This window comes from Brevundimonas sp. Bb-A, assembly GCF_009394735.1.
GTDB lineage: Bacteria > Pseudomonadota > Alphaproteobacteria > Caulobacterales > Caulobacteraceae > Brevundimonas > Brevundimonas aurantiaca.
The window spans coordinates 275338-331724 of sequence record NZ_CP045456.1 but is presented as its reverse complement, the minus strand read 5'-3'; the positions used below and the strand labels follow the sequence as shown (position 1 = coordinate 331724).

The window sequence follows — 56387 nt, the reverse complement described above, 5'->3', positions numbered from 1 at the left end:
GGGCCGCGGCCCGTTTCGGCGCCGGTGAGGGCGTAGGGGTCGGGCGCAGCCCCGGCCTCGGCGCGGTCGATATAGTCCAGCAGATCGGCGCGTTTGGCCTCGATCATCGACAGCAGAGCCTGGAACCTCTGCCAGTCCAGTTCGACGGCGAAATGGCTGTAGGCTTGGCCGATAGGGCCGTCCGGGTCGCCGACGGCGGCGCGGGCCAGGTCCTCGCGCGCGGCATGGCTGAGGGCGGTGGCGGCCTGGTCTTCCAGAACGGTGAAACGGGGCGAGACACCGGCCTCCAGCGGGAAACGACGCAGCAGCTTCTCGCAGAAGGCGTGAAGGGTCTGGATCTTAAGCCCGCCGGGCGTCTCCAGCGCCCGGGCGAACAGTTTGCGGGCGCGGGACAGGGCGGCGTGATCGAGGGTCTGCGGATCGCCGTCGTCCAGCCGGGCCAGTTCACGCGACAGGGCGGCGTCGTCCAGCACGGCCCAGCCGCCCAGCTGGTCGAACAGCCGGGCCTGCATCTCGGCGGCGGCGGCCTTGGTGTAGGTGACGCACAGGATGGCGCCGGGATCGACCTGATCCAGCAACAGCCGCGCCACCCGGTTGACCAGGGTGGTGGTCTTGCCCGAGCCGGCGTTGGCGGTGACGAAGACGGTCAGGCGCGGGTCGGCCGCAACGATCTGAGGGGAGAGGCTCATTCGCCGTCCTCGCCGTCGCCGATCACCGACCATTCCCAGACGCGGGCCAGATGGTCGTAGTTGCCGCCCTGATTGCCCATGAACTGGGGCGCGGCCCAGGAGACGTAGGGGGTGTTCGGGTCGTCGAAGCGGGCGACGCGGCGTTTCAGCCCCTCCAGCGCCGCCTGGGCCAAGTCGGCGGCCTCGGCGCCCGAGGCGCGGGTGATGACCTCGCCCGCCGTCTTGCGCCCGACCACGCGGACATAGGTCAGTTCGTCGGGCGTGACCGGGCCCTTGGCGCCCGCGAACCCGCCGTCGGCCAGGATGGCGGCGGTCAGGGTCAGCTGGGGGGCGAAGCCGGACTTGACCTGTTTGGCGGACGGCGCCGCCCCGGTCTTGAAGTCCATCACCGCCGCCCCGTCGGACGACAGTTCGATCCGGTCCGCGAAGGCCTTGACGGTGAAGGGGCCGGCGGGGGCGTCGAAGGTCATGGCGCCCTGTTGCTCGACCAGGATTTCGATCCCGCGTGCACGGCGGCGGCGCTCGAAATCGGTCAGCCAGCGGGCGCAGTTGCGGGCGAGCGGCGCCTCGCGCGCCATGGCCGCATCCTCGAAACCGCGCGCGCCCAGTTCACGCAGCAGATGGTCGTGCAGGATGGTTTCGCAGTCGTCGGGCAGGTCATGGGGCCAGTCCAGCGTCAGCCGTTCGACAGCGGCGTGGACGGCGTCGCCGCGGGCGAGCGCTTCGGCGGACGCGCCGGGACGCTCCATCGCCTCCAGCCCCAGCACCCACAGGGCGTAGATGGCGTAGGGGTCGCGCACCCAGCGTTCGATGCGGGTGACATAGAGGCTGCGCGGGCGGCGATGCACCGGCGGGCGCGGCTCGGGCCGTTTGGCGAAGCGCGGCGGTCCGGGCGGAGGGGCGTCGAGCGCGCGGGTCCAGTCCAGGACGGTGCTGGGGCGGGGCAGGTCGACTCCCGCCCCCCGCGTCAGCATCTCCAGCCGCCACAGCCAGCGGGAGCGGACGGCAGGCTGGCCGCCGCGTCGTTCACTGTGGACCAGAATCACCTCCTCGGCGCAGGCGGCCTGGACGAAGTCCTGTGCCGTCTGGCCCAGGCGGCGTTCGGGCGGGGGCAGGCTCAGGGCCTTGCGCATCGGGCGCGACAGGAAGGGGTCGGTGGGCGCGGCCTGGGGCCAGACGCCTTCCTCCAAGCCCGCCAGGATCATCCGGTCGGCGCGCACAAGCCGCGCCTCTATGGCCCCCAGGATCCGCAGAGACGGATGGGTGGCGCCCCCGGTGCGGACCACGGTCTCGCGCACCAGGGAGGAGGTCAGCTCGGCCAGGTCGGCCCGGTCGATACGGCCCAGGGCGGCGCCCCCCTCGATCAGGCCGGACAGAAGGGCGGCGGCGGCCTCGCCGTCGGGACCGGCCCAGGCGTCCTGGCCGGCCAGGGTCTCGATCAGGCGCGTCAGGGCGGAGGCGGCGACGTTCAGGTCTGCGTCGGGGGTGAAGACGGCGGTAGCGGTCTCGACGGCGGTTTGCAGACGCTCGACCAGGCGGGTGGCGGCCGACAGGCGTTCCCGTTTCCACTCGGGCGGAGCCTTGCCGCGCCGGTCGGGCTGAACGGCTTCCAGCAGACGGCGGCGCACGGCGGCGAAGTCGCGGGGGCGCGGGCCGCGCAGGGCGTGCTCTTCCAGCGCCGCGACGGCGGCGGCCTGAGGAGCGTCGCCCAGGTCGAACCGGACCAGCGGGTGTTTGATGATCGCCAGCAGCAGATGGGGCTGGACGGGATCGGCGATCCAGCGGGCGCACAGATCGACCAGGGCGCCGGCGGGCAGGCGCGACAGGGGGCTGCCTGCCGAGGAATCCGGGACCACGCCCCAGCGTTCCAGTCTTGCGGCGACGCGGCGGCCCAGGGCCTGGTCCGGGGTGACCAGGGCGCAGGTCTTGCCGGGGGTTTCCAGCGTCTCGCGCATCATCAGGGCGATGGCCGCGGCGGCCTCCTCCTCGGCGCGGACGGTCAGCAGGGACAGGCCTTGCAGCCCTTCGGCTATGGGGTCGCGGGCCTCGCCGCGCGCGGCGGCGGTCGAGCGGAGGTCGCGGATGGCGCGGCGCCAGTCGTCGGTGGCCTCGGCGGGCCGCAGGGCCTCGTTGACCAGGCGCTGGCGGGCCTGGCCGCGGGCGAGAGCGGCGGGCGGCCGGGTCGGGGCGAACCAGGGGCGGACGTCGGAGCGGGCGACCTCGACCCGGTCCAGCAGGCGTTTCATCGCGCTCTGCGGATGCTGTTCGTCCAGCCGGTCCCAGACCGCCGCATCCAGATCGAGATCGAGGCCGGGCAGGACGACGCAGCCCAGGGGCGCTCTGGCCACGGCGCCCAGGACGTCGGCGGCGGCGGGGACGGTGCCGGTCGAGCCGGCGGCGATGACGGCCTGGGTCGGGGGCGTGCGGTCCCACAGTTCGGCCAGGCGTCTCAGCAGGGTGGCGCGGCGCCAGGAGGGATCGACCAGACCCAGTTCGGCCAGACGCTTGGGCCAGGCCTCGACCGCCAGGCCCAGGAACTCGGCCGAGCGTTCCCAGTGTTCGGCCATTTCGCCGTCGACCAGGGTCGCGATCCGTTCGGGGTTCGGAACCTCTTCCAACTGGCAGGAATCGAGGAAGCCGCCGAGCGCATCCGCCAGATCCAGGGCGCGCATCGGCGTCAGGCTGTCGTCGAACTGTTCGACGATCATCCGCGCCATCTCGAACCGGCGGGTCAGGGCGGGGATGGCGGGCGGCAGGTCGAGGCCGAGGGCGCCGGGGGTGAAGGGGGGCTCGTCCTCCTCCAGATCGCCCAGAGGACGGACCTGGGGCAGCAGGATGGGACGGCCCTGGGAGAGTTTCGACAGGGCGCCGGTGAAGGCGCGGGCGGCGCGCCGGTTGGGCAGAAGGAGGGTGGCGTCGGACAGGGTCTCGGGCGGCAGATCGCCCAGCCAGGCTAGGACGCCGGCGGCCAGGTCTTCGAGGAAGGGCCGGTGGGCGGGGACGGCGTACCAGCGGGGGCAGGACGCCGTGAAGGGATCGAACGCGCTCACTCCAATCCCGCCAGTTTCACCTCGGCCTCATCCCGGGCCTGGGGATCGCCGACGTGCATCCAGTCGCCGTCCAGGACGCAGCCGTAGAGACGGCCTGCGGCGGCGGACTTGCGCCACAGGGGGCTTAAGGAAAAGGGGCCGTCGGGCCCGTGGTCAGCATAGCCGGGGCGGGTGATGTGGACGCCCATATAGGCGAAGGGGGCGGAGGGGGCGTCGCCGCGGAAGGTCAGTCTCCCGTCGTCGGCCAGGAAGAAATCGCCGTCGCCCTCGAAGCCGATGGAGCCTTCGCGGCGGGCCAACAGCAGGGCGGCGTCCATCGTTTCCGGGTTCCAAAGGTGCACGAGGTCCGCCAAGGCGTCGCCCCGGTCGATCCAGACGCTGTCGATATTGGCGACGAAGATCGGATCGTCGCCCAGCAGGGGGCGGGCCTTCTTCAGCCCGCCGCCGGTCTCCAGCAGTTCGGCCCGTTCGTCGGAGAGGAGGATGCGGGGGCCGCGTCCGCGCGCGGCCAGATGGGCTTCCAGCCGGTCAGCGAACCAGTGGACATTGACGACCACCGTCTCCACCCCGGCGTCGGCCAGCCGGTCCAGCACATGGTCGATCAGGGCGCGGCCCGCCACTTCGACCAGGGCCTTGGGCCGGTCGTCGGTCAGGGGGCGCATCCGGGTGCCCAGGCCGGCGGCGAGCACCATCGCGGTTTTCGGCGGGGTCATGCGCGCACCTCGACAGGGACGTGGCGATCAAACCAGCGGGCGACGGGCGCCAGGGCCGGCTGGTCCAGATTGGCGTTCAGATGCCGCCACATGCGCGGCAGGAACTGGCGGTAGCGGGGCTTGCCGTCCCGCGCGATCAGTCGGGCGAAGATGCCGATGATCCGCGCCTCGTTCAGCGCGGCTAGCCCGGCATAGTCGGCCATGAAGGCGGCGCGGTCCACCTGGGGGCGAAGGGCGAAATAGCGGTCCAGGGCCTCGGCCTCCAGCGCCGGCGACACGTCGCGGCGGGCGTCCTGAAGCAGGGAGTGCAGATCCCAGGACGGGTGGGCGCGCACCGCGTCCTGGAAGTCGATCATGCCGACGCGGGCGGCGCCTTCACGCTCGGGCAGCCAGATCAGGTTCTCGGCGTGATAGTCGCGGTGGGCCATGACCGAGGCCCCGGCGGCGCCCGAGGCGACGATCGGCGCCCAGGCCTCTCGCCATTCCGCCACCGCGGCGGCGTCGAAGGCGACGCGCGCGTCCAGACGGGGCAACCAGTCGACGAACAGGTCGGCCCCGCCCTGGAGCGCCGTCTCGTCATAGGTCAGGAGCGGCCAGTCGCCGCCGGGACCGGTCAGCACCTCAGGCGGGGTCCCGGCCTCGTGCAGGGCGGCCAGGGCCTCGATGGCGGTCAGATAGAGGGGCGTCTCCTCGGCGCCGTCCTCGATGACGCGGGCGAACAGGGCGTCGCCGAAATCCTCCAGCACCGCCAGGCCGTTGGGCGCGTCCAAGGCCGGGATTTCAGGCGCGGACAGACCCAGCGACTTCAGATGGGCGGCGACGGCGGCGAAGGCCTCGATCCGACCGGCCGACAGGCGGGCGACGGCGTTCCAGCCTGCGGCGTGACGCTGCTCGGGCGTCCAGGCCGGATCGGCGGGCGGGCTCTCGGCGGCGGGCGCCTGGTCCATCAGCATCAGGGTGGGGCCGCCCGGCGGGGTCAGCCGTTCGTAGCGCCGCGTCGAGGCGTCGCCCGGCAGAGGCGCGCGCGCAGCCTCGGCCAGGCCGGCGGCGGCCAGGAAGTCGAGGCGAAGCTGTTCGCGATCAGAGACGGACATGGTCGATCAGGTCTTCCCACCGGCCTACGCCGGAAACGGTCGCAACACGGCCGTCGCCGTGTTCGGAAATCTCAATGACAAGGCGGTCGGGCCCCAAGAACCGGCCCGGATCCTCGCCCAGCCGCTCGGGCCATTCGATGAGGGCGCAGCCCTCGTCCAGGGCCTCGTCCAGGCCGATCTCGAACGCCTCCTCCGGCCGGGTCAGGCGATAGAGGTCGAAATGGGCGATTGGGGGATTGCACTCGTAGAACTGGACCAGGGTGAAGGTGGGACTGGGCACCTCCTCGTCCGGCGTGGTCAGGGTCCGGATCAGGCCGCGCGCCAGGGTGGACTTGCCCATGCCCAGCGGCCCGTACAGCAGCAGGCTGTCGCCCGGCGCCAAAAGGGGGGCGATGACTTGGCCCAGACGGGTGGTGGCCTCGGCGTCAGGGAGTTCGACCTTCATGGGAAGACCGCGTCTGGATCGACGGCCAGGGTGCGTTCGGTGAAATGTTTCAGCGCTACGGTGGCCTTTACGGCGTCCACGTCCAGCCGTTCGGGCGGGATGGGGCGGCCGACCAGGATATCGAAAGGCTTGCCCGCCTTGTTCAGCAGTTCGTGGAACAGGGTCACGTCGCGCAGCTCCTGCGAAACCTTGTCGAACAGGTGGAACAGCCGGCTGTAGGGGCCGGCGACGTGCATGGGCACGACCGGGGCGCCGTATTTCCGCGCCAGGGAGGCGGCGGTCGGCGCCCATTCGGGGTCGGTCAGCAGGCCGTCGGCGCCGACGCGGGCCAGACGGCCGGCGGGGAACATGACCACGCAGCGTTCGGCCTCGAAGGCCGCCTTGGCGGCGTTCAGGGTGGCGCGGGTCTTCTCGCGGGTGCGTTTGTCGTGAACCCATTCGACCGGGATCACCGTCTCGGCCAGTCGCGGCGAGACGCGCAGGGCGTCGGCGTTGGCGAAGAAGACCGCGTCGGGACGGCGCCGTTTGACGGCGTCATAGACCGCGACCCCGTCGGCTATGCCGGTCGGATGGTTGGCGACGACGACGCACCGGCCCGTCGCGGGCAGGTGGTCCAGAGGGGACGCCGTCACCTTCAGCCGAAGCAGGTCCGACACATAGTCCAGGCTCTCGGAGCCCGAGCGGTCACGCACCGCGTCGGCCATCTGCACGGCCGCCTTGTAGTTCAAGATCGAATAGAGCAGCGGGCGCACCGCCGGCCACAGCGGCGAGGCGGTCAGACGGGGCGCACGCTCGGCGATCAGCACATCGACGATGTGGGGCGAGCGGCGGACGGGAAGGGCGGCGGAATTCATGGACGACCGCTTGTCGCCGGTTCGGCGAAAGGGAGCAAGCCTACCAGAGCCGGGCCACGCCGAAGCCGTCGAACAGGGTTTCGTTCGAGACCAGGGTCAGGTCGTTGAGCAGGCCCTGGGCGATCAGCAGCCGGTCGAATGGGTCGCGGTGCTCGCCCGCCATCCGACCGGCCAGGCTGGCTTCGCGCCAGCTCACGGGGAGTTCGGCGAACCCCTCTCGACGCATGACGTCCGCAAACTGCTCGGCCAGGGCGTGGGCGTTCGGCAGCTTGCCGATGCGAAACTTGATCGCGATCTCGATGGCCGACACGCTGCTGACAAAGACGGCGTCAGCGTTCCGGATGGCGTCGTCGGCTGCGCCCGACAGCCGTTCGTCGTCCCAAACCCACCACATCAGGGCGTGGGTATCGAGCAGGAGGTTCAATCTCCCCGGCCCTCCCAGAGGCGGAGTTCCTCTTCGGGCAGCGGATCAAAAAAGCTCTCGTCGAAACGCCCCATGCCCTTCAGCCGACCTCGCCTGCGTTCAGGTTTCGCCGCCTCGAACGGCACGATCCGCACCGCCGGCTTGTCGCCGCGGGCGATCACCACCTCTTCGCCGCGTTCGGCGGCGGCGATCAGTTTGGAGAGATGGGTCTTGGCGTGGTGGACGGTGACGGTGGTCATGTCGCGCTCCTTGGTCCAAGCAGCTTAGCTAACTTCTGAGCTGTCAGCAACTTCCGCCCGGCGAACGAGGGTGCTACGCCTCGCCGCTGCAAGCTTTGCGAGGACTGCTTCATGCGCCACCGTTCCCTCCTGTTCGCCGCCTGCGCGGCCGTCGCCTTCTCGGGCGCCCTGATGAGCGCCGCTCCGGCCCTGGCCCAGGTTCCGCCCGCCCCGGTTCCGGCGCCGGCCGCGACGCCTGACGCCTTCACCTATCAGGACATGATCTCGGCCAACCGGCTGGGCGATCCGCAGGTGTCGCCGGACGGCCGTTACGTCGTCTATTCGGTGACGACGACGGATGTGGAGGCGAACCGCCGCAGCGGCAGCCTGTGGATATTGGACCTGGAAACGCCGGACGCCGCGCCGCGCCGGCTGGCCATTTCGGACCAGGGCGCCAACACCGCCCGCTGGGGCGCCGACGGCAATCTGTATTTCCTGTCGGGCAAGTCGGGGACCAGCCAGGTGTGGCGCATCGCCTCGCCGACGGCCGCGCCGGTGCAGGTGACCAATCTGCCGCTGGACGTGAACGCCTATCGGATCAGTCCCTCGGGCGACAAGGTGGCGGTGTCTCTGGCCGTCTATCCGGACGCGGCCGACCTGAACGCCTCGGTCGAGATGGGCAAGGCCGTGGCAGAGCGGAAGTCGACCGGCCAGGTCTATGACCGGATGTTCGTGCGCCATTGGGACACGTGGAATGACCACACCCAGAACCACCTGTTCGTCCAGTCGATCGGCCGCAACGGCCAGGCGACCGGCAATCCGGTCTGGGTCACCAAGGGCTTCGACGGCGACACCCCGTCCAAGCCGTTCGGCGACGAAAGCGACTTCGTCTTCACCCCGGCCGGCGACTCCATCGTCTTTTCGGCGCGTCTGGCCGGCAAGAGCGAGCCGTGGAGCACCAATTTCGACCTGTGGAAGACCAACGGCCTGAGCGGGGACGGGACCTTCACCAATCTGACCCAGGACAATCCGGCCTGGGACGCGGGCCCGGTGTTTTCGCCGGACGGCCGCACCCTGGCCTATCGCGCCATGGCGCGTCCGGGTTTTGAGGCCGATCGTTATCAGATCGTGCTGATGGACGTTCAGTCGGGCCAGAAGCGCGAGATCGCCTCGAACTGGGATCGTTCGGCGGACACCTTGCAATGGTCGCGCGACGGCCAGACCCTTTATACGACCGCCGGCGACGTCGGCTCGACCAAGCTGTTCGCGGTGGATACGCGCAACGGGGTGGTGACGCCGGTCACCGGACCCGGCCATGTCTCGGCCTTCCAGCAGACGCCGTCGGGCTTCGTCTTCGCCCAGGACAGTCTGAAGTCGCCCAGCGATCTGTATTTCAAGACCTATCTGGGTCGTGAAACGCCGCGTCGCCTGACCCAGGCCAATCCGGCCCTGGACGCCAAGGCCTTCGGGGAATACGAGCAGTTCAGCTTCCCCGGCTGGAACAATGAGACGGTCCACGGCTATGTCATCAAGCCGGTCGGCTATGTCGAGGGTCGCAAATATCCGGTCGCCTTCCTGATCCATGGCGGCCCCCAGGGCTCGTTCGGCGACAGCTGGTCCTATCGCTGGAATCCCGAAACCTACGCCGGCGCCGGCTATGCGGTGGTGATGATCGATTTCCACGGCTCGACCGGCTACGGCCAGGCCTTCACCGACGCCATCAGCCAGCACTGGGGCGACCGGCCGCTGGAGGACCTTCAGAAGGGCTGGGCGGCGGCTCAAGCGAAGTACGCCTTCCTGGACGGCGCCAACGCCTGCGCCCTGGGGGCCTCCTACGGCGGCTATATGATCAACTGGATCGCCGGCAACTGGTCGGACGCCTTCAAGTGCCTGGTCAATCACGACGGGGTCTTCGACACCTTCGGCATGGGCTATTCGACCGAGGAGCTGTGGTTCACCGAGTGGGAATATGGCGGCACGCCGTGGGACAGGCCGGAGGGCTATCAGAAGTTCAACCCGGCCAACCATGTCGAGAACTGGAAGACGCCGATGCTGGTGGTCCAGGGCGACCTGGACTTCCGCATTCCGACGGCTCAGGGCCTGTCCACCTTCACCGCCCTGCAACGCCGCGGAATCGACAGCCGCCTGATCGTCTTCCCGAACGAGAACCACTGGGTGCTGAAGCCGGCCAACAGCCTGCAATGGCACAATGAGGTGTTCGGCTGGCTGAACAAACACCTGGCCCCCGCCCAATAGGGGCGGTGCGCCGGAACGACGCAGGAACGACGAAGGGGCGCAGCCGCAAAGGCCGCGCCCCTTTTTTAAGGCGCGGCGGGGTTAGAGGCCGGCGCGGTCCTGGGTCGAGGAGACCAGCCGCTCATACTGCCGTTCGGTCATGCAACGGGGCGCGGCCCAATGTTCGCCCGCCCGGCGCGCGGCCATGGCGTCCTCCGCCGTGACGAAGACGGGGGCGGCGCCGAACTCGCGCTGATAGGCGCGCCGGGTGGCGGCGTCGGTTTCACAGATCATCACCGGCTGGACGGCAGAGCTGCGCGTCTGAGCGCGGTCGAGCTCGGCGCGAACGGCCTGAAGACGGGGCTTATCCTGCGTTTCGGGCTGGGTTTGGGCGTGCGCCAGACCGGGCGCGATCAAGGCGGCGGCGATCAGGGCGGGGGTGATCAAACGGGTCATCGGGCATCCTCCTACGGCCTGAATTAAAGTCAGGACTCGGACCAAATATGCGCGCATTTTCTACAATGTAAAGCTATTGCGAAAAATATGCGGTAAACGGACCAATATCGAGGCGTATGAGGCGGGCCCGAAAGGGGCGGCGGCGCCAAAACCGCCTTGGGGCGTTGTCTCTGCTTCTGGAGCCCCGGCCCTTGCCCAAGATGTTGAACTGGAACGCCTTAAGGACGCGGATCGGCGCGGGCGCCGCCTCGGCCAAGGCGCGCGCCGTCCAGGGGCGCGACTGGATCAGGCGCAATGATCCCGTCTACGCCGCCGTGCGCCGCCCGGGACCTGCCGAATGGTGGGCCGGCGGCCTGACACTGTTTCTGATCGCCGTCGTCCTGATCTTTCTGGCCTGGTTCGACTGGAACCGGCTGAGGGGACCGATCGGCCGTTGGGCCTCGGCGGAATATCACCGCGACATCGCCATCGACGGCGATCTGAATGTTCATCTCTTCAGCTGGACCCCCTCGGTCAGGGTCCAGGGACTGAAGATCGGCGGCCCGGACTGGGCGCGCGATCGCGATACGGCCCGGATCGACACGATCGAGGCCTCGGTGCGGTTACGGCGCCTGCTGGCGGGCCAGGTCGAAATGCCCCTGCTGCGCTTCACCCGGCCCCAGGTGGTCCTGATCGCCGCCGAAGACGGCCGCAAGAGCTGGGCTTTGAACGCCGACCACGCCGACGACGGCCAAGGCATGAAACTGCCGGTGATTCAGAAGCTGGTCATCACCGACGGGCGTCTGGTGTTCGAAGAGCGGCGGCGCAAGATGACCCTGGATGCGGCCGTCGATGCGCACGAAGGCGCAGACGGCGACGCGGGCTTCCTCCTGCAAGGCGAAGGGACGGTCAACCGGTCGCCTCTGACGCTGCGGATCGAGGGCGGGCCCTTCGTCAATATTCGCCGCGACCGGCCCTATCGCTTCAAGGCCCGGATGGCGGGAGCGGGCTCCAGCCTGACCGCTACGGGCGCCGTCACCCGGCCCTTCGACCTGGGTCGGTTCGACGCGACCCTGACGTTGGAGGGGCGCGATCTGGCGGACCTCTACCTGCTGACGGGCCTGACTCTGCCCAATACGCCCCCCTATCGGCTGAGCGGCGCCCTGAAGCGGAACGAGGCCGTCTGGACCTTCAACGACTTCGACGGCCGGGTGGGGGCGTCGGACCTGTCCGGCGATCTGCGGGTCCAGGGCGGCGGCCGGCTGCGGGTCGAGGCCGAACTGGCGTCGCGTCGACTGGACATCGACGACCTGGCGGCCGTCCTGGGGGCGCGGACCGTCACCAATGCCCGCGGAACCGAGACGGAGGCGCCCGTGGCGAAGGGCGGAAAACTGCTGCCGGACGCGCCCCTCCAGACCGAACGGCTGCGCCAGATGGACGGACATCTGACCTATCGCGCCGCTGCGGTTAAGGCCAATGAGCTGGACGTGCGGGCGGTGAACCTGGGCGCCGAGCTGAAGGACGGGATCTTGAACCTCGATCCGATCAGCTTCGACTTCAATCGCGGGGCGCTGAACGGGACGGCGCGGATCGACGCCACCCAGGCGCGGCCCTACAGCCGCGTCGACCTGCGGCTGAGCGGCTATCCTCTGGAGTCCATCGTCCCCGCCCGGAACGGCGCGCCGCCGCTGACGGGTCGTGCCCTGGGCCGCGCCCGACTGGAGGGACCGGGCGCCTCGGTCCACCAGTTCGCCGCCTCGTCCAAGGGCACGATCAGCCTGGTCGTGCCGGACGGGCGGATGCGGGCCGCCTTCGCCGAACTGTTGGGCATCAACGCCAGCGCGGGTCTGTTGAAGCTGCTGAGCGGAGATCAGTCGACCGCCCAGATTCGCTGCGCCGTCGCCGATTTCAACGTCAGCGGCGGGACGGCCGCCGCCAAGACCCTGGTCATCGACACCGATGTGGTGCTGGCGCAGGGCGAGGGGACGATCGACCTGGGGCAGGAGACGCTGAATCTGCGGATCGACGGCGAGTCCAAGAAGCCGCGCCTGCTGCGGGTCTGGGCGCCCATCACCGTACAGGGGCCGCTGACGGCGCCCCGCGTCGGGGTGGACGTCGGCGCTGTGGCGAGCCAGGGCGGCCTGGCCGGCCTTCTGGCGACGGTGGCGGCGCCGGTGACGGCCCTGTTCGCCTTCGTCGATCCCGGTCTGGCGGAGGACGCCAACTGCGGCCAGCTGATCGCCGGCGCGCGCTAGGGCCTTCCGGAAAAGAGTCTCGACGATATTGAGCCGATTCGCCTCGTCGGGCGTATTGAGGTCCATGGATCGGATCAGATGACGCGCCGGGGCCTTTTCGCGCCCGCCCTGGGACTGGTGGCGGCGGCCTGTTCGCCCCTGAGCTCCCCGGCGCTTTCGCCGCTCGGCCTGTTGAACAGCCTGGGGCCGCGGGATGCCGGCGCGCGTCGCGTGGCGCGCGACCTGCCTTACGGCGACGACCCGCGCCAGCGCATGGACCTCTATGCGCCCAAGGCGCCGGGTCCCCATCCGGTCCTGGTCTTCTTCTATGGCGGGGGCTGGGATTCAGGGTCGCGCGACCTGTATGGCTGGGCGGCGCAGGCCCTGGCGGCCCAGGGGTTCGTCGTCGCCCTGCCGGACTATCGGCTGGTTCCGCAGGTGGTCTTTCCCGCCTTCGTTCAGGACGCCGCCGCCGCGACGGCTGCAGCGGCCGAGGCGGCGGCGGACCACGGCGGCGACCCCCGCCGCCTGGGCGTGCTGGGCCATTCGGCCGGCGCCTATCTGGCGATGATGATCACCCTGGATCGGCGCTATATGGCGGCGGTCGAACGGCCGGACCTGATCCGGGCCGCGGCCGGTCTGGCGGGGCCTTACGACTTTCTGCCCTTGGATGTGGCGGCGTCCCGCAACGCCTTCGGCCGGGCGCCCGATCCGACCCTGACCCAGCCGATCACCTTCGTCCGCCCCGACGCTCCGCCGATCTGGCTGGGCCACGGCACGGCGGACGTCGTGGTCCATGACGAGGACACCCGCCTGCTGCACGCGCGCCAGCGCGCCGTCGGCGGCCGGTCTGAGGCCAAGCTCTATCCCGGCCTGGATCACGCCGATCTGGTGGCGAGCTTCTCGCCCCTGTTTCGCGCCAAGGCGCCGGTTTTGAAGGATGTGACCGGATTCCTGCGACGCGCCCTGGAGCGGGACGACGAAACACTTGCTTAAGCACAAAAGCATCTTTTCAACACTGCGACTTAGTGGCAAAAGCCTTCGCAGGTCGAACCTGTATCGTACCTCGATCTTCCACGGCCTGTTCCGAACCTGACTGGCTCCGACGCGGCGACGCGCCGAACCTGACTGGCTCCGGTACAGGCCGTGCAGTGTCGGCCCGGCGTAATCGCCGCCCCGATCGCGCCGCAGAGGCGACCCTTCCACATCACAGGTCCGGCCGTCCGGCACGCGCATTACGGCGGCGATCGTTCCGGCGCGTCCGCTATTCGACACCCGGAAACATCGGCCGGCAGGTCCGGTTACCTCCGCATCCCAATCAAGGAGCGGATGTATGGCTGTGATGACAGACGACGTCTGGCGCGAGGTGTTCGTGACCGGACTGAAGAACGCCCATGGGGTCGAACATCAGGCCCTGGCCCTGATGGACCGTCAGATCGAACGCGCCAAGAACTTCACCGAGGTCTCCGATCAGCTGACGGCGCACCGGGTCGAGACCGAACAGCAGATCACCCGGCTGGAACAGCTGCTGGGACAGTTTGACGAGACGCCTTCCGGCCTGAAGGACGCCGCCCTTTCGCTGGGCGGATCAATGGCGGCCATGGGCCATGTCTTCGCCGAGGACGAGATCCTGAAGAACGCCTTCGCCAACTTCGCCTTCGAGAACTATGAGGCGGCCGTCTACAAGGGGCTGATCCTCCTGGCCCGGCACGGCGACTATACCTCAGCGCTCGATCCGCTCGCTGCGACCCTGGAGGAGGAGCAGCGGATGGCCCGCTGGGTCGACGAGAGCCTGCCGACCCTGACCGAGAAATATCTGCGTCTGAAACGCGACGGCGAAAACCCCAGCCGTTGATCGGCTACGCAATCAAGGATTGACCCATGTTCATGCACAACAAGAAGCTGATGTATACGGTGCGGGTGGCGGAGCCGAACCCCGGCCTGGCCACCCTGATGCTGGAGCAGTTCGGCGGGCCGCAGGGCGAGCTGGCGGCGGCCATGCGCTACTTCACCCAGGGCCTGGCCGACGAGGACGTCAATCGGCGCGACATGCTGATGGACATCGCGACCGAGGAACTGAGCCATCTGGAAGTCATCGGCTCCATCGTCGCCATGCTGAACCGCGGCGCCAAGGGCAAGCTGGCTGAGGCGGCCGAGGAAGAGGCGGATCTCTACGCCAGCATGACCTCCGGCGGAGACAGCCACACCATGTCGATCCTCTATGGCGGCGGCACGGCCCTGGTGAACTCGTCCGGCGTGCCGTGGACGGCCGCCTATATCGACTCCATCGGCGATCCGGCCTGCGACCTGCGCTCCAACATCGCCGCCGAGGCTCGCGCCAAGATCGTCTATGAACGACTGATCAATGTCACCGACGATCCGGGGATCAAGGACGCCCTGTCCTTCCTGATGACGCGCGAAGTGGCGCACCAGAAGTCGTTCGAAAAGGCGCTCTACGCCATCCCCGCCAACTTCCCTCCCGGCAAGATCCCCGGCCGGCCGGAGTTCGCCGACAAATATTACAACATGTCCCAAGGCGAGGGCGACGCCTCCGGTCCCTGGAACGAGGGCGAGCAGTGGGAGGTGGTGTCCGATCGCGAGATGCAGATGGCGGTGGACGGCGGCGACGGCCACGCCACGGTCGAGATGGACGCCAAGGCGGGCAAGGCGGTGGAAGCCTTCATGAGCCGGACCATGTCGGACCCCGAGTCGGACCCCGTGACCGGCGCGGACCTGGGCGCAGGGGCGGGCGCAGGTCGGACGACCCCGATCGAAGACTGAAGAGACGAGAAGAGAGACGGCGGGCGCGGCTGCGGCGGCGTCCGCCGGATCTGATCTTTGGTGCGGGTGGTCGGGCTCGAACCGACACTCCTCTCGGAACTGGATTTTGAGTCCAGCGCGTCTACCAATTCCACCACACCCGCACAGGCGCGAAGGCACCGCTCCTATACCGGCCTCGGCCGCAATTCAACCGCGTCGGCGTCGGCGTCGGCCCACCGTCAAGCGGCGGGCGGCGCCGCGACCTCCACATGGGCGTCGGTCCCGCCGGCGAGGATGCGTTTGGCGCGAATGTAGATTTCGACGCGCTGCATGACGATCAGCCCCATGGCGAAGACCAGGAAGGCGTCGGTCACGGCCATTGCGTTCAGATGCCACTGGGCCGCATGACCTTCGATCAGGTCGCGCAGGGCCGTGCGGCCCGCGAACAGGGCGACCAGCAGGATCAGCCCCAGGGGCGAGGCCTGAGCCATGAGGCTGCCGTCCGGCTCCTTTTCGATGACCACCGTCTTGCCGCGATACCAGCCGGCCAAGCCCCCCAACAGTCCGCCCAAGGCCAGGATCGCCCAGCCGGCGGGGCCGAACGGCGCGTGGACCGCGCCGGGCGCCTGGGTCGAACCCCAAAGGCCAAGCGCGATCAGCGGCAGGACCACCGCAGGCGTCACCCAGATGAACTTCAGCTTCAGCGGCCGCCGCCGCCGGTTCCGCAGCAGGACAAGCGCCAGGACGGCCGGGAAGACCAGAAGCGGAATCAGTTTTTCAGGCGGCATGTCGTTCTCCGGGCCTCCCCCCGGAAGCCGACGTGGGGCAGCCTACACCCGTCAGGACCCGGCCGGAAGCGGGGCCACCGTCTGTTCGATGGCACCGAAGATGGAGCGGTGATGATCGTCCAGCATTTCGATCCGCACCGTGTCGCCGTGGGTCAGGAAGGGGGTTTCGGGCGCGCCGCGCAGGATCGTCTCGACCGTGCGGACCTCGGCGATGCAGGAATAGCCCAGGCCGCCTTCCGTGACCGGCTTGCCGGGTCCGCCGTCGGCGTCGCGGTTGGAGACGGTGCCGGAGCCGATGATCGTCCCGGCCGACAGGGACCGGGTCTTGGCCAGATGGGCGATCAGGGTTCCGAAGTCGAAGGTCATGTCCACCCCGGCGTCGGCCTTGCCGAAATCCTGGCCGTTCAGCTGAACCGACAGGGTTCCGTGCAGCTTGCCGTCCTTCCAGCGGTCGCCCAGGGCGTCGGGCGTGACGAAGACGGGCGAGAGGGCGCTTGAGGGCTTGGACTGGACGAAGCCGAAACCCTTGGCCAGTTCGGCCGGGATCAGATTGCGCAGGGAGACGTCGTTGACCAGGCCGACCAGGCGGACGGTGGCCAGGGCCTCCTCCCGCGTCGCGCCCTGGGGCACGTCGCCGGTCACGACCACGATCTCGGCCTCCAGGTCGCAGCCCCAGGCCGGATCGGCCAGCGGGATGGGATCGCGGGGAGCCAGGAAGCCGTCGGAGCCGCCCTGGTACATCAGGGGGTCGGTCCAGAAGCTTTCGGGCATTTCGGCGCCGCGGGCGCGGCGCACCAGTTCGACATGGTTCACATAGGCCGAGCCGTCGGCCCACTGATAGGCGCGGGGCAGGGGGGAGGCGGCGTCCCTTTCGTGGAAACGGCCGCGCGGCACGGCCTCATGCTCCAGGCTCTCGGCCAGGGCCGCCAACTGGGGGCCGCAGCGGTCCCAGTCGTCCAGGGCGGCCTGGAGGGTTGGGGCGATCAGAAAGGCGTCAGTGAACCAGTGCAGGTCCTGCGAGACGACCACGAGGCGGCCGTCGCGGCCGTGCTTGAGCGAGGCGAGTTTCATGCCCAACGCCTAGACCGAAATCGCGCCGGGGGGAACAGAGGGAGGGATCAGTGGACGCTGCGGCCGTGGCCGGGGGTCTGGCCGCCGGGGCGCGGCGTGGACAGCTGGCGGTGGGCGGCGCGCAGTTCCTCGATCCGCTCCTTGCGGCGGCACCAGTGGTCGTTGAACTGGGCCACGGCCTCGCGCAAGGCGGTCAGCTGTTCGGCCTTTGTCATCTCTCGCTCGATCTCCTCGACCGGCTTGGCGGGAACGGGCGGCGGGACGGGCTGGGGCGGGAGCGGGGCGTAGGGGGGCTTGTCCAGCACGGCGACGCCGGGGGCTTGGGCGGGGCCGGATTCATCGGCGGGGCCGTGCTCCACCCGGTCGCCCTTGATGACCACATGGCTGTTGGAGACCACGGTCACATTGGCCGGGACGGCGGGGTGAGGGGGGGATGGACGGTGGGCTTCTTGGTCGGACTTGGCCGTCGGCTCCTGCGGCGGCGTCTCTTCCTTCGGTTTGACCGTCTCCTTGATCCGGCCCTTCAGGGCGTGATCGACGGCTTTCAGCGGCTTGGACGGCCCCTCGGCCAGGACGACGACCGCGCCCAGACAGTCGTCATAGGTGGCGCGCAGGGCCTTGGCGGCGCCGACCAGGGCGTCGCTGTTGGCGGTCATGGCTGCGTGGCAGGCGCGGTCGATGGCGCGCCAGATTGATTCGGCGGCGTCGGCCTGGGTGGTCGTGGCGCCCTTGCCGGCCCGCCAGGCCAGGACCGTCAGACCCAGGATCAGGGCCCCCAGCAGCAGGAGCAGCAGCGGGTGGACGCCAAGGAACAAAGTGGAGTCAACGGGTTCTAACGCCGCCGGATCGGGTGTCTGGAAATCCTGCGGATAGTTGGAGACGCTCGCCGACATGCCGCACCCTGTCTGACCCGTTGTTCGCCGAACCATGATGCCGCAGCGGCGAAGCCGGGCCAAGAAAAAGGTTAACGACAGCCCTCAGGCGGCAGGGGTCAGCAGGGCGCGGGCCTCGGCGCCGGTCCGGGCGGCGCGGTCGCGCACCTCGACCTCGACGATGACGCCGCCTTCGGGCTCGACCGCCCACAGATAGCGGCGCTCGACCTCGACCGTGCGGCCGGAGGGGGCGAACCCCTCGAACGCATCGCCCCAGGGGGTGATCTTCTTCAGCTCGACGAAGGGCATGGCGCAGGCGGCGTCCAGCTCCTCCTGAGCCATCACGGTCAGTTCGTCATCGGTCAACGGGGGTCTCCTTCGTCGGCGTATATGGCGATGCGGGTCGGGGTATTCGAAGACACCGCCCCCCGATACATGCCCGAGGTGTTCATGGCGAAGGCGGGGGTTCCGTTCAGGCTCATGACGATGACGCCGCCGTCGCCGCCGATCGAGCCGACGTCGGCGATTTCGCCCTCCGCCGCCGCCTGGACGGTCGCGCCGTCGGCGGTGCGGCGGCAGATGTCGCGGGCGACGGTGGAGCGGATGAAATATTCGCCCGAGCCGGTGGCCGAGACGGCGCAGCCGTCGGCGTTGGAGGCGTAGGCGCCGGCGCCGATGATCGGCGCGTCCCCGACCCGGCCCCAGCGTTTGGCGGTCATGCCGCCGGTCGAGGTGGCGGCGGCGAGGCGGCCCTGGCTGTCCAGGGCCACGGCGCCGACCGTGCCGAACTTCTTCTCGTTCAGGGGCGGGGCGACGCTGGCGTGGGGGGCGGCCGATCGGTCGACGGGCGCGGCGGCGCCGGCGGGGCGTTCCGGTATGGGCAGGCCGGCCTCGGTCAGGGCCTTGACCAGACCCTGCCAGCGGCGCTCGGTAAAGAAGAAGGACGGATCGACCTGCTCCAACCCGACCGAGGCGGCGAAGGCGTCGGCGCCGGGGCCGATCAACATGACGTGGGGCGACCGCTCCATCACCGCCCGGGCGGCGGCGACGGGGTGGCGGGTGGTGGTCAGGCCGGCGACCGCGCCGGCGGTCAGGTCCGATCCGTTCATGACGGCGGCGTCCAGCTCGTTACGACCGGCGGCGGTGAAGACCGCTCCGCGCCCGGCGTTGAACAGGGGATCGTCCTCCATGACCTGGACGGCGGCCTGGACCGCATCCAGCGCCGAGCCGCCGCTCTTCAGCACGGCCGAACCGGCGTCCAGGGCGGCTTGCAGCGCGGCGCGATAGGCCGCGTCCTGCGCGGGCGTCAGGCTGGACCGCTCGATCACGCCCGCCCCACCGTGGATCGCCAGCGACCAGCGCGGCGCGGCGTCCTGGGCCTCGACCTGGGCCTGGGCCGAGGAAAAACACAGTGCAAAGAGTGCAATCAGTCCGACACAGGCGATGCGCATGGTGAAGTCCCCCTTCGGCGACAAAACACGGTGCAATTGGTGCACTTTCTTCAGAGGCGCCGGCCCGTCGCATTGTAACGCCGCGTTCGGGCGTGTCAGGTCGATTGGCCGAAGAAAAACGGAAACGCGGGAAAATCAGAGTGTTGAGTTTGGGCGATGGGACGGCCCGTCAACGTGAGAGGGCGTCGCCGTGCGCACAGGACCGCCTTGCAACTGATGGGCTAGGTCGCAAATCGACCCGTTGCAGACAGTTGGTCCACAGGCGTGTAGCATCGCTTCGATGGACGCTTCGACCTGGATCGACATGTTGAGTGCCGCCGGGACCGTGGCAGCTGCTGGCGTTGCTGCCTACTCGGCCCGATTGGCTTGGAAGCAAGTTCGATTCCAATTCGAGCCTCAACTTCTTATCCCATCCCGTCACTTTCAGATAAAGATGGCATCTTCTTCTATACGCGAAGTCTTCTGGGAGAAACCCACGGAGAAGGCTGCTTATGTGAACGGCGGAGATACTGACTACTTTTTTCTCTTAAGGAACATCGGAAATGGGGCCGCATACGACGCTTCAGTCCGGATCGAACTAGATTTCGAAACGATTTTCGCTGACACACAATCAAAAATTGCTAATCACGCTCCCACGCTATCCGTGGACCATGACAGTTTTGGTGTGTCTCTTAGGATAGATGGTGAAATCATCGGCGGATTTCGGTTACCCGACCAAGCTTTCAGCCTTGTTGATCAGGTAGGAAGCGGATCTTCGCAAAACTCTGTTCGCCACTTTCCGATTGATCCCAGCCTATCATTCTTCGCCCTCTGTTATGGTGCATACCTAATGCATGAACGGATGATTGGCCGGATACAGCCAGAGCAACGAATAAGTTTCGACTTCATCGTCGACTACACAGACTCGTCGGGAAGACGACAAAGCCGACGATTCCCCCGAATTCTGATCATTCGTGGTGGTCGCTGGCAGGCTGACCTATCGGACGGCGTTGCCTTTGTTATGCTGACGGCTCCATAGCCTGAAAGTCCGCAACCCTCGACAGCAGACACCCATCCAGCCCGCTCCCCGCAAAGTCCTGTCCAGGAACCCTCACCCCCGTTGGTGCAGCCGTTTCCAGATCCTGTAGGCGACGATGGGGGCGAAGCCGCAGATCAGGGCGGCGATCAGGACCGTCCAGAAGCCGCCCTCCAGCCAGAAACGCCCGGCCAGGGCGCCGGCGCCGGCCGCAAGGGCCGGGCCGAGCCAGGGCAGCCAGGTCGGCGGCCGCATCTTCATTCAGGCGTCGACCTTGATGACGCCGCGACGGATCTGGTCCAGCTCGATCGAGTCGAACAGGGCCTGGAAATTGCCGTTGCCGAAGCCCTCGTTGCCCTTGCGCTGGATGATCTCGAAGAAGATCGGTCCGAATGTGTCCTGGGTGAAGATCTGCAGCAGCAGGCCTTCCTCGTCCGAACCGTCGATCAGGATGCGGTTCTTGCGCATCCGCTCCACGTCCTCGCCGTGGTTGGGCAGGCGTTTGTCGATCAGTTCGAAATAGGTCTCGATCGTGTCCTGGAAGTCCACGCCCCGGGCGCGCATGGCCTCGACCGTCTCGAAGATGTTCTCTGTGGTCAGGGCGATGTGCTGGATGCCTTCGCCGTTGTAGCGGCGCAGGAATTCCTCGATCTGGGAATTGTCGTCCTGGCTCTCGTTCAGCGGAATGCGGATGGCGCGGTCGGGCGCGATCATGGCCTGGGAGAAGAGGCCGGTCGCCTTGCCCTTGATGTCGAAATACTTCTGTTCCTCGAAGTTGAAGACCGAGTTGTAGAAGCCCGACCAGGTGCGCATCTGGCCGCGGCGGACATTGTGGGTCAGGTGGTCCAAGACCTCCAGGCCGACGTTGTTCTTGCGTTCGGCCTCTTCCCAGCCCTCGATCTCGTCCCAGGCGTCGTACAGGGAGCCGGCGTCGCCGTACTGGTCGATGACATACAGCAGCGAGCCGCCGATGCCCTGGAGGATATAGGGATAGTCGCCCAGGGCGCCGCCGTCGGCATCCGTCGCGGCCACGGCGCCGCGCTGGAGCGCCCCCTCATAGGCGGCCTTGGCGTCATTGGTGCGGAAGGCCATGCCGTTGGCCGAGGGGCCGTGATCCCTGGCGAAGTCCGCCGCCTGGCCCTTTGGCGAGCGGTGGACGAGGAAGGAGATGTCGCCCTGTTTCAGGCGCACCACGTCGGTCTTGGGGTTCACATGGGTCTTGGTGAAGCCCATCATCTCCAGCCGCGCGATCATCGCCTGGGGCTCAGGGCCGGTGAATTCGACGAATTCGAAACCGTCGACGCCCAGGGGGTTCTCCCGGTCGATCTGTTCCGCCGTCGGTTGATGGGGGTTGGGGGTCATGTCGTTCATGGCGCGTCTCCCGCGTAGCGTTCTGAGGCGGGCTTAACCGAAAGGGGCCGCCGATTGGCGCGGAACCTAGTCGCGGATGACGACAGAGCCAAGGCAGACCCACGGGGTCGTGATGAACCCTAACCCGGCAGCAGCCGCGTCGCCCATTCCGCGCCCATCAAAAGGCCGGTCCCCACCGCGCCGAGGATCGCCAGCCACACGGTGGCGACGGCGCAGCCGGCGAGGACGAACAGGCCGTCGCGCTGGATCAGGCCGACCGACAGCAGGGCCAGGGCCACGGAGGGGACGGTGTTGGTCAGGGGCAGGACGATGGTGGCCGTGGCCAGGATCATGAAGACCGCCGCCAGCTTCTCGCCCGGACCGTCGGCGAAGCGTCGCAGGCGGGGGCGCGACAGCCGGTCGATCCAGCCCAGTTTGGTTTCGGCGAAATCGGCCATGGCCTTCAGCCAGGAGCCCTTGGCGCGCAGCTTCAGGAACCAGCGGGGCAGCCAGGGCTCTTCGCGCCCGACCAGCATCTGTGCGGCCAATAGAATGACGATGACGCCCACGACCTGGGGCACGCCGTAAAGGCCCGGCACCAGGCAGGGGATGGACAGCAGCAGGATCAAAAGGCCGTAGGCGCGCTCGTCCAGCCGATCGCGGATCTCGTCCAGGGTCAGGCCGGCCTCGCCGCCCTCGTCGGACAGGCGACGCAGCAGACGGGTGATGTCGTGGCTGACGTCATCAACCTGGGGGGATGGGCGGGGCGCGGTCATCTGAGGGGCTTAAACCGCAACCGCTTCAGTCGCGAGCGTTGCGGTGTCGCAGCGGGTGACGGCGAGACCGGGTCTTGCTAGGGCGGGGCGGTTCGAGGAAATCTCCATGCTTCGCAGACTTTATGACGGCGTGTTCGACCTGGCGCGCCATCGCCACGCCACGCCGGCCCTGGCGGCGGTCTCCTTCGCCGAGAGTTCCTTCTTTCCCATTCCGCCCGACGTCATGCTGGCGCCGATGATCCTGGCCCGGCCGGAGCGGGCCTATGTCTACGCCGGGGTCTGCACGATCGCCTCGGTTCTGGGGGGCGTGCTGGGCTATGCGATCGGCTATTTTCTGACCGACGTCGGCCTGGCGATCCTGAGGTTCCTGGGCCATGCCGACGGGCTGGATCATTTCCGCCAGTGGTTCGCCCAGTGGGGCCTGTGGGTCATATTGATCAAGGGGCTGACCCCCATTCCCTACAAGCTGGTGACCATCGCCTCGGGCCTGGCGGCCTTCAGCTTTCCGGTCTTCATGGCGGCGTCGGTCGTGACACGGGGCGGGCGGTTCTTCCTGGAGGCCTGGATTCTGAAACGCTGGGGCCAGGCCATGCTGGCCCAGGTGGAAAAGCGCCTGGCTCTGTGGTCGGGGACCGGCCTGGTTCTGCTGGTCGGCCTGATAATCGCGGTGAAGCTTCTGTAAGTCGACGCGGAGACCGGACCGGAGTAAGACCGTTTCGCAATGAGAAGCCTCTATCGCCTGTTGACCCGTTGGTGGACCGCCTTCGCCCTGGCCGCGTCGCTGGCCATGCTGGGCGCGGCCCATGGGTTCGAACGGTTCGCGGGCCTGGCGCCGTGCAACCTTTGTCTGAAACAGCGCGAGGTCTATTGGGGCGCCGTGGCCGTGGCGGCCGTGGCGACGGCCTGGACGGTGCTGAGCGGCGGGCGACGCGGCACGCCCCGGATCGCCGCCTTCCTGCTGGCGGCCGTGTTTGCGACGGGCGCGATCACCGCCGTCTTCCATATGGGCGGCGAATACAAGTGGTGGAGCCTGCCGGCGACCTGCGTCAGCAGCGGGTCGGTCGATCTGGAGAGCCTGACCGCCCTGGCCCTGGGCACGGGGCCGGCCCAGAGGGTGGCCATGTGCGATTCCGTGGCCTGGAGCTGGCTGGGCCTGTCGATGGCCGGTTGGAACGCCCTGATCTCCCTGGCGTTGGCCGGGTTCAGCCTGCTGGCGACCAAACGCCCCAAGGACGCCCGCGCCCCCCGCTTCGAAAGGGCCTGACCCCATGACTGGCGCCGCCCCGCACACTCCTCTGCCCCGCCCGGGCCTGGGCGCGGACAGGGCGCGGATGGACGAAATCCTTCGCGTCGATCACGCCGGCGAATATGCGGCGGTCCTGATCTATCGCGCACAGAAGGCCGTGTTCGAGGGGCGCAAGGCGCGCGGCGACATCGTGCGCGACCTCGGCGAAATGCAGGATCAGGAGGCGGTTCACCTGGCCCGGTTCGAGCGACTGCTGAACGAACGCCGCGTGCGGCCGACGGCCATGACGCCGCTGTGGCGCATCGCCGCCTCGGCCCTGGGCGCCGGCACGGCCCTGATCGGCGAAAAGGCGGCCCACGCCTGCACCGAGGCGGTCGAGAGCGTGATCGAGAAACACTACGCCGACCAGATCGCCGAGATCGGCGACCGCGACCCGGCCCTGGCGGCCGAGCTGAAACAGTTCCGGGACGAGGAGCTGGCCCACCACGATCACGCCGTCGAGCACGGCAGCCGCGACGCGCCGGCCTATCGGCTGCTGAGCGGGGTGATCAAGGCTGGGTGCCGCGCGGCGATCAAGATCAGCGAGAAGGTTTGATCCCGCGCCACCGTCACCCTCGGGCTTGACCGAGGGCCGGGTGGTCCGCCGACTTGCGCCAAGGGCGATGCACAGCCCGATCCACGCCCGGTCCTCGGGTCAAGCCCGAGGATGACGGATTTGGAATGGGGCGGGGCCGCGCCTTAATAAATCTCGAACAGCCCCGCCGCGCCCATGCCGCCGCCGACGCACATGGTGACGACGCCGTATTTGGCCCCGCGCCGCTTGCCCTCGATCAGGACGTGGCCGGTCATCCGGGCGCCCGACATGCCATAGGGGTGGCCGATGGAGATGGCGCCGCCTGAGACGTTCAGCAGCTCGTCGGGGATGCCCAGGGTGTCGCGACAATAGAGAACCTGGACGGCGAAGGCCTCGTTCAGCTCCCAGATGCCGATGTCGTCCACCGTCAGCCCGTGGCGCTTCAGCAATTTGGGCACGGCGTAGACGGGGCCGATGCCCATCTCGTCCGGCTCCACCCCCGCCACCGCCATGCCGCGATAGGCGCCGAGCGGCTGAAGATTGCGTTTCACCGCCTCGCCGGCCTCCATGATCACACAGGCCGAGGCGCCGTCGGACAACTGGGACGCATTGCCGGCGGTGATGTATTCGCCCTGCTGGATCGCCTCGCCGCTGCCGAAGACGGGTTTCAGCGCCTTCAACCCTTCCAGAGTGGTTTCGGGCCGGTTGCCCTCGTCCTTGGACAGGGTCACCTCTTTCGAAGCGGTCTCGCCGGTGGCCTTGTCCGTGACCAGCATGGTGGTCGTCATGGGCACGATCTCGGCGTCCAGTCGCCCTTCCGCCTGGGCCGCCGCCGTGCGCTGCTGGGACTGAAGGGCGTATTCGTCCTGGCGGTCGCGGCTGATGTTGTAGCGGCGGGCCACGACCTCGGCCGTCTCCAGCATCGACATATATATATGGGGCGCCAGCTTCAGCAGGGCCTCGTCCTTGCCGCGGTACAGGTTTATATACTGGTTCTGGACCAGGGAGATGCTCTCCAGCCCGCCGCCGACCGCCATCTTCTGCTGGTCGAAGATCACCTGTTTGGCCGCCGTGGCGATGGCCATCAGGCCCGAGGCGCATTGACGATCCAGGCTCATGCCCGGAACCGAAGACGGCAGACCGGCCGCCAGGGCGACCTGGCGGGCGACATTGGTTCCGGTCGAGCCCTGCTGCAGGGCCGCGCCCATGATCACGTCCTCGATCTCGGCCGGCTCGACGCCGGCGCGCTGGACCGCGTGTCTGACGGCATGGGCGCCCAGCTGTTGGGCCTGGGTGTCGTTGAAGGCCCCGCGATAGGCCCGGCCTATCGGGGTGCGGGCGGTGGAGACGATGACGGCTTCGCGCATGGAGAGTCCTTCCCGGTTTCGTTCGCCGCTTTGGAGGCGCGGCCGTGTTTCCTCATGGGCGGAACTTAGGCGCCTCCCCCTGCGGTAAGGCAAGCGGAGAGGCTCGAGGGGCCGTCGGCGCACAGGTCTTTTGTGTTGAAACGGCGCCACAGTCGCCACATTGTTCGCAGATGCGAGGGAACCGCAGCCGCAGCCTGCCGTTCGGCTCCTGAACGTCGGGCGGACAGCTCGGCTTCGGGCATTTTTTACAGAACGAGGAAGCTATGAAGCTCAAACTTCTCGCATCCGTCGCTGTCGCCGGGCTGTTCTCAGCTGGCGCGGCCTCGGCAGATCCCAACGGTTGGTATGGCGCGATCGACGCCGGCTACCACATGATCGACGACATCAACGCCGAGTCGTCGACGACGGGCGCGAACTGGAACTATGAAGTGAACGACGGCTGGGCGGCCTTTGCTCGCCTCGGCTATCGCTTCAACCCCAACTGGCGCGTCGAACTCGAAGGCGGCTACCGCTCGGGCGATATCGGCAAGGTGCGCGCCGTTTCGGGCACCCAGGGCCTGTGCAACCTGACCCCGGCGACGGGCGGCTGCTTCTCGCCGGAAGGCGACATCGAGTCCGCCACCCTGATGGCCAACGTCATCTATGACTTCGGCTATGAAGCCTGGGGCGTGCGTCCCTTCGTCGGCCTGGGCGCCGGCGTGAACCGCGTCAACGTCGACACCATCGGCAATCTGCGCGCTAACCGCGGCGCCGCGTTCGCCATTGACGACAGCTCGACCAAGTTCGCCGCTCAGGCGATCGCCGGTCTGGCCTGGGCCATTGGCGACCGCGCCAACATCGACCTGACCTACCGCTATCTGACGGGCGACGCCTCGTGGGAATCGACCACGGCCGGCACGGGCGCCGGCGCCACCGCCTTCGGCGAATGGGACGGCGACTACGATCAGTCGCACACCGTGACCCTGGGCCTGCGCTACAGCTTCGGCGCCGAAGAAGCGGCCCCGCCGCCTCCGCCGCCTCCGCCGCCCCCGCCGCCCCCGCCGCCTCCGCCCCCGCCGCCCCCGCCGCCGGTTCCGCAGACCCCGGCCGCGCGTCAGTTCGTGGTCTATTTCGACTGGGATCGCTCGGACCTGACGGCTGAAGCCCGTTCGGTGGTCGCTCAGGCCGCCAACTACGCCAAGACGGGCCGTCCGACCCGCGTCCTGATCGTCGGCTACACCGACACCTCGGGCTCGGCCGCCTATAACGTCGGCCTGTCGAACCGTCGTTCGCGCACCGTCGCGGACGCCCTGGTCGCCCAAGGCGTCAACGGCGGCGTCATCGCCCTGGACGGCAAGGGTGAAACCGCCCTGGCCAAGCCCACCGCCGACGGCGTGCGCGAACCGCTCAACCGTCGCGCCACCATCGACATCAACTTCTAAGACAGGCAAGACTCGGTCTGACATCGTCAGATCGGGTCTCGTTCTTGGAAGTCTGTCAGCGTAAAGTTGGAGAGCCGGCGCCCTTGCATTCCGGGCGTCGGCTTCTTCGTGCGCCTGCCTCAGCCGCCCCCGCAATTTCCCCATCGCTCAGCTTTAGTGGGTTGATCCCCATGCGGCTAAGCGCGACAAAGCCCTCGAACAATCTCTCTTGCGCCAGACGACTTGATCGGAGAGGTGAGGCGACCCGGCGTTGTATGATCGCCAGGCCAGACGGCGTGGAACCCCTTAGATGGTCGATTTAAGACACTCCAATCGAACCTTCTTGGGCCGGCGGCGCAGGCGCTACCGGCTTCGCGGAGAGGTCATGAGCGCGCCTCGACCTCAGCTTCGCCTTCGCACCCCCACGCCGCAGCGGGCGGCCGAAATCTCCGTCTTCCCCACGCCTCAAAGAACCAGCGCGGAGGCCGGGCCAGGTCGTGCGATCCAAAGCTTGGATGGCCGGAGATTCCTTATCGTCTCGGCGCCGTTCGGGCCGTTCGGCGTCGCCTTGGCGCAGACTCTCGAAGCCCGCGGCGCGACCGTCCAGCGAATGATCTTCAATGCGGGCGACGCCTTGAACTGGCCGCGAGCGGGGGGAAGGGTGTTCAAACACTCCGCCCAGGTCTGGGCTTCGCGACTGGCGGAACTGACGGCCGATTTCACCGATCTTCTGCTGTTCGGCGAGGGCGGCCCTTACAATCGCGCGGTTCTGTCCGCGGCGGAAGGACTTGGGCCACGCGTTTGGGTGTTGGAGAACGGCTATTTCCGCCCGGACTGGATCACCGTCGAACAGAACGGCGTGAACGCCTCAAGCGGCCTGCCGCGTTTTAAGGACGGCTATCCGGAGCCGGCGCCGCTTTTGCCTGATCCGAAACCCGTGGGGCGAATCCTGCCGCACCATGTGGTCAACATCACCGCCTATCATCTGGCTCAGGCCGTGGGGGGCTTTCTCTTTCCGCGCCACGCCAACCACTACACCGCCTCTCCGCTCAGCCAGTGCCTGGGTCACGTCCGGCGATATTTCGGCCTGGCCCTTCAGTCGCCGTCACGCAACGATGTGGAGGTGATTGCGGCGCGGGGCCCCTTCTTCATCGCCTGTCTTCAGCGGGAGGGCGACGCCCAGCTGCTGCGCTATTCCCGATATGCCGACAATACGGCGTTCCTCGCCGAGGTGATGACCAGTTTCGCCACCCATGCGCCAAAGGCGGCGCGGCTGGTGATCAAGAACCACCCCTTGGATCCCGGCTTGATTGACCTGGAGGCGGTGACGCGGCGCCTAGTCATCGAGCGGGAGCTGCAAGGCCGGGTTGATTTCATAGACGGCGGAAACCTGGCCCAGCTGTGCCGCGCGTCTCGGGGCATGGTGGTCAACAACTCTTCGGCCGCGCTTTCGGCCCTGGGGTTCCAGACGCCGGTCAAGGTGTTGGGCGACGCCTTCTTCAACTTCGACGGTCTGACGGATCAGCAGGCGCTGACCGACTTCTGGTCCAAACCCCAGGCCCCGGACCCTGCTCTGTTCGCCCGGTTCCGCGCCCATGTGATCGCCCAGAGCCAGGTCAACGGCAATTTCCACGAGCCGCGCGCCATTCGGCGCACCGCAGAAGGCGTAGCGGACGTGTTCGAACGGGTTTCCTGAACAAAATTTGCGCTTAAGGGCGTCAAGGGTGTGCTCTCTGAGCCACCCAAGCGTGTTGTCACGATTCTGACACATATGTGTCACCTAGCATTACAAGATGGATCGTACACGGGGCCGGATTTAGACGTGACGACCACGTTTCCGACTTTTTTGGTCCACCAGCTGGGGATAGCGAATGACCTTCCGTAAATTGGCGTATGGCGTTTCGGCCGCCGCCATCATGATGTCGGCCTCGACGGCCGTCTTTGCTCAAGAGACGACCGGCGCTATCCGCGGCCGCATCCTGGACGGCTCCGGCGCGGCCGTGGTCGGCTCGGTGACCATCGTTCACGAGCCCACCGGCACGACCGTCACCACCATGTCGGACTCGTCGGGCTTCTACAGCGCGCGGGGTCTGCGCGCCGGCGGACCATACACGGTGACGGTGTCAAGCGCGGCCGGTGAAGGCGGCATTCAGCTGGACAGCATCGGTGTGGGCGACGCCGTCAACGGCGACGTGATCGTCAATCAGGCCGCCGCCGAGCTGGAAGCCATTACGGTGACCGGCCAGCGCTTCTCCAACGACTTCGGCTACGGCACCGGCTCGAACTACGGCGCGGGCGACATCGCCGCCGCCGCCTCGATCAGCCGTGATCCGAAGGACATCGCGCGCCTCGATCCGTTTGTGACGCTTGACCCCTCGAACGAAGACGCCCTGTCGTTCGCCGGCACCAATACGCGCCAGAACCAGTTCACCGTCGACGGCATTCGCCAGAACGACGAGTTCGGCTTGAACGGCAACGGCTATCCCACCCAACGGTCGCCGATCTCCATCGACGCCATTCAGGCTTTGAACGTTTCGGTGGCGCCCTTCAGCGTCATCAACAACGGCTTTGTCGGCGGTTCGATCAACGCCGTCACCAAGTCCGGCACCAACACCTTCTCGGGCTCGGCCTTCTATGAGAAGTCGGACGACAGCCTGCTGGGCGACCGGTACTGGGGTTACGGCCCGCGCGGCAACGGTTTCCGCGCCCGCCAAGACTATAACCGCGTCTTCGACGAAAAGACCTGGGGCGCCACCCTGGGCGGTCCGATCATCCGCGACACCCTGTTCTTCTTCGCGTCTTACGAAAAGTTTGAGTCGCAGTTCTCGCTGAACGAAGGTCCGGTCGACGCCGGCTTCGCAAATCCGATTCCGCGCATCACCACTTCGGCCGTCGAAACCTTCCGGCAAGGCGCCAAGACGCGCTACGGCTATGAAACCGGTTCTTTCGTCAATGTGGCGCCTCCCGTCCAGGACGAGAAGTACCTTGCGAAAATCGACTGGAACATCAACGCCAACCACCGGTTGGCCGTGACCTTCCAAGAGACGACCGGCACCTCGTTCAACGGTTCGACCACGTCGGCCTTCATTAACGGCGGCTCGACCACGCAGCCGCGGTTGGCGCTGGAATCCAGCCAGTATGTCAAGGATGAGCGCCTCACGACCTGGAACGCTCAGTTGAACTCGCAGTGGACGGACGCCTTCTCGACCGAACTGCGGGTCGGCTACAAGGAAACTGAAACCACCCAGCTGCCTGTCGGCGGACTGACTGTCGGCCAAGTCACGGTCAACGTTTCCGATCTGGCGGGTGTTCAAGCCGGCTCGGGCACGCCGCAAATCCAGTTCGGCGCCGACAACTTCCGTCACGACAACTATCTGTACAGTGAAGTGAAGAACGCCGAACTGATCGGCCGCTATAGCTGGGGTTCGCACGACTTCATGGCCGGCGCGCGGATTGAAACGCGCGACTTCACCAACGTCTTCGTGTCGCAGTCGCTGGGTCAGTGGACGTTCAACAGCTATGCCGACTTCCTGGCCGGTAACGCTTCCGGTCTGGTCATTCGCGGCGCCGTCAACCCGACCGGCGGCACCGTTCCCGCTCGGTTCGGCACTGCGCGCGACGGGGCCGTCGAATTCGGTTACGACGTGAACTCGCTGTACGCCGAAGACACTTGGCAGATCAGCGACACGCTTCGCCTGAATTACGGCCTGCGCTACGACTGGTTCGCCATGGACGACCGTCCGGTGCTGAACACCAACTTCCGCACCCGCAACGGCTTCGACAACACCGCCAATCTGGACGGTCGTGACCTGCTGATGCCGCGCCTTGGCTTCAACTGGACGCCCAGCGACTGGTCGATCTCGGGCGGCGTCGGTCGCTTCTCGGCCATCGGCACCAACGTCCAGATCGGCAACCCCTTCGGCAACGACGGCGCGCGGATCACCAATGCGGTCTGCACCGGCGCCATTCGGGGCGTGACGGATCTCTCCGTCGTTCCCACCGGCGCGAACTGCACCTTCACGCCCGGCAACGGCAGCGTGGTGGCGCTGGATCCGAACTTCGAAATCCCCAGCGCCTGGAAGTACAACCTGACGGTCGCCCGCGATTTCCGCCTGCCGCTGATCGAAGACTTCCGTCTGCAGGCGGACGTCATCCGTACGGATTTCGAGAACGCCCTCTATTACCGAGATCTGCTCGCAACCCGCTCGGGTTCAGCGCCGGACGGTCGTCCGGTCTATACCCACCCGACCGGCCCGGTGGTCTTCGATCTGCTGCTGGATAATCTGAAGGACGGCGGATCCTCCACCTCGGTCGCTCTGACGGGACAGAAGACGTGGCGCGACGGTGTGTTCGAAGGTCTGGACGTCCGCAGCACCTACACCTACACGGAATCGGAAGACGGCAATCCGATGACCAGCTCGCAGCCGGACTCGTCCTATGTCCGCTTCGCTTCGGCTGATCACAACAACCCGGTGCTGGCGACGTCGGACTACGAAATCCGTCACAAGTTCACGGTCAACGCGAACTACACCCGCGCCTTCTTCGGCGACAACGAAACGTCCATCAACGTCTTCGCCCAACGCCGCTCGGGCCTGCCCTTCTCCTACGTTTATCACAGCAGCCGCACGGGCAACTACGACAACGATTTCGGCAACGCCGTTCCGCAGTCGTACTCCGGCGCCCTGGGTACGTCGAACCAGCTCTTCTACGTGCCCCAGACCGACGGCAACGGCGTCGTCACCGCCACGAGCGATCCCCGCATCACCTATGCGTCGGGCTTTAATCTGACGGACTTCAACGCCTTCCTGAACAACACGGGTCTGATCAAGTACGCCGGCTCGATTGCGCCGCGGAACGCCTTCCGCACCGGCGCCGTCACCACGGTGGACCTGCGCCTGTCGCAGGAAATCCCGGTTCCGGTTCTGCCGACCGGCAAGCTGAAGCTGTACATGGACATCGAGAACTTCGGGAACCTACTCAACGAGAAGTGGGGCGTTCTGGAGCAGTATCCGTTCTATCGCGGCGTCGGTACGGTTGTGCTGAACTGCCAGACGGCCGGCGTCGCCTCCTCCTGCGCCGCCCCCAATGCAGTGTACCAGTACTCCTCGCTGCAAAGCGCAGGCGCTGCCGGAACGCCGCTCGGTGGTGAGGCTAAGCGCCCGAACGCCCAACTGCCGGCCTCGACCTGGCAGATTAAGTTCGGCGCCCGCATCTCGTTCTGAGTGAAGCGAGCAATGTGCTGACGAAGGGCGGTCCGTTCGCGGGCCGCCCTTTTTCTTTGGGGGCGGCCCCTGGGCGTCCGGCGCCGTTGAAGTCGGGGGCGGTTGGGGCCATATGGCGCGGCTCGCGGGTCGCCCGCCCGTCGCCTTCGAACCCTGACAGGACTCTCGCCCGCCCATGACCGCTCCTCTCCCCGCCGAATGGGCTCCGCACCGCGCCATCTGGGTGGGCTGGCCCAGCCATGCCGAATACTGGTTCGAACCCTTCGAACAGGCCCAGGACGAGGTCGAGGCTCTGGTGCGGGCCCTGGCCGGGCCGGGGCGCGAACGGGTGAAGCTGATGGTCGGGGCGCCGGAGCTGGCGGAGGGCGTGCGGGCGCGTTTCGCCGACGGCGCGAACGTCGAGGTGGTGGCGGGCGTGTTCGGCGACGTCTGGCTGCGCGACACCGGTCCTCTGTTCTGGGCGGGATCGAAGACGGCCGCCGCCTTCCGCTTCAACGGCTGGGGCGAGAAATATGTGATGCCCGGCGACGAGACGGTGGCCGAACAGATCGGCGTTCATTCCGGCGCGACCCTGAGCTGGAACGACTTCGTCATGGAGGGCGGATCGCTGGATCATGACGGGGAGGGCACGGTCCTGACCACGCGCCAGTGCCTGCTGAACCCGAACCGCAACCCGGCCTGGAACCAGGACGAGGCGGTCGCGACCGCCGCCCTGGAAGCCGCCATCGGGGCGAAAAAGGTGCTCTGGCTGGGCGACGGGCTGCTGAACGACCATACCGACGGTCATGTCGACAATCTGGCGCGTTTCGTCGCGCCGGGTGTCGTGGCCTGCCCGATCGCCTGGGGTCGCAACGATCCGAACGCCGAAGTCTATGACGCCGTGGCCCGCGACCTGTCGGGCATGACCGACGCAGCGGGACGCAAGATCCGTGTGCTGAGGATCCCGTCGCCGGGCCTCGTCCTGGACGAGGACGAGCGCCCGATCCCGGCCAGCCACATGAACTTCCTGATCGCCAACGGGGCGGTGATCGTGCCGACCTATGGCGACGACGAGGCGGCGCGTTTCGCCTGCGAGGCGCTGAAGACCGCTTTTCCCGATCGCGAGATCATCCCGCTTCCGTCCAAGGCTATCCTGACCGGCGGCGGCTCGTTCCACTGTATCTCCCAGCAGGAGCCCGCATGACCCGCACCATCACCGTAGCCGGCATCCAGACCTCTTACGGCGAGGACATGCAGGCCAATATCGCCAAGACCGTCGGCTTCATCCGCGAAGCGGCGGCGAAGGGCGCGCAGGTGATCCTGCCGTCGGAACTGTTCCAGGGGCCGTATTTCTGCGTGTCGCAGGAGGAGCACTGGTTCAGCCAAGCCTATGAGTGGCGCGAGCATCCCTGTGTCACGGCGTTGGCGCCGGTGGCCAAGGCGCTGGGCGTGGCCATACCGGTCTCGATCTTCGAGAAGGACGGACCCCAGTACTACAACTCACTGGTCATGCTGGACGCGGACGGCGAGGCGCTGGGGGTCTATCGCAAGAGCCATATCCCTGACGGCCCCGGCTATCAGGAGAAGTATTATTTCCGGCCGGGCGATACGGGCTTCAAGGTCTGGAAGACCCGGTTCGGCAAGGTCGGGGTCGGCATCTGCTGGGACCAGTGGTTCCCCGAGGCCGCGCGGGCCATGATGCTGATGGGCGCCGACGTCCTGATGTATCCGACCGCCATCGGCACCGAGCCGCACGACGCCGCCCTGCACACGGCCGAGCCCTGGCGTCGGGCCATGCAGGGTCACGCCGTGTCCAACGCCGTGCCGGTGGTCGGGGCCAACCGCATCGGCCATGAGACGGTGACCGAGGTCGGCCAGACCTTCTACGGCCACTCCTTCATCGCCGATCAGCAGGGGACGCTGGTCGAACAGCTGGGGGCCGAGGAGGAGGGGGTGCTGGTGCACCGGTTCGATCTGGACGAGCTGGACAAATATCGCGCGGCCTGGGGCTTCTTCCGCGACCGGCGGACGGATCTCTATGGGGCGCTGACTGGCGCGAAGTAGGCGGTCCCTGATTCCGTCATCCTCGGGCTTGACCCGAGGGTGACGGAGGAGTTGGGTCGATCAGCCCCGCATCCCCTCCACCGCCTCGACCAGCCGGGTCAGGTCCGCCGGCGACGACAGCCGGTGGTCGCCGCCGTCGATCAGGTCCAGGCGGACGTCGCCGCCCGTCAGCCGCTCGATCAGTTCGACCTGATGGCGCCAGGGCACCACGTCGTCGGCCCGCCCCTGGAGGATATGGACCGGGGCGGCGATGTCGATGACGCCGTCCAGCAGCAGCCAGTTCCGCGCCTCCTCGAACATGCGACGGGTCAGGACGTATTCGCCCAGGCCCTCCTCGACGATCAGGGTCTCGCCCTCGCGCACTATGGCCTGGCGCTCGTGGTCGGCCAGGCCTGGCCACATCAGCCGTTCGGTAAAGTCCTGGGCCGGATTGATCAGGACCAGACCCTTGATCCGCTGTGGCCGCGCCAAGGCCGCCAGCAGCGAGACCCAGCCGCCCATCGACGAGCCGACCGGGATGACCGGGCCCGACAGGCTGTCGATCAGGGCGATCGCATCCTCGCGCCAGCGACCGATGGTGGCCCGGCGCCAGTCGCCGGACGACTGGCCGTGGGCGAAATGGTCGTAGCGGATGAAGCTCCAACCGCGGTCGCGCGCGGCGGCGTCCAGGGCGAGGGCCTTGGTCCCCTCCATGTCCGAACGGAAGCCGCCGATCCAAACGACGGTGGGACCGGAGCCGTTGATCCGTTTGAAGGCGAGCGTTTCGCCATCGGGGCGGGACAGGTGTTGAAGATCGTTCATGGGGCTCTTGTGCCGCGACTTTGTATGGGCGTCATCCTCCTGTTCGCGTCTTCGTCATCCTCGGGCTTGACCCGAGGATCGGGCGTGACGCACACGGACGGCTGAAGGCGGCGACAGTCGCCACTCCATCCGCAGTCTTTCGCGGCGCACCCGATCCTCGGGTCAAGCCCGAGGATGACGGTGTGAAAGGTCAGTCGTTTGTCCGCACCCCAGGTCCTGTTCGTCACCTCCAACCGCATCGGCGACTGCGTGATTTCCTCGGGCGTGATCCGAGAGATCGCGCGTCAGGTTCCGGGGGCGCAGATCACCGTCGCTTGCGGTCGCCCGCCCGCCCCCTTCTTCCGCTCGGCGCCGGGCGTGGCCCGGACCCTCGTGCTCGACAAGAAGAAGATGGCCGGTCACTGGGTCGATCTTTGGAAACAGGTCGTCGGTACGCGCTGGGACCTGGTGATCGACATTCGCGGTTCGGCCCTGGCCTATCTGATCCCGGCGAAACGGCGCATCGTTTACAACCGATCTTGGGAGACCGGCCTGCGCAAGGTCGAGATGGTGTCGCGCCTGATGGGGTCGCAGACGCCGCTCGATCCCGAAATCTTCCTGGACGACCAGGCGCGGGCCGAGGCCGCCGCCGTCATCGATCCGCAGCTGGCCGGCGGCGCCGGTCCCGGACCGATCATTGCGCTCGCCCCCATCGCCCACCAGCCGGGCAAGAGCTGGCCCGCCGACCGCTGGGGCGCCCTGGTCGAGAAGCTGAAGGCCGAGCCCCGTTTCGACGGCTGGCGCTTCATGCCCGTGGGCGGGCCGGGCGACCGGCCGCCGGCGACCCCGGCCCTGGAGGCGGCGGGGCCGCGGGGGATCGACTTCGTCGGCAAGGGCGACATCCTGGCCTCAGCCGCCGCCATCGATCGGGCCGATCTGTTCGTCGGCAATGACTCGGGCCTGATGCACGTCTCGGCGGCCCTGGGCCGCCCGACGCTGGGCCTGTTCGGGCCCACGGAATGGTGGCTGTACGGGCCCTGGGGCCCCAAGACGCGCACCGCCGCCTCGAACGAAACGCGCGGCCAGTTCGCCCCGATCGAGGACCTGACGGTCGAACATGTCTTCGAGGCCGTGCTGGCCCTGCACGACGCCTATATCGCCGGAGCGCCCGCCAAGCCTTGAAAAATAGGGCTTCCTGACGCATATTGCCGGGCGAGAGGGGACCGTGGCCACAGCCGCGCCCGTTCGCTCATCACGACACACGCCTTCTTTGACCACATAAGGAAACGACGCCCATTCGCCGTCCCATGCAAGCGCCACCCGTGAAAGACGGGCCGCGTATGAACCAGGATATCCGCGCCCCTCGCGTTCTTCTCATCGACCAGAACGGGGAAAAGCAGGGCGTCATGCCCACCTCCGCCGCTTTGGAAGCCGCCGAGGAAGCCGGGCTGGATCTGGTCGAGATCGTCTCCACCTCCGAGCCGCCGGTGGCCAAGATCCTCGACTACGGCAAGCACCGTTTCCAGGAACAGAAGAAGAAGGCCGAGCAGCGCAAGCGCCAGAAGGTCGTCGAGCTGAAGGAGATCAAGCTCCGTCCCAACATCGACACCCACGATTATGAGGTGAAGGCCAAGGCCATGCACCGCTTCTTCGACGAGGGCGACAAGGTGAAGGTCACCCTGCGCTTCCGCGGTCGTGAAATGGCCCACCCCGAACTGGGCATGAAGCTGCTGAACAAGGTCCAGGCCGATTTCGACGAAATCGCCAAGGTCGAGTTCGCGCCCAAGATGGAAGGCCGCCAGATGATCATGATCCTGGCCCCGCGCTGATCGACCGATTCATCGCCGAGTTCTGAAAGCCCCGGTCGGAAACGGCCGGGGCGTTTTCTTTTTTGCGTCCTGAGCGAAGAGGTCTTGCAACCTGGGCTTTGAGGGTCTGAAAAGGAGCCGGGACTCGGGGGAGGACGGGCGTGGTGTTCGGATTGAGGATTTGGGCGGCCGCCGTGGCGGTCGCGGCGGCCGTGTGCGGGGGCGGTGCGATTCCGGCTCAGGCTTCGGCTCAGAACGCGCCGCCGCTGGAGGCCTACGGCGCCTTGCCGGCGATCGAATATCTGGAGCTGTCGCCGAGCGGCGATCGCCTGGCCCGCATCACCGTCGCCGGCGAAATCCGCGCCCTGGTCGTTACGGATATGAGCGGCGGGCTCCTGTTCGTCGCCGACGTCGGGGATGTGAAGGTCCGCGACCTGCGCTGGCTCGGCGAGGACAAGGTGCTGGTCGTCACCTCTCGCACCGAGAGCATCGCCTCTCTGGGGGTGCCCAGGTCCGAACTGTATTTCGGTCAGATCCTCGACCTTCAGACCCAACGAATGGTCCAGGTTCTGAACCGGACGCCGGACGTGCTGGCCGTTCTGTACGGCCCGGCTACGATCCGTCGCTCGGATGAGGGCGCGACGCTTTATGCGCGCGGCGTCAATCTGGTGACCAATCAGATCGATCTTCACGCCATCAGCCTGACCTCCGGGCGCGGCCGTCCCGTCAAGGGCATGGACCGGGAGATCGAAGACTTCGTGCAGGACCCGTCCGGCGACGTGATCGCCATGGGCCGCTATGTCGAGCGCAGCAAACAATGGACGCTGCGCCTCAAGCAGGGGAATTTCTTCCGCGACGGCTGGTCGACGGAGGCGCCGATCGACACCCCGGCCTTCTATGGTCTGGGCCGCACGGCGCGATCGATAATCATCGGGGCGGATCGACCCGATCTGGCGCCTGCGGATCCGGAGGCGGAAACCCTGGACGTGCTTTTCGAGGTGGATGTGGACAGCGGCGAGTGGAGCCCCCTGCCTTTCGAACACCATCCTGACTTTCTGGTGCATCATCCCGTCACCCAACTTCTGATCGGCGCGGGCCGGACCGAGGACGACGGCGTCCATTATGAGTTCATCGACGCGGATGCGGCGCGTCGCTGGGCCGCCATCGAGCGCGCCTTTGCCGGCAAGCGGCCGAAGCTGGTGTCGTGGAACGACGCGCAAGACCAGATTGTGGTCTTCACGGATCAGGGCGAGGCGGGTGTCTATCAGCTGATCGACTTCCGCCGCGGCGTGGCGGAGATTCTGGCCGAACCCTATCCGACGGTCCTGCCCGAACAGGTCGGCGCGACACGACGGGTGGCCTATAAGGCCGCCGACGGGTTGGAGATCCCCGCCTATCTCACCCTGCCGCCGGGCGTAGAGACGCCCAAGGCCCTGCCTCTGATCGTCCTGGCCCACGGGGGGCCGGCCGCTCGCGACGAGGCGGGCTTCGACTGGTGGGCCCAGGCCCTGGCGTCGCGCGGCTATGCGGTGCTCCAGGCCAACTTCCGCGGCTCCACCGGCTACGGCCGCAGCTTCATGGAGGCCGGCTACGGCGAATGGGGCCGCAAGATGCAGACCGACCTGTCGGACGGCGTCCGCTGGCTGGCGTCCGAAGGGATCATCGACCCCGAGCGGGTCTGTATCGTGGGCGCCAGCTACGGCGGCTATGCGGCCATGGCGGGCATGACCCTGGACGCGGGGGTCTATCGCTGCGGCGTCGCCGTGGCGGGCGTCTCAGATCTGCGCCGCATGGTCAACTGGGAGGCGCGCCAGGAGGCCCGCCGCGACAGCCAGACCGTTCGCTATTGGAACCGGTTCATGGGGGCCGAACGCCTGAACGATCGCGGGCTGGACGCCCTGTCGCCGGCCTATCAGGCCCAGGCGAGCGCCGGCCCTCTGCTGCTGCTCCATGGCCGCGACGATACGGTCGTTCCGATCGAACAGAGCCGGGTCATGGCCGAGGCCCTGCGACGGGCGGACAAGCCGGTCGAGTTCATCGAGCTGAGGGGCGAGGATCACTGGCTGTCGCGCGCCGACACCCGGATGCAGATGCTGCGCGAGACGGTGCGGTTCCTGGAAATGAACAATCCAGTGGGCGCGAACTGACGCCGGTCTCAGGCAAATTTTCTGACGGCCCGTCCTTGAGACTGGCGCCGCGTCTAAAGGACTTCTAAGTTTCGCGAAGTCGATGGGGATCGGCGCGAGGGGGGGGGCCGATGAATCATCTCGCCACGGCTGCGGCGCCGCGGCCCAAGGCGGACGCCTGGTTCTTTCCCGTCATGACCGCAGTGGTCTGGCTGGGCGTGATCATGGGGTTCGGCGGCGAAATGGTGCGCCAGTCTCGCGCCGGCGATCTCACCTACCCGCTGATCGTGCATATTCACGCCTTGGTGTTCACGGGCTGGCTGGTGGTGTTTACCGCCCAGGTCGTCTTTATCCGTCAAGGCAGGTTCGGCCTGCATCGGACCCTGGGCTTGGCGGCGATGGCGCTCGCGGGGGTAATGTTGGTCCTGGGGCCGGCGACGGCGCTCATCGTCCAAGTGAATCGCCTGGGTTCCCCGGCGGCGGATCCCGCCTTCCTGGCCGTGTCCATGAGCGACATGATCAGCTTCGCCGGTCTGGTCTGCGCGGGCTTCATCAATCGCGCCAAGGGCGCGCTGCACAAACGGCTGATGCTGTTATCGACCCTGGCGCTCGCCGACGCAGGTTTCGGACGTTGGAGTTTCGCGCTTCTGGGCCAGTCCTTACAGCCAGTGCTAGGCGATGGATTCGCCTGTGCCTTCATCACCGGTTGCGGGTTCAGCGCTCTCGCCCTGCTCGCCCCTATGTTCCTCGACCTCGTCATGCATCGACGGATATCGGCGGGTGTGGCATGGGCCACTGCCTGGGCGATCGGTTGGTTGGTCGTGGCCACGTCGCTCTATCCCAATCCTGTCTGGAAAGCCTTGGCGGGCGGCCTCGTGGCGTGGCTCGGCGGACAGTGAAGGTTTGGGCGGCGCATCCGGCGGGGATTCGATCGACGACGTCAGGACGGCGCTTCTCGCAGGCCAAGCGTCGCGCTAAGCGTGGGGCATGACCCAGACGACCCCGAGCCCCGCCGTCCGCGCGCCCGCCCTGGCGGTGCTGTTCGCGGTGGTCTTCATCAATCTGGTCGGGTTCGGCCTGGTGGTGCCGCTGCTGCCCTTCTTCGCCCAGAGCCTGAAGGCCGAGGCCTGGCAGATCACCCTGATGTTCTCGGCCTATTCCCTGGGCCAGTTCTTCGCCGAACCCTTCTGGGGGCGGCTGTCGGATCGGGTGGGGAGAAAACCTGTGCTGCTGGTGACGCTTGTGGCCAATGCGCTGGGCTATCTGATGCTGGCCTTCGTGCCCAATATCTGGCTGGCCGTCGCGGTCAGGCTGTTCACCGGCCTGGGGGCGGGCAATATTTCGACGGTCCAGGGCTATGTGGCCGATGTGACCCCGCCGGAACAGCGGGCGGGGCGGATGGGGCTGATCGGCGCCGCCTTCGGCCTGGGCTTCATCGTCGGGCCGGGGCTGGGCGGACTGCTGACCCAGCCGCAGCTGGGGCGGCTGGGCTATCAGTTGCCGATTTTCCTGGCCGCAGCCCTGGCGGCCCTGGCGGCCGTCGGGGTGATGGTCTTTCTGCGCGAAAGCCGGGCCAAGGCCGATCCCACGGCGGCGCGTCCGGCCTTCCTGGCGGGGTTGAAGGACGCGCGGACCAATCCGGTGGTGTCGCGGGTTCTGGTCGTCACCCTGATCTATATGGCCGGCTTCTCGGCCATGGAGAGCGTCTTCGGCCTGTGGTCCGAAAGCCGCTACGCCTGGGGTGCGCGCGAGGTGGGGCTCAGCTTCATGATCGTGGGCGTGATTTCGGTCCTGAATCAGGGCTTCCTGGCAGGGCGGCTGGCGCGCCGGTTCGGCGAGGCGCGGGTGCTGGCGACCGGCATGCTGCTGTTCGGGGCCTCGCTGGTGCTTCAGGTGCTGGCGCCGGTCGAGTGGTTCCCGGCGGCCCGGCTGGAGCTGGGCGGCCTGTCCCTGCCGGTGGTGCAGGGATGGGTCGTTCCGATCATCATGGCCGTGGGCGCTTGCGGCATGTCCCTGGCCATGCCCAATATCTCGGCCATGATCAGCCGAGCCTCGCCGCCGGATCGGCAGGGGGCCATGCTGGGGCTCAACATGGCCTCCAGCTCGGTGGCGCGCATCTTCGGCCCCATGGTCGCTGGGGGCCTGTTCTCCGGCCTGGGGCATGACTGGCCCTTCCTGATCGGCGCGCTCTTGACAGTTCCGGCGGCGGTGATGGCGCTGAATGCGGGGCGGGTCATTCGCAAGGTCGATGACGGCGTGAAAGCCCCGGCCTGACTCATCTTGCGCTGGCCTCGGTCTTCGCGTAGAAGCCGCGCCTTCGCGTACCGAACCGCCGGGCGAACAGGCATGCCTGGGCGGTTCATAACTCTGGAGAGACACCTCCCCCGACGGGCTCAAACAGTCCGAAGGACGGTCGCCCCTCCAATATGGAGACTGAAATGCCGAAACTGAAGACGAAGTCGGGCGCCAAGAAGCGCTTCAAATTCACGGCCACTGGCAAGGTGAAGGCCGGGGTTGCGGGCAAGCGTCACCGCTTGATCAGCCACAATTCGAAATACATCCGCCAGAACCGCGGCACCGAGACCATGTCCGACGCCGACGCCAAGAAGATCAAGTCCTACATGCCGTACGCCTGATCGGCGCGCGCTGTACGAACTGATCCAACCCAAAGAATTTGAAGGAATAGCGACATGGCTCGCGTGAAACGTGGCGTAACTTCGCACGCCAAGCACAAGAAGGTTCTGGAGCAGGCCAAGGGCTTCTCCGGCCGCCGCAAGAATACGATCCGCACGGCCAAGGCCGCCGTCGACCGCGCCGGGCAATACGCCTATCGCGACCGCCGCGCCAAGAAGCGCAACTTCCGCGCCCTGTGGATCCAGCGCATCAACGCCGCCGCCCGTATCGAAGGCTTCACCTACAGCCAGTTCATCAACGGCCTGAACAAGGCCGGCGTCGAGCTGGACCGCAAGGTTCTGGCCGCCATCGCCGCCGATCCGACCGGCTTCAAGGCGATCGCCGACAAGGTCCGCGCCGCCCTGGCCTAAGCCGGGTCTTCGCGACAAGGATCAACGCCCGCTCCGGTTCGCCGGGGCGGGCGTTCTTCGTTTCAGGGATCAGGCTGCGGCCCTCTCGGCCGCCGGGGTCTCTGCTTCGGCTTCGGCCAGGACCAGGCGAATGGCGTTCAACAGGGCGTCGGGTTGAATCGGCTTTTGCGCCACCCCGTTCATGCCGGCGGCGACATAGTCCAGCTCGTCGCGCTCGTCGGCGTTGGCCGTCAGGGCCAGGATGGGCAGGCGGGCGGCCGGTCCGGGCAGGGCGCGGATGGCGCGGGTCGCCGCGATCCCATCCATGACCGGCATCTTGATGTCCATCAAAGCTAGGTCGAAGGGGCGGTTGCTGACGGCGTCCAGCGCCTCCTGTCCGTTCTCGGCCAGTTCGACCGTGCAGTTGAACATCTCCAGCAGCTTGGCGGCGACGAAACGGTTGGCGGCGTTGTCGTCGACCACGAGGACATGCAGGGTCTCGTGCGCGGTGGGCTCGGCCATCGGAACGGCGGCGGCGGCCTCTTCGGCCGCGCAGGCGGTCAGGGGCAGGACGACATGGAAGCGCGCCCCGCCCTGGGGCGAGACGCTGAGGCCGATGCTGCCGTCCATCCGCTCGGCGATCTGGCGGCAGATGGCCAGGCCCAGGCCGGCGCCCGCGCCTTCGCGCCCCGCCTTGCCGATGTTGAAGGGTTCGAAAATGGTCGCCGCCGCCGCTTCAGGCACGCCGGGACCGCTGTCGTCCACCGTCAGCTCGACTCTGACCCCGTCAGGGGTCAAGTGGCTGGACAGGGTGACGATCACACCGCCGCTCTGGGTGAACTTCAGGGCGTTGCCGACCAGATTGTTCAGCAATTGTTTGATGCGCATGCCGTCCGCTCTGACCCAGTGGCCGGCCTCGAACTCGGTGCGGACCGTCAGGCTCAGCGCCTTCTCCTCGGCGCGCGCGCGCCACAGGGCGTCGATGTCGAAGGCCACGGCCGACAGGTTCAGCGGCTCCTCCTCCAGGGTCAGCATCCCGGCCGAGGCGCGAGACATGTCCAGGGCGTCGGTCAACAGCCGCAGCAGGCTCTGGCCGGAATCGATGACGGTACGGACGTAAGGCCGCAGCTCTTCCTGCTCGAGCTTCTTCTCCATCAGGGCCGCGACACCCAGGACGCCGTTCAGAGGGGTGCGGATTTCATGGCTCATCACGGCCAGGAATTCCGATTTGGCGCGGCTGGAGGCGACGGCCTCGGCCTCGGCGGCGGCCAGATCGCGGGCCAGGGCGCCCATCTCCTCGGCCCTTTGGCGGTGCAGGGCGGCGCCGGCCTGGACGATCTGCAGGGCGGTGCCGACCCCCAGGTAGCGGCCATCGGCCACAACGATGAAGCCGCCCAGCAGGGCGCCCAGTTCGGCCGCCCCATAGGCCTGGAAAAAGAACTCCGCACTGGTCGAAGCCTCGGCCACCGGGGCGTTGCGGTCCATCAAACTCGCCGCCGGCTTGCGGGCGTAGAGGGCGCGGCCGTACTCCGCCGCCATCCGCAGGGTGAAGGCGTTTCGCTCAATCAGCCCCAAGGGCCGTCCGTCCTGGCCCACCACCGCGATCGCCAGGGTGTTGGGTTCCCGCTGGAAACGGTCGAACACCTCGGCGCCCAGGGTGGACGGGGCGACCGGCGCGATCAATTCGACAAAGTCACCAATCAGCGGCATTCGGCCCCCCAATGTCCACATCAGCGGGCTTAGCGGTCGATCTTTAATATCAGCTTTGCCGTGGATGAACCTTTCGCGGCGTCTTTCCGACATTTATTCCGTAAACTGATGAAATAAGCCGGGGTTGCGCGTGCGGCGACAGGCGTTAGGCTTTGGGTATGACGCGCCGCCTCTTCAGCCTGATCCTCGCCCTGGTCGCCGGTCTCGGCAGCCCGGCCCTCGCCCAGGATCGGAAGGTGGCCGTGACCTTTGACGACCTGCCCTATCAGGGGCCGGCGGCGGCCCTGTGCGACCCGGCGCAGCTGATGCGGTTGACGACGGATTTCCTGGCCATGCTCAAGCCGCTGGATACCCATGGGACGGCCTTCGTCAATGACGGCCGGGTGTGCGAAGCGACGCGGGCCTCGACCCTGCCGAAGGTTCTGAACCTGTGGCTGGACGCCGGGCTCGACCTGGGCAATCACAGCTTCAGCCATATCAACATCCACCAGACGACGGCGGAAGCCTATCTGGCCGATGTGGACGCCGGTGCTGCGACGACACGGGCCGCGCTTCAGGCGCGCGGGCGGACCCTGCGCTGGTTCCGCCACCCCTATCTGTTCACCGGCGAGACCCAGGAAAAGCATGACGCCATCGCCGCCGGCCTGGCCGAGCGCGGCTATACGGTCGCGCCGGTCACGATCGACAACAACGACTGGATGTTCGCCGACGTCTATCGCAAGGCCGAGCAGCGGGGCGACGCGGCGCTGAAGCGGCGGATCGGCGAGGCCTATGTGGCCCATATGACCCGGGTGCTCGACTTCTACGAACCCTACAGCGCCGAACTGACCGGCGGGCGCGAGCCGGCCCAGGTCCTGCTGCTGCACGCCAACAGCCTGAACCAGACCTATTATCCGCAGATCCACGCCCTCTATCTGGCGCGCGGCTATCGGTTCGTGCCCCTGGAGGAGGCCCTGTCGGACCCGATCTATCAGCACGCTGACACCTATGTCCGCGCCAATGGAATCTCGTGGCTGCACCGCTGGACCAGCACCGAGGGCAAGCCCATCCGCTGGGAGCCGGAGCCACCGGCCTGGATCGTCGCGGCGAACAAGGCGCCGGCCGCCGAGCTTGAGGCCATCGCCGGGGCGCAAACCGCGCCTTGAAGGGTGACGAAACGGCTGCGGCCCGCTAGAGCCTGATCGGCTGAGGAGGGATCGCTTCGCGATCCCGCTGAAGCCGTGAATCAGGCTCCAGATCAAACCGAGAGCATGATTTACGCTTCAGCCGGAACCGCGAAGCGGTTCCGTCCGAAACGATCATGCTCTAAGGCACGGGCCAAATGACCGATCTCGCCACACTCGAACTCGACCTGATCAACGCCATCGGCGGCGCAGAGAGCGTCGCCGCCCTGGAGGAGGTGCGCGTCGCCGCCCTGGGCAAGTCCGGCTCCGTTTCCGGCCTGCTGAAGGGGATGGGCGCCCTGAGCCCCGACGAACGCCGCGAACAGGGGCCGATGATCAACGGCCTGCGCGACCGCGTCGCCGCCGCCATCACGGCCAAGAAGACCGAGCTGGAGGCGGCCGAACTGGACGCCCGGCTTCAGGCCGAGCGGGTCGACCTGACCCTGCCGGCCCGTCCGCGTCGCAAGGGCGGGGTGCACCCCACCATGCAGGTGATGGACGAGATGATCGCCCTGTTCGCCGAGATGGGCTTCGCCGTGGCGGAAGGCCCGGACATCGAGGACGACTTCCACAACTTCACCGCCCTGAACTTCCCGCCGAAACATCCGGCGCGGGAGATGCACGACACCTTCTTCCTGAAGCCGGACCCCGAGACGGGGGAGCGCAAGGTGCTGCGGACCCACACCAGCCCGGTGCAGGTCCGCACCATGATGTCCCAGAAGCCGCCGATCCGCATCGTCGCGCCGGGGCGCACCTTCCGTAAGGACTCCGACGCCACCCACACGCCGATGTTCCACCAGATCGAAGGTCTGGTGATCGACCGCGACATCCATATGGGCCATCTGAAGACCACGCTTCAGACCTTCATCGCCCGCTTCTTCGAGCTGGACGCGGTTCAGGCGCGCTTCCGTCCGCACCACTTCCCCTTCACCGAACCGTCGGCGGAGATGGACATCCGCTGCGACCGATCCGGCGGGAAGCTGGTGTTCAACACCGGCGACGACTGGCTGGAGATCCTGGGCTGCGGCATGGTGCATCCTAATGTGCTGAAGAACTGCGGCATCGACCCGGACGAATATCAGGGCTTCGCCTTCGGCATGGGGGTGGATCGGCTGGCCATGCTGAAATACGGCGTGCCCGACCTGCGCCCCATGTTCGAGGCCGATACGCGCTGGCTGGCGCACTACGGCTTCTCGGCCTTTGCGGCCCCCAATCCGGCTTCGGGCCTGAGCTGAATCATGAAGATCGAAGACGACACGCTGAAACTGCCCCTGATCGGGGCCGGTCCCGCCTATGAGGGCGTCCATATCTGGCTGCCGCAGCTGGTCATTGAGGCCGCGCAGCGCGGCGAGGCGATGATCGCAGGCAAGACCTTCCGCGACTGCTTTCTGGAAGGGCCGGCTGTGCTGCTGGCCGTGGGCGGGTGCAGCTTCGACGGCTGCAACATGGGCGACGCCATGGGCGACCCGCGTAATCTGCTGCTTCAGCCGGTCGGCCCTGAAAAGGTCACCGGCACGGTCGCCTTCCAGGACTGCAGCTTCGTCAACTGCCGCTTCCTCCGCGTCGGCTTCACCGGGGCGCCGGAGTTTCTGACCAATATCCAGCAGGTTCTGGGCGGGGTTCCGGCATGAAGTTCACCCTGTCCTGGCTCAAGGATCACCTCGAAACCGAGGCCGATGTCCATCAGATCGCCGAGGCCATGACCATGGCCGGGCTGGAGGTCGAGGAGGTGCTCGACCCCGCCGCCAAGCTGGCGCCCTTCACCGTGGCCCGGATCATTTCGGCCGAACGCCACCCCAACGCCGACCGGCTGCAGGTCTGTCAGGTCGAGACGGTGGACGGGATGAAGGAGATCGTCTGCGGCGCCCCGAACGCGCGGGCGGGCCTGACCACCATCTACGCCCCCATCGGCGCCTATGTGCCGGGTCTTGGCGTCACCCTGGTCGAGAAGCCGGTGCGCGGCGTGGTGTCCAACGGCATGCTGTGCTCGGCCTCCGAGCTGGAGCTGGCGGATGAGAGCGACGGCATCCAGGAACTGCCGCCGGAAATCCCGGTGGGAACCCCGGTCGCCGGCCTGTTCGGCGCCGAGCCCGTGATCGACTTCGAGGTCACGCCGAACCGGCCCGACTGGCTGGGCGTCGCCGGGATCGCGCGCGATCTGGCCGCCGCCGGCGTCGGCAAGCTGAAGCATTTCGACATCGCCGTAGTGCGCGGGGGCTTCCCGTCGCCGATCAGCGTCCGGCTGGACGCGCCCGGGATGTGCCCGGTCTTCGCCGGTCGGGTGATCCGGGGCGTCAAGAACGGCCCGTCGCCGGCCTGGCTGCAGAAGCGCCTGACCGCCATCGGCCTGCGCTCGATCAACCGCCTGGTCGATGTCACCAATCTGATCGCCTACGACCGCGCCCGGCCGCTGCACGTCTATGACCTGGCCAAGCTGTCGGGGACCGAGATCGTGGTGCGGGGCGGACAGGTTTCGGCCGGGACAGCCCATATCGAGGGCGGCGAGCCCGAGCATCTCATCGCCCTGGACGGTAAGACCTATGCGGTCTCCGCCGCCGACTGCGTCATCGCCGACGCCGGGAGCGAGCGCCCCATCGGCCTGGGCGGGGTCATGGGCGGCGAAAGCACCGGTTGCGACGACGACACCACCGACGTCTTCCTGGAAAGCGCCTGGTTCGACCCCCTGGTCATCGCCCAGACGGGCCGTGCGCTCGGCATCCATTCCGACGCCCAGTATCGGTTCGCGCGCGGCGTAGACCCCGTTTCCGTCACGCCCGGCTTGGAACTGGCCACCCGCCTGATCCTGGACCTGTGCGGCGGCGAGCCGTCCGAGATCGTCTTCGTCGGCGAACCCCCGGCTGGGCCGGCGCCCTTCGCCTTCGACCCCGCCTATGTGAAGCGGCTCAGCGGCATGGACCTGCCGACGGATCGGATCGGGACCATCCTGGGCCAGCTCGGCTTCCTGGTGCAGGCCGCCCCGGCCGGTCAGGCCGAACCCTGGATCGTCACCCCGCCGTCGTGGCGGCGCGACGTCGAGGGCCGGGCGGATCTGGTGGAAGAGGTGGCGCGGATCGAGGGCTTCGACAGCCTGCCCGACACGCCCCTGCCCGAGGTCGCCCCTCCCGCCGGCGGGGTGCTGAACCCCCGCCAGGCCCGCGTCCGCACGGCGCGCCGCGCCCTGGCCGCCCTGGGATACGCCGAGGCCGTCACCTGGTCCTTCACCAAACAATCGACCGCAGCCCTGTTCGGCGGCGGGGACGATCGGCTGGTGCTGGAGAACCCGATCGCGGCCGATCTGGACTGCATGCGGCCCTCGGCCCTGCCGAACCTGATCCAGGCGGCGGCGAGGAACGCCGCGCGCGGCTTCGCCGACGCCGCCCTGTTCGAGATCGGCCCGATCTATCTGGGCGACGGACCGGCGGATCAGCGCACGGTCATCGCCGGCCTGGTCGCGCCCCACGCCGCCCGCCACTGGGCCGGCGCCGGTGACGACGCCCTGTTCGCCCTGAAGGCCGATCTGACCGCCGTGCTGGAGGAGATCGGCGCCCCGGTCGCCTCGCTGCAACTGGTCCAGGGTCAGAACCGCGACTGGTGGCACCCCGGCCGTTCAGCCCGCCTGCAGCTGGGCCCGAAGAATGTGATGGTCGAGTTCGGCGAGCTGCATCCGCGGGTGCTGAAGGCGCTGGACGCCGACGGTCCGATGCTGGCCTTCGAAATCGTGCTGGATGCCGTGCCCGAGCCGCGCGGCCAGAAAGGCAAGAATGGGTCGGGCAAGGCGCGGGGAACCGCCGACCTGTCGGCCTTCATGCCCCTGACCCGCGACTTCGCCTTCGTGGTCGAGGAGGCCAAGCCGGTCGGCGATCTGGTCCGGGCCGCAGCCGGCGCCGACAAGGCGCTGATCGCCGACGTCCGGGTGTTCGACGTCTATCGCGGCAAGGGGGTGGACGAGGGCTTCAAGTCCGTCGCCCTGGAAGTCGTGATCCAGCCGCGCGAGGCGACCCTGGCCGAGGCCGAGATCGAGGCCCTGAGCGCCAAGGTGGTGGCGGCGGTCGAGAAACAGGGCGGCAAGCTGCGCGCCTGACGTCCTGCGGTCCGAAGATCAGGCCGCCAGGCGTTCACGCGCCTCGGCTACGATCTCCAGGCTGCGGATTCGCGCGGCCTTGTCGAACATCATCCCGGTGATCATCAGCTCGTCCACCTGGGTCAGGGCGATGAAGTCCGACAGCTGCTTCTGGACGGCCTCTGGCCCGCCGACGGCGGAATAGGTCAGGCGGCTGCGCGCGCTCTCGATCTGCTGCGGGGTCAGAACGGCGGCGATGTCATCGACCGGCGGAGGCAGGCGTCCGGGCTTGCCGGTCGAAAGCCGGGCGAAACTCTGCTGCATCGAGGTGGCCAGGCGCACGCCCTCCGCGTCCGTTTCGGCGGCGAAGACGTTCAGCACGGCCATGGCGTGGGGGGCGGCGAGCCGGTCGGACGGAGTGAAGTTGCGGCGATAGAGGGCCAGGGCCTCCAGCAGAAGCTCCGGCGCAAAATGGCTGGCGAAGGCGTAGGGCAGGCCCAGCTGCCCCGCCAGCTGAGCGCTGAACAGGCTGGAGCCCAGGAGCCAGATCGGCACGCGCAGCCCCGCGCCCGGCACGGCCCGGACCGGCTGGTTCTCGGCGGCCGGCTCGAACCACTGGATCAGTTCGACCACGTCGCGCGGAAAATGGTCCGCCCCCTCGAAATAGCGGCGCAGGGCGCGCGCCGTGGCCCCGTCGGTTCCGGGCGCCCGACCCAGGCCCAGGTCGATACGGCCGGGATAGAGGGTCTCCAGAGTGCCGAACTGTTCGGCGACCACCAGGGGCGCGTGATTGGGCAACATGACCCCGCCCGAACCGACCCGGATCCGCTCGGTGCCCGCCGCGACGTGACCGATGACGATCGCGGTCGCGGTCGCGGCGATGCCCGGCATGTTGTGATGCTCGGCCAGCCAGAACCGCTGATAGCCCAGCCGATCGGCCGCCTGGGCCAGGGCCAGGGTCTCGTCGAAGGCGCGACGGGCGTCGCCCCCTTCGACGATGGGAGACAGGTCGAGAACGGAAAAGGGGATCATGACGCTTAGATCGGAAGCGGCGTCGGGGGTTCAAGGGGCGCGGGGCGGAAGGCGCGGCGGACGGGAACCTGAAGACGGTCACAGACCTTTGACGCAGTGAGACAGAACAGGAGACGGCGCCATGACCGACATCGACAAGGACGCGGAAGACAAGGGCGCAGAATCGGAACTCGAAGGCCGGGACTCCCGTGAAGCTCAGGACATGGGCGAGAAGCCCGACCTGGGGCGCAGGGGCGACGCCCTGATCGAGGCGCTGGACGGTTCGGACTCCGGTTCGGACCTGAGGGCGGGCTCGTTACGCGGCGGCTCGGCGAGCGGGTCGGACGACGATCCCGACTCGGCGGTCATCAATGAGGCCCTGGCGGCCGAAGGGCGGGCGGAGGCGGACCCGCAGTCGCCGTCGAACGCCGAGCCCGACGCCGTCGCAGAGTCCGGGCGGCGCTTCACCGGCGAGGCGGGCGATCCGGTCGAGGGCGGGCGCGGCGGCGACTGAACGCCTTGCTGGCGCCGCATCCTTAGGCCACGGTGCCGCCTCGACCACGGGTCCAAGGGACGATTCCCCGATGATACGCCTTTCGGCGGCCTCGGCCGCCTTTCTGATATTGACGCTCGCCGCTTGCGGCCGAGAGGAGGCCCAGACGGCCCAAGGCCGCGCCGCTCCTGCAGCGACTGAAGCGCCGCCGGCCGCGGCGGTCGGTACTGCGGTCGCGCCCGACGCCGAAACCGCCGCCCCCGCCTCAAGCGGCGGCGTTGAGCCCGCCGCCCCGGGGGCGCCCGACTACGCCGCCCTCTATCCCGGCGCGGTCATGGACCAGCCGGGGACGACGGCGACCGGACCCGACGGAGACGGCGGCCTGGTCACCTTCCGCACCTCCGCCAGTCCCGACGAGGTGGTGGCCTTTTATCGCGAGCGCGCCGAACAGGCCGGGCTTTCGTCGGTCATGGGGATGAACCAGGGCGACGCCCGCGCCTATGGCGCCGCCGGCGGCCCGGCGGGTGCGACCAATATCCACGTCGTCGCCGCCCCCGGCGAAGGCGGAGAGACCTCCGTGCAGCTGAGCTGGAGCGAAGGGCGGTGAAGCCGTTCGCCGCCTCCTTCGCGGCGGTTCTGACGACAGCCTTTGTCCTGTCGGCCTGTGCGGGCGGGGGGCGGCCGTCCCCCGCGCCGGTCTTCGTCCTGGCCGACAGCGGCTATCTGTCGCCCGAGGCCTTGGCGCGATTGGCTGAGGCCGCGCCGCCCGCTCCCGATGCGGGCTCGGCCGCCGACCGCCAAGACCGCGATCAGTCGGACCGGTTCCGGGCCTTGGAACAGTCGGATCGGTGGCTGCTGGCCACCGCCCACGCCGAGCTTCGTCCGCCCCTGGCCTTGCAACATTTCGACTGCGCCCTGGGGCTGCGGCTGGGCGGCGACGGAGAGACGCCGACGCTGGATCGGATGGCGGCCAAGGCGTTTCACGATGTGCGGGCCGTGTCCGAACAGGTCGCGGCCCGCGCGCGTCGCGCCCGGCCTGTGTCGAACGATCCCGACCGCCCGGCCTGCGAACGGCTGACGCCGACGGCGCGCGACAGCGCCGCCTATCCGTCCCTGGGCGCGGCGGCGGGCGCGGCCTATGCCGAGGTCTTGGCCGCGCTGGAGCCGGATCATGCGAGCGCGGTGCGCCGCATCGGCCGTCAGATCGGCGTCAGCCGAATGGTTTGCGCGATGAACTATCCCAGCGACGTCGCCGCCGGCGCGGCCCTCGGGCGGGCCGTCGCCTTACAGATCATCGCCGCGCCGGCCTTCCAGGCCGAGGCGGAGGCGGCGCGGCGAGAGCTGGAGGCGCGCCGCGCCACCGGCCTGACCAATCCGGGATGCGCCGCCGAACGGGCCGCCCTGGCGGCGACGGCCGCTGACTGAAATGGTCGGCCTCCTGCTGCTGTCCTTGCTGGCGCCGATGGACGACCGCCCCGCCGCCCGGCCCGCCGCCAGGCCGTGCACGCCGCAGGAGGTGCGCGACCTGATCACCCCCTCCGACCGCCCCTATCGGCTGCTGTGTCGCGCCGTCCTGGCGGGGGCGAACGTGTCCCGTCCGGTCCTGATCGAGGGGGCGGAAGCCTCAGGCGCCGGTCTGGACTGCGGCGGCGGGACGGTCCGCCGGCCGGGTCAGGCGACCGCCCAATCCCCCACCGTCGCCGTCTGGTCGCGCCAGACGCCGCAGGGGTGGAGCCGGCCGATCGGCGCCGTGGTGCGCCACTGCACCGTCGTCGGCAATATCCGCATCTGGGGCATGGGGGCGGGCGGGTCGATGCGGGATCTTCTGGCCTCGTCCCGCCGCCCGGACCATACGACCGCAGCCCAGGCGGCGGCTCCGTCCGAGACCGTGCTGGAGCAGGTGCGGGTTCAGGCGACAGGGACCATTCCCCTCTATGTCGGACCAGGGGTGACGCGGACGACCGTCCGGGAATCGCGCTTCACCGGTCGTTCGGTCTCCACCGCCGTCTATCTGGACGCCGAAAGCGCGGGCGCCCTGATCCAGGACAACGACTTCGTGCTGCGCACCGGACGCGAAATGATCGCCGTGGACGGGTCAGGCGCCAATCGCATCATCGGCAACCGGTTCGCCCTGGGCGGTCGGGGCGGGATCTTTCTGTACCGCAACTGCGGCGAGGACGGGGTGATCCGACACCAGACGCCGTCCTATAATCAGATCACGGACAATAGCTTCTCGGGCGCCGGCTGGCTGCGGCCTCGCACGGTGGTGGTCGGCGCGCGCGAGGGAAACCGGCGCTATTGCGCCGATGACGCGGGCTATCCCTTCGGTTCCAGCGCCGACGACGGCGATGGGGCGGTCGGCAACCGGGTCGAGCGGAACCGGACAGGACGCTGACGGGGCGCTGACGTCTCGCTCTTGCGAAACGCCACGGCCTCGGTCCTTAGTGCCGCTAGAGACTTCGGGGGATGGATCGCATGCGGCTGGTCTTGTTTTTGGCGGCTCTGACGGCGGCCCTGGGTCTGGCCGTGCTCACCACCCAGACCCCTCGACCCCAGCCGGCGAGCGCGCCGGCCGCCGCTTTTTCGGCCGAAAGGGCGATGCAGGACGTGCGGCTGATGGCGCGGGCGCCCCGGCCGGTCGGTTCGACCGACCACGCCCTGGTCCAGGCCTATCTCTACGGCCGGATGGCTGAGCTGGGCCTGTCGCCGAGGTTTCAGGCCGGCGCCCTGTCTCCGGCGGCCGTGCGGCGGATGGAGCGGAACGGCCTTTCCACGGAAGGGGTCTCGGCCGTCAATCTGGTCGGCGTCCTGCCCGGCCGGAACCCGCGCCTGCCTCTGGTGGTGCTGATGGCCCATTACGACAGCGTGCCGGGGTCGCCGGGCGCGGCCGACGACGCCAGCGGCGTGGCCGCCGTTCTGGAGGCGGTGCGGGCGATCAAGGCGCGCGGCCCGGCCGATAGGGGGCTGATCGTCCTCCTGACCGACGCCGAGGAACTGAACCTGGACGGGGCGCGCGCCTTCTTCAGCGAACATCCGCTGCGCGACCGGGTCGGGGCGGTGGTGAACCTGGAGGCGCGGGGCGGCGGCGGTCGGGCCCTGATGTTCGAGACCGGGCCGGGCAACGCCCAGACCGTCGATCTGTACGCCCGGGCGGCGCGGCGGGCTGAGGGCGGGCCGTCCAGCAATGCGCTCGCCGTCTTCGTCTATCGGCTGATGCCCAACGGCACCGACTTCACCATCGCCGCCGACCGGGGGCTGGCGGGGGTCAATCTGGCCTTCCTCGGCCGCCCGGCTCAGTATCATTCGCCCGGTTCGACGGCGGACGCCCTCGACCAGGGCAGCGTCCAGCATATCGGCGCCCAGGCGCTGGAGACGGCCGACGCCCTGTTGCGCGCGCCGACCCTGCCCCAGGCGACGCGCAACCTCGTCTATTCCGACGTCTTCGGCCTGGGGCTTCTGCGCCATGGGCCTGAGACGGGCTGGGGGCTGCTGGGTCTGGCCCTTGGGCTCACGGCCTTCGCCGCCTGGGGCGCGCGTCATGCGACCGGCCTGACCTGGAGACAGGGGGTGAAGGGCTTCACCGGCGGCCTGTGGCTGCTGAGCGTCGGCATGGTGGCGGCCCAGGCGGCGCGGGTCCTGGCGGGGCCGATCGGCGAGCGGATCGACTCCGCCGAGACCTATTACATGATGCTGCGTCGCCTGCCTTGGATGGAGGCGGGGGCTGGTCTGGCCGTGCTGGCGGTCCTGCTGGCCTTGACGGCCGGGCGGGCCCTGATCGGGCGGCGGTTGCTGGCCGGGGTGGTCGCGGCGGCGGCCGTTCTGGCGACGGTCCTGGGCGGGGTCGATTATCTGGTGCTCGGCGCCGCCGGGATCGGCGTCGCCTTCAGCCTCTGGCCGGACGGCGAGGACGAGACGGTCTGGGGCGGCTGGCTGGGCGCGATCGTCCTGGTGCTGGTCCTGGGCGGCCTGGTCCAGGCGATCGCGCCCGAGGCGGCCCTGCTGTTCGTCTGGACCGGTTTGGCGGCGGCCTTCGCAGCGGCTCTGGCCGCCCTGATCGGCGCCCGGCTGGAGCGGTGGACGGCCCTGGCGCCGGCGGCCGTGGTCACGGTCCTGGTCGGCGGCTGGCTGTTCGGCCTGGGCCATTTCATCTTCCTGGGCGTGGGCATGAGCCAGGCCTGGGCCCTGGCCCTGATCGCCCTGCTGATCCTCGTCCTGGTCCGGCCCCTGGCGCCGACCCGAGCCGGGGCGAACGGCGCCCTGGTCCATACGCTCGCGGGCCTGTCGGCGGCCGTGCTGATCCTCGGCTGCGGCCTGTCCCTGGCCGCGCGCCACGCCGAACCGGCTGCGGCGGTCGACGTCACCGCGGAGTGATACGTCAGAAACGGACGTAGATCCGAAGAGTCTCGCTGTTCCTCACGAGAACATCTTGTGAACAGGAACAAACCGTGCACATAGTCGGCCTCACCAAAACGGGGGCGGGTCCATGGCGGGTCTCTCCCAAGCTTCTGACGGGAATCATGGCAAGGGAGACGAAGGCAATGGCACAGGCGGCTTTGAAACTGGTGGGCAAGGAAGACGGCGAAAAACAACGGGCTCTGGAGGCGGCGATCGCCCAGATCGATCGCGCCTTTGGCAAGGGCTCGGTGATGAAACTGGGCAAGGCCGGCGTGGTAGCCGAGATCGAAAGCGTCTCGACCGGCTCGCTGGGTCTGGATATGGCGCTGGGCATCGGCGGCCTGCCGGTCGGGCGGGTGATCGAGGTGTTCGGCCCGGAATCCTCCGGCAAGACCACCCTGGCCCTGCACACGGTGGCCGAGGTGCAGAAGAAGGGCGGGGTCGCCGCCTTCGTCGATGCCGAACACGCCCTGGATCCAGTCTACGCCCAGAAGCTGGGCGTGAACCTGGACGATCTCTTGGTGTCCCAGCCCGACGCCGGGGAACAGGCGCTGGAGATCGTGGACACCCTGGTGCGCTCCGGCGCGGTGGACATCGTGGTGGTCGACTCGGTCGCGGCCCTGACGCCGCGCGCCGAAATCGAGGGCGAGATGGGCGACAGCCTGCCCGGCCTTCAGGCCCGTCTGATGAGCCAGGCGCTTCGCAAGCTGACGGCCTCCATCTCCAAGTCCAAATGCATCGTCCTGTTCATCAACCAGATCCGCCACAAGATCGGGGTCATGTACGGCAGCCCCGAGACGACGACGGGCGGCAATGCGCTGAAATTCTACGCCTCGGTGCGCCTGGACATCCGCCGCACCGGCGCGATCAAGAACCGCGACGAGGTGGTCGGCAACACCACCCGGGTCAAGGTGGTCAAGAACAAGGTCGCCCCGCCGTTCCGCGAGGTCATCTTCGACATCATGTACGGCGAGGGCATCTCCAAACTGGGCGAGGTCATCGACCTGGGCGTCAAGGCCGGGGTGATCGAGAAGTCGGGCAGCTGGTTCAGCTATGACTCGACCCGGATCGGCCAGGGCCGCGAAAACGTCCGCGAATTCCTCAAACAGAACCCCGACATCGCCGCCTCGATCGAAAAGGCGGTGCGGGCCTCGACCAATAAGATCGCCGACGAACTGCTGGGCACGCCCGAGCCGGACGAAGGCCAGGATCTGGAAGGCTGAGCCTCTCCGGACCTTAAGGATACTCCGTCGCCCCAAGCGACCCGCCACCGACCCCGCGAGGGGCGGCGGAGCGACCCGTCCGACCTCGTGTCGGGCGGGTCTTTTTTTCTTTCGTCATTCCGGGCGAAGGGCCGCTTGGCCCGAAGACCCGGAACCCAGCGGCGCCGTCAGGCGAAATCTATCCGCCGCACAACGCCTGAAGATCGAGTCCGTGACAGGTTCGCGCTCACGCGCGCCGCTGGGTTCCGGGTCTCCGCTGCGCTTCGCCC

The 56387-nt window shown here is 68.0% G+C and carries 52 protein-coding genes and 1 tRNA gene (1 of these 53 running past the window's edge); 31 read left to right on the top strand and 22 right to left on the bottom strand.

What is annotated here, in order from left to right; genetic code table 11:
• The 8 genes in view from addA to BSP_RS01660 are tightly spaced (at most 40 nt apart) and all read right to left on the bottom strand, a layout consistent with a single transcriptional unit that may run on beyond the window.
• Positions 1-689: the start of a double-strand break repair helicase AddA gene (gene addA / locus BSP_RS01695; protein WP_152949099.1), read on the bottom strand. 2743 nt of this gene lie to the left of the window's left edge; only the first 689 of its 3432 coding nucleotides appear in the window; the start codon lies at positions 687-689; its stop codon lies beyond the left edge, outside the window.
• Positions 686-3739: a double-strand break repair protein AddB gene (addB, locus tag BSP_RS01690; RefSeq protein ID WP_152949098.1), complete on the bottom strand. Its 3054-nt coding sequence runs from the start codon at positions 3737-3739 to the stop codon at positions 686-688. Before addB ends, addA begins: the two co-directional genes overlap by 4 nt.
• Complete coding sequence (gene murU / locus BSP_RS01685) at positions 3736-4452, bottom strand: N-acetylmuramate alpha-1-phosphate uridylyltransferase MurU (protein ID WP_194166992.1); 717 nt, start codon at positions 4450-4452, stop codon at positions 3736-3738. The genes addB and murU overlap by 4 nt, the downstream gene beginning before the upstream one ends.
• On the bottom strand, positions 4449-5546 hold the full coding sequence (gene amgK, locus BSP_RS01680) for an N-acetylmuramate/N-acetylglucosamine kinase AmgK (RefSeq protein WP_152949097.1): 1098 nt from the start codon (positions 5544-5546) through the stop codon (positions 4449-4451). Before amgK ends, murU begins: the two co-directional genes overlap by 4 nt.
• Positions 5533-5991 (bottom strand): tRNA (adenosine(37)-N6)-threonylcarbamoyltransferase complex ATPase subunit type 1 TsaE, encoded by a 459-nt coding sequence (gene tsaE, locus BSP_RS01675; protein ID WP_152949096.1) that lies wholly within the window; start codon positions 5989-5991, stop codon positions 5533-5535. The genes amgK and tsaE overlap by 14 nt, the downstream gene beginning before the upstream one ends.
• On the bottom strand, positions 5988-6845 hold the full coding sequence (locus BSP_RS01670; protein WP_152949095.1) for a 1-acyl-sn-glycerol-3-phosphate acyltransferase: 858 nt from the start codon (positions 6843-6845) through the stop codon (positions 5988-5990). The genes tsaE and BSP_RS01670 overlap by 4 nt, the downstream gene beginning before the upstream one ends.
• Positions 6846-6885: 40 nt before the next feature.
• The gene (locus tag BSP_RS01665) at positions 6886-7269 is read right to left on the bottom strand and encodes a type II toxin-antitoxin system VapC family toxin (RefSeq protein ID WP_152949094.1); all 384 of its coding nucleotides are present in this window, start codon (positions 7267-7269) and stop codon (positions 6886-6888) included.
• Positions 7266-7508, bottom strand: coding sequence for a type II toxin-antitoxin system Phd/YefM family antitoxin (locus tag BSP_RS01660; protein ID WP_054764125.1), 243 nt, complete (start codon positions 7506-7508; stop codon positions 7266-7268). Before BSP_RS01660 ends, BSP_RS01665 begins: the two co-directional genes overlap by 4 nt.
• Before the next feature lie 111 nt (positions 7509-7619).
• Between BSP_RS01660 and BSP_RS01655 the strand changes: the two genes are divergently transcribed.
• A complete protein-coding gene (locus tag BSP_RS01655) occupies positions 7620-9743 on the top strand; it encodes a S9 family peptidase (RefSeq protein ID WP_152949093.1) in 2124 nt (707 codons plus the stop codon).
• Between the two features lie 81 nt (positions 9744-9824).
• Here BSP_RS01655 and BSP_RS01650 read toward each other — a convergent pair whose 3' ends face one another.
• Positions 9825-10178 (bottom strand): hypothetical protein, encoded by a 354-nt coding sequence (locus BSP_RS01650; protein WP_054764123.1) that lies wholly within the window; start codon positions 10176-10178, stop codon positions 9825-9827.
• A 200-nt stretch (positions 10179-10378) separates the two neighbouring features.
• On the opposite strand from BSP_RS01650, the gene BSP_RS01645 reads away from it, so the two are divergent.
• The 4 genes from BSP_RS01645 (at position 10379) to BSP_RS01630 (ending at position 15172) form a co-directional block, all read left to right on the top strand.
• On the top strand, positions 10379-12412 hold the full coding sequence (locus BSP_RS01645) for an AsmA family protein (RefSeq protein WP_152951022.1): 2034 nt from the start codon (positions 10379-10381) through the stop codon (positions 12410-12412).
• A 78-nt stretch (positions 12413-12490) separates the two neighbouring features.
• A complete protein-coding gene (locus BSP_RS01640; protein ID WP_152949092.1) occupies positions 12491-13387 on the top strand; it encodes an alpha/beta hydrolase in 897 nt (298 codons plus the stop codon).
• Between the two features lie 337 nt (positions 13388-13724).
• Positions 13725-14246, top strand: a complete 522-nt coding sequence (locus tag BSP_RS01635) for a ferritin-like domain-containing protein (RefSeq protein WP_227976013.1) — start codon at positions 13725-13727, stop codon at positions 14244-14246.
• Between the two features lie 26 nt (positions 14247-14272).
• Complete coding sequence (locus BSP_RS01630; protein ID WP_152949091.1) at positions 14273-15172, top strand: manganese catalase family protein; 900 nt, start codon at positions 14273-14275, stop codon at positions 15170-15172.
• Between the two features lie 58 nt (positions 15173-15230).
• On the opposite strand, the gene BSP_RS01625 is transcribed toward BSP_RS01630, so the two are convergent.
• The 6 genes from BSP_RS01625 to BSP_RS01600 all read right to left on the bottom strand — a co-directional run bounded on the left by BSP_RS01625 (position 15231) and on the right by BSP_RS01600 (position 19333).
• Positions 15231-15315 (bottom strand) — tRNA-Leu (locus BSP_RS01625).
• Positions 15316-15390: 75 nt separating this feature from the next.
• The gene (locus BSP_RS01620) at positions 15391-15939 is read right to left on the bottom strand and encodes a CcdC protein domain-containing protein (protein ID WP_152949090.1); all 549 of its coding nucleotides are present in this window, start codon (positions 15937-15939) and stop codon (positions 15391-15393) included.
• Between the two features lie 51 nt (positions 15940-15990).
• Entirely contained in the window at positions 15991-17010 is a 1020-nt protein-coding gene (locus tag BSP_RS01615; protein ID WP_152949089.1) for a fumarylacetoacetate hydrolase family protein, read from the bottom strand.
• A 47-nt stretch (positions 17011-17057) separates the two neighbouring features.
• Positions 17058-17903: a hypothetical protein gene (locus BSP_RS01610; RefSeq protein WP_152949088.1), complete on the bottom strand. Its 846-nt coding sequence runs from the start codon at positions 17901-17903 to the stop codon at positions 17058-17060.
• An 84-nt stretch (positions 17904-17987) separates the two neighbouring features.
• Positions 17988-18248, bottom strand: coding sequence for a hypothetical protein (locus tag BSP_RS01605; RefSeq protein ID WP_227976012.1), 261 nt, complete (start codon positions 18246-18248; stop codon positions 17988-17990).
• Complete coding sequence (locus BSP_RS01600; RefSeq protein ID WP_152949087.1) at positions 18245-19333, bottom strand: isoaspartyl peptidase/L-asparaginase family protein; 1089 nt, start codon at positions 19331-19333, stop codon at positions 18245-18247. Before BSP_RS01600 ends, BSP_RS01605 begins: the two co-directional genes overlap by 4 nt.
• Positions 19334-19613: 280 nt before the next feature.
• Between BSP_RS01600 and BSP_RS01595 the strand changes: the two genes are divergently transcribed.
• Entirely contained in the window at positions 19614-20351 is a 738-nt protein-coding gene (locus tag BSP_RS01595; protein WP_152949086.1) for a hypothetical protein, read from the top strand.
• 72 nt (positions 20352-20423) lie between these two features.
• Here the strand turns inward: BSP_RS01595 and BSP_RS01590 are convergent, their stop codons facing one another.
• The 3 genes from BSP_RS01590 to BSP_RS01580 form a co-directional block, all read right to left on the bottom strand.
• The gene (locus BSP_RS01590; RefSeq protein WP_152949085.1) at positions 20424-20609 is read right to left on the bottom strand and encodes a hypothetical protein; all 186 of its coding nucleotides are present in this window, start codon (positions 20607-20609) and stop codon (positions 20424-20426) included.
• On the bottom strand, positions 20610-21719 hold the full coding sequence (gene hppD / locus BSP_RS01585) for a 4-hydroxyphenylpyruvate dioxygenase (protein ID WP_152949084.1): 1110 nt from the start codon (positions 21717-21719) through the stop codon (positions 20610-20612). It lies immediately after the preceding gene.
• Between the two features lie 119 nt (positions 21720-21838).
• Complete coding sequence (locus tag BSP_RS01580; RefSeq protein ID WP_152949083.1) at positions 21839-22474, bottom strand: exopolysaccharide biosynthesis protein; 636 nt, start codon at positions 22472-22474, stop codon at positions 21839-21841.
• A gap of 106 nt (positions 22475-22580) precedes the next feature.
• Here BSP_RS01580 and BSP_RS01575 point away from each other — a divergent pair, with 106 nt between their 5' ends.
• From BSP_RS01575 to BSP_RS01565, 3 genes are read left to right on the top strand one after another with little or no spacing between them, the layout of a single operon-like run.
• Positions 22581-23156, top strand: a complete 576-nt coding sequence (locus tag BSP_RS01575; protein WP_152949082.1) for a YqaA family protein — start codon at positions 22581-22583, stop codon at positions 23154-23156.
• A gap of 39 nt (positions 23157-23195) precedes the next feature.
• The gene (locus BSP_RS01570; protein ID WP_054764110.1) at positions 23196-23738 is read left to right on the top strand and encodes a disulfide bond formation protein B; all 543 of its coding nucleotides are present in this window, start codon (positions 23196-23198) and stop codon (positions 23736-23738) included.
• Positions 23739-23742: 4 nt separating this feature from the next.
• Positions 23743-24315: a demethoxyubiquinone hydroxylase family protein gene (locus tag BSP_RS01565; protein WP_054764109.1), complete on the top strand. Its 573-nt coding sequence runs from the start codon at positions 23743-23745 to the stop codon at positions 24313-24315.
• Between the two features lie 143 nt (positions 24316-24458).
• Here BSP_RS01565 and BSP_RS01560 read toward each other — a convergent pair whose 3' ends face one another.
• Positions 24459-25661, bottom strand: a complete 1203-nt coding sequence (locus BSP_RS01560; RefSeq protein WP_054764108.1) for an acetyl-CoA C-acyltransferase — start codon at positions 25659-25661, stop codon at positions 24459-24461.
• Positions 25662-25924: 263 nt separating this feature from the next.
• Between BSP_RS01560 and BSP_RS01555 the strand changes: the two genes are divergently transcribed.
• The 5 genes from BSP_RS01555 (at position 25925) to aguB (ending at position 34326) form a co-directional block, all read left to right on the top strand.
• A complete protein-coding gene (locus tag BSP_RS01555; RefSeq protein WP_054764107.1) occupies positions 25925-27082 on the top strand; it encodes an outer membrane beta-barrel protein in 1158 nt (385 codons plus the stop codon).
• A 547-nt stretch (positions 27083-27629) separates the two neighbouring features.
• Positions 27630-28757 carry a capsular biosynthesis protein gene (locus tag BSP_RS01550; RefSeq protein WP_227976011.1) on the top strand — a complete coding sequence of 376 codons (1128 nt, stop codon included), beginning with the start codon at positions 27630-27632 and terminating at the stop codon, positions 28755-28757.
• 175 nt (positions 28758-28932) lie between these two features.
• On the top strand, positions 28933-32283 hold the full coding sequence (locus BSP_RS01545; RefSeq protein WP_054764106.1) for a TonB-dependent receptor domain-containing protein: 3351 nt from the start codon (positions 28933-28935) through the stop codon (positions 32281-32283).
• A 175-nt stretch (positions 32284-32458) separates the two neighbouring features.
• Positions 32459-33466 carry an agmatine deiminase family protein gene (locus BSP_RS01540; RefSeq protein ID WP_082382553.1) on the top strand — a complete coding sequence of 336 codons (1008 nt, stop codon included), beginning with the start codon at positions 32459-32461 and terminating at the stop codon, positions 33464-33466.
• Positions 33463-34326, top strand: coding sequence for an N-carbamoylputrescine amidase (aguB, locus tag BSP_RS01535; RefSeq protein ID WP_152949081.1), 864 nt, complete (start codon positions 33463-33465; stop codon positions 34324-34326). Before BSP_RS01540 ends, aguB begins: the two co-directional genes overlap by 4 nt.
• A 60-nt stretch (positions 34327-34386) precedes the next feature.
• Here the strand turns inward: aguB and BSP_RS01530 are convergent, their stop codons facing one another.
• Positions 34387-35127, bottom strand: coding sequence for an alpha/beta fold hydrolase (locus BSP_RS01530; protein ID WP_054764104.1), 741 nt, complete (start codon positions 35125-35127; stop codon positions 34387-34389).
• A 198-nt stretch (positions 35128-35325) separates the two neighbouring features.
• Between BSP_RS01530 and BSP_RS01525 the strand changes: the two genes are divergently transcribed.
• The 7 genes from BSP_RS01525 to rplT all read left to right on the top strand — a co-directional run bounded on the left by BSP_RS01525 (position 35326) and on the right by rplT (position 42084).
• On the top strand, positions 35326-36288 hold the full coding sequence (locus tag BSP_RS01525) for a glycosyltransferase family 9 protein (protein WP_152949080.1): 963 nt from the start codon (positions 35326-35328) through the stop codon (positions 36286-36288).
• Between the two features lie 125 nt (positions 36289-36413).
• On the top strand, positions 36414-36935 hold the full coding sequence (gene infC / locus BSP_RS01520) for a translation initiation factor IF-3 (protein ID WP_039244129.1): 522 nt from the start codon (positions 36414-36416) through the stop codon (positions 36933-36935).
• Between the two features lie 140 nt (positions 36936-37075).
• Complete coding sequence (locus BSP_RS01515; protein ID WP_227976010.1) at positions 37076-39061, top strand: S9 family peptidase; 1986 nt, start codon at positions 37076-37078, stop codon at positions 39059-39061.
• Between the two features lie 110 nt (positions 39062-39171).
• A complete protein-coding gene (locus BSP_RS01510) occupies positions 39172-39939 on the top strand; it encodes a hypothetical protein (protein WP_152949079.1) in 768 nt (255 codons plus the stop codon).
• An 88-nt stretch (positions 39940-40027) separates the two neighbouring features.
• Positions 40028-41314, top strand: a complete 1287-nt coding sequence (locus BSP_RS01505; RefSeq protein WP_054764101.1) for an MFS transporter — start codon at positions 40028-40030, stop codon at positions 41312-41314.
• A gap of 164 nt (positions 41315-41478) precedes the next feature.
• Positions 41479-41676: a 50S ribosomal protein L35 gene (gene rpmI, locus BSP_RS01500; protein WP_054766748.1), complete on the top strand. Its 198-nt coding sequence runs from the start codon at positions 41479-41481 to the stop codon at positions 41674-41676.
• Between the two features lie 54 nt (positions 41677-41730).
• On the top strand, positions 41731-42084 hold the full coding sequence (gene rplT / locus BSP_RS01495; protein WP_054764100.1) for a 50S ribosomal protein L20: 354 nt from the start codon (positions 41731-41733) through the stop codon (positions 42082-42084).
• A gap of 69 nt (positions 42085-42153) precedes the next feature.
• Here the strand turns inward: rplT and BSP_RS01490 are convergent, their stop codons facing one another.
• A complete protein-coding gene (locus tag BSP_RS01490) occupies positions 42154-43773 on the bottom strand; it encodes a response regulator (RefSeq protein ID WP_054764099.1) in 1620 nt (539 codons plus the stop codon).
• A gap of 158 nt (positions 43774-43931) precedes the next feature.
• Between BSP_RS01490 and BSP_RS01485 the strand changes: the two genes are divergently transcribed.
• The 4 genes from BSP_RS01485 (at position 43932) to pheT (ending at position 49017) form a co-directional block, all read left to right on the top strand.
• Positions 43932-44918, top strand: coding sequence for a polysaccharide deacetylase family protein (locus tag BSP_RS01485; RefSeq protein ID WP_054764098.1), 987 nt, complete (start codon positions 43932-43934; stop codon positions 44916-44918).
• Positions 44919-45094: 176 nt separating this feature from the next.
• The gene (gene pheS / locus BSP_RS01480; RefSeq protein WP_054764097.1) at positions 45095-46171 is read left to right on the top strand and encodes a phenylalanine--tRNA ligase subunit alpha; all 1077 of its coding nucleotides are present in this window, start codon (positions 45095-45097) and stop codon (positions 46169-46171) included.
• 3 nt (positions 46172-46174) lie between these two features.
• Complete coding sequence (locus BSP_RS01475; protein ID WP_224761097.1) at positions 46175-46567, top strand: hypothetical protein; 393 nt, start codon at positions 46175-46177, stop codon at positions 46565-46567.
• Positions 46564-49017 (top strand): phenylalanine--tRNA ligase subunit beta, encoded by a 2454-nt coding sequence (gene pheT / locus BSP_RS01470; protein WP_054764096.1) that lies wholly within the window; start codon positions 46564-46566, stop codon positions 49015-49017. Before BSP_RS01475 ends, pheT begins: the two co-directional genes overlap by 4 nt.
• 18 nt (positions 49018-49035) lie before the next feature.
• Here the strand turns inward: pheT and BSP_RS01465 are convergent, their stop codons facing one another.
• Positions 49036-50028: an LLM class flavin-dependent oxidoreductase gene (locus BSP_RS01465; protein WP_152949078.1), complete on the bottom strand. Its 993-nt coding sequence runs from the start codon at positions 50026-50028 to the stop codon at positions 49036-49038.
• 121 nt (positions 50029-50149) lie between these two features.
• On the opposite strand from BSP_RS01465, the gene BSP_RS01460 reads away from it, so the two are divergent.
• From BSP_RS01460 to recA, 6 genes are all read left to right on the top strand, one after another.
• Entirely contained in the window at positions 50150-50521 is a 372-nt protein-coding gene (locus tag BSP_RS01460) for a hypothetical protein (protein WP_054764094.1), read from the top strand.
• Between the two features lie 70 nt (positions 50522-50591).
• On the top strand, positions 50592-51107 hold the full coding sequence (locus BSP_RS01455) for a hypothetical protein (RefSeq protein WP_152949077.1): 516 nt from the start codon (positions 50592-50594) through the stop codon (positions 51105-51107).
• Positions 51104-51925: a PA-phosphatase gene (locus BSP_RS01450; RefSeq protein ID WP_152949076.1), complete on the top strand. Its 822-nt coding sequence runs from the start codon at positions 51104-51106 to the stop codon at positions 51923-51925. The genes BSP_RS01455 and BSP_RS01450 overlap by 4 nt, the downstream gene beginning before the upstream one ends.
• 1 nt (position 51926) lies before the next feature.
• Positions 51927-52895: a right-handed parallel beta-helix repeat-containing protein gene (locus BSP_RS01445; protein WP_197273333.1), complete on the top strand. Its 969-nt coding sequence runs from the start codon at positions 51927-51929 to the stop codon at positions 52893-52895.
• An 80-nt stretch (positions 52896-52975) separates the two neighbouring features.
• On the top strand, positions 52976-54871 hold the full coding sequence (locus tag BSP_RS01440) for a M20/M25/M40 family metallo-hydrolase (RefSeq protein WP_152949075.1): 1896 nt from the start codon (positions 52976-52978) through the stop codon (positions 54869-54871).
• Positions 54872-55038: 167 nt separating this feature from the next.
• Positions 55039-56118 carry a recombinase RecA gene (gene recA / locus BSP_RS01435; protein WP_054764091.1) on the top strand — a complete coding sequence of 360 codons (1080 nt, stop codon included), beginning with the start codon at positions 55039-55041 and terminating at the stop codon, positions 56116-56118.
• Positions 56119-56387: the final 269 nt, after the last annotated feature.

Excerpts from the sequence above, each read along its gene's own strand:
- murU (WP_194166992.1), bottom strand. The coding sequence starts at position 4,452 with ATGACCCCGCCGAAAACCGCGATGGTGCTCGCCGCCGGCCTGGGCACC.
- amgK (WP_152949097.1), bottom strand. The coding sequence starts at position 5,546 with ATGTCCGTCTCTGATCGCGAACAGCTTCGCCTCGACTTCCTGGCCGCC.
- tsaE (WP_152949096.1), bottom strand. The coding sequence starts at position 5,991 with ATGAAGGTCGAACTCCCTGACGCCGAGGCCACCACCCGTCTGGGCCAA.
- BSP_RS01670 (WP_152949095.1), bottom strand. The coding sequence starts at position 6,845 with ATGAATTCCGCCGCCCTTCCCGTCCGCCGCTCGCCCCACATCGTCGAT.
- BSP_RS01660 (WP_054764125.1), bottom strand. The coding sequence starts at position 7,508 with ATGACCACCGTCACCGTCCACCACGCCAAGACCCATCTCTCCAAACTG.
- BSP_RS01655 (WP_152949093.1), top strand. The coding sequence starts at position 7,620 with ATGCGCCACCGTTCCCTCCTGTTCGCCGCCTGCGCGGCCGTCGCCTTC.
- BSP_RS01650 (WP_054764123.1), bottom strand. The coding sequence starts at position 10,178 with ATGACCCGTTTGATCACCCCCGCCCTGATCGCCGCCGCCTTGATCGCG.
- BSP_RS01645 (WP_152951022.1), top strand. The coding sequence starts at position 10,379 with ATGTTGAACTGGAACGCCTTAAGGACGCGGATCGGCGCGGGCGCCGCC.
- BSP_RS01640 (WP_152949092.1), top strand. The coding sequence starts at position 12,491 with ATGACGCGCCGGGGCCTTTTCGCGCCCGCCCTGGGACTGGTGGCGGCG.
- BSP_RS01635 (WP_227976013.1), top strand. The coding sequence starts at position 13,725 with ATGGCTGTGATGACAGACGACGTCTGGCGCGAGGTGTTCGTGACCGGA.
- BSP_RS01630 (WP_152949091.1), top strand. The coding sequence starts at position 14,273 with ATGTTCATGCACAACAAGAAGCTGATGTATACGGTGCGGGTGGCGGAG.
- BSP_RS01620 (WP_152949090.1), bottom strand. The coding sequence starts at position 15,939 with ATGCCGCCTGAAAAACTGATTCCGCTTCTGGTCTTCCCGGCCGTCCTG.
- BSP_RS01615 (WP_152949089.1), bottom strand. The coding sequence starts at position 17,010 with ATGAAACTCGCCTCGCTCAAGCACGGCCGCGACGGCCGCCTCGTGGTC.
- BSP_RS01610 (WP_152949088.1), bottom strand. The coding sequence starts at position 17,903 with ATGTCGGCGAGCGTCTCCAACTATCCGCAGGATTTCCAGACACCCGAT.
- BSP_RS01600 (WP_152949087.1), bottom strand. The coding sequence starts at position 19,333 with ATGCGCATCGCCTGTGTCGGACTGATTGCACTCTTTGCACTGTGTTTT.
- BSP_RS01595 (WP_152949086.1), top strand. The coding sequence starts at position 19,614 with ATGGACGCTTCGACCTGGATCGACATGTTGAGTGCCGCCGGGACCGTG.
- BSP_RS01590 (WP_152949085.1), bottom strand. The coding sequence starts at position 20,609 with ATGAAGATGCGGCCGCCGACCTGGCTGCCCTGGCTCGGCCCGGCCCTT.
- hppD (WP_152949084.1), bottom strand. The coding sequence starts at position 21,719 with ATGAACGACATGACCCCCAACCCCCATCAACCGACGGCGGAACAGATC.
- BSP_RS01580 (WP_152949083.1), bottom strand. The coding sequence starts at position 22,474 with ATGACCGCGCCCCGCCCATCCCCCCAGGTTGATGACGTCAGCCACGAC.
- BSP_RS01575 (WP_152949082.1), top strand. The coding sequence starts at position 22,581 with ATGCTTCGCAGACTTTATGACGGCGTGTTCGACCTGGCGCGCCATCGC.
- BSP_RS01570 (WP_054764110.1), top strand. The coding sequence starts at position 23,196 with ATGAGAAGCCTCTATCGCCTGTTGACCCGTTGGTGGACCGCCTTCGCC.
- BSP_RS01565 (WP_054764109.1), top strand. The coding sequence starts at position 23,743 with ATGACTGGCGCCGCCCCGCACACTCCTCTGCCCCGCCCGGGCCTGGGC.
- BSP_RS01560 (WP_054764108.1), bottom strand. The coding sequence starts at position 25,661 with ATGCGCGAAGCCGTCATCGTCTCCACCGCCCGCACCCCGATAGGCCGG.
- BSP_RS01555 (WP_054764107.1), top strand. The coding sequence starts at position 25,925 with ATGAAGCTCAAACTTCTCGCATCCGTCGCTGTCGCCGGGCTGTTCTCA.
- BSP_RS01545 (WP_054764106.1), top strand. The coding sequence starts at position 28,933 with ATGACCTTCCGTAAATTGGCGTATGGCGTTTCGGCCGCCGCCATCATG.
- BSP_RS01540 (WP_082382553.1), top strand. The coding sequence starts at position 32,459 with ATGACCGCTCCTCTCCCCGCCGAATGGGCTCCGCACCGCGCCATCTGG.
- aguB (WP_152949081.1), top strand. The coding sequence starts at position 33,463 with ATGACCCGCACCATCACCGTAGCCGGCATCCAGACCTCTTACGGCGAG.
- BSP_RS01530 (WP_054764104.1), bottom strand. The coding sequence starts at position 35,127 with ATGAACGATCTTCAACACCTGTCCCGCCCCGATGGCGAAACGCTCGCC.
- infC (WP_039244129.1), top strand. The coding sequence starts at position 36,414 with ATGCAAGCGCCACCCGTGAAAGACGGGCCGCGTATGAACCAGGATATC.
- BSP_RS01510 (WP_152949079.1), top strand. The coding sequence starts at position 39,172 with ATGAATCATCTCGCCACGGCTGCGGCGCCGCGGCCCAAGGCGGACGCC.
- BSP_RS01505 (WP_054764101.1), top strand. The coding sequence starts at position 40,028 with ATGACCCAGACGACCCCGAGCCCCGCCGTCCGCGCGCCCGCCCTGGCG.
- rpmI (WP_054766748.1), top strand. The coding sequence starts at position 41,479 with ATGCCGAAACTGAAGACGAAGTCGGGCGCCAAGAAGCGCTTCAAATTC.
- rplT (WP_054764100.1), top strand. The coding sequence starts at position 41,731 with ATGGCTCGCGTGAAACGTGGCGTAACTTCGCACGCCAAGCACAAGAAG.
- BSP_RS01490 (WP_054764099.1), bottom strand. The coding sequence starts at position 43,773 with ATGCCGCTGATTGGTGACTTTGTCGAATTGATCGCGCCGGTCGCCCCG.
- BSP_RS01485 (WP_054764098.1), top strand. The coding sequence starts at position 43,932 with ATGACGCGCCGCCTCTTCAGCCTGATCCTCGCCCTGGTCGCCGGTCTC.
- pheS (WP_054764097.1), top strand. The coding sequence starts at position 45,095 with ATGACCGATCTCGCCACACTCGAACTCGACCTGATCAACGCCATCGGC.
- BSP_RS01475 (WP_224761097.1), top strand. The coding sequence starts at position 46,175 with ATGAAGATCGAAGACGACACGCTGAAACTGCCCCTGATCGGGGCCGGT.
- pheT (WP_054764096.1), top strand. The coding sequence starts at position 46,564 with ATGAAGTTCACCCTGTCCTGGCTCAAGGATCACCTCGAAACCGAGGCC.
- BSP_RS01465 (WP_152949078.1), bottom strand. The coding sequence starts at position 50,028 with ATGATCCCCTTTTCCGTTCTCGACCTGTCTCCCATCGTCGAAGGGGGC.
- BSP_RS01460 (WP_054764094.1), top strand. The coding sequence starts at position 50,150 with ATGACCGACATCGACAAGGACGCGGAAGACAAGGGCGCAGAATCGGAA.
- BSP_RS01455 (WP_152949077.1), top strand. The coding sequence starts at position 50,592 with ATGATACGCCTTTCGGCGGCCTCGGCCGCCTTTCTGATATTGACGCTC.
- BSP_RS01445 (WP_197273333.1), top strand. The coding sequence starts at position 51,927 with ATGGTCGGCCTCCTGCTGCTGTCCTTGCTGGCGCCGATGGACGACCGC.
- BSP_RS01440 (WP_152949075.1), top strand. The coding sequence starts at position 52,976 with ATGCGGCTGGTCTTGTTTTTGGCGGCTCTGACGGCGGCCCTGGGTCTG.
- recA (WP_054764091.1), top strand. The coding sequence starts at position 55,039 with ATGGCACAGGCGGCTTTGAAACTGGTGGGCAAGGAAGACGGCGAAAAA.